The sequence below is a fragment of the Neobacillus sp. B24 genome (assembly GCF_055381825.1).
On the sequence record NZ_AP035777.1, the window covers coordinates 840,514 to 898,184 of the forward strand.

Genomic DNA, 57,671 nt, shown 5'->3' on the forward strand with positions numbered 1-57,671 from the left:
TTGTTTTGTTTCTAGTGTCCGAGGTAAGTTTTCCAAAACGTTAGCTTGTGAGTCCTTTGGTATTATCGTTGTAGTTACTATAAACAATAAAAGAAATAATCCCATTTTTTTCACTTTATCACATCCTTTTTTAAGATTAGTTTGGTATTGTTTAATCGATTCATTCAAACAAAATAGTAATGAATAACACGAGAATATTCTGTACTTCTTGTTCAACTAACAGGGAGTTTAGCACCATAGGTATAGTTATTATCGAAAAATTCAGTTAATATATAATGGAAGGGGGAATTATATTGAAATTAAATTATAAAAGGGCTTTAGGCTATTTAGCATATTCGGTTGGCTTTATTTTATTATTAGTAATAATCAGCAACATAAATTCACATTTTATTAAATTGGTTAATGAAACGTATCGAATCTATCCTTGGCAAATCCTTATTGTTTTGATGTACTTCCCAATAGGTATGTATCTTGGAGTTCCCAATATCTTAAAAGAATTTAATAAAACGGGTCGATGGAGAATTAATTACTATAAGATTGCACTTGTAGCTTTACCAATGATTTATTTTTCGTTTTATTGGTTTTTCCCCTTTTCGTATCCGATTCCCAATATTCTTTCCTACACAAAAACAGCATTTAGTTTTGGTACTATAATAGCTGGATTCTTTATTATTAATAGCTTTACAAAAGAATAGAGGTTATTAAAGGGGGCATTACTGGAAAAACGGTAATGCTTTTTCTTATTTAAGTAACGGTTAATTGAATAAAAACTGTAACATTCATCTGGTTGATGCGTCTAATGTGAAAAGTAGATGCTGTTGTAATGAATACTATTAAAGGGGAATGTATCTTGAAAAAGAAATACAATTTGTTATTTATACTCTTCATAAGCAGTTTATTATTTGCTTGTAACACAGAAGATGTAAAAAGCATAGATGAACGTGAAGTATATGTAACTTTTAGAGGAACAATCGCAAAAATGATTACCGACGATCGTGCTATTGTTCATTGGGAGGAAGGCGGCAGAACGCATAGAATACTTGTTGACCTTTCAGTAAATAGTGCAGTAACCTTTCAGGTTGGGGATGAAGTAGAAGTTGGTTATGATGGTGAAATCAAAGAATCAGATCCTGCTCAAATTAATACTCTTTCCATTGAATTAGTTGATTAATACGTTAGTGGAAGCTCAAAAAGCTAAAATGTAATCACGATTTCAAAATGGAATTTCGGAATAATCCAATTAAAACCATACCTTTAATGATGTTAGTTTGTGAGAACTTACACTTAAACGGGTGCTTTTGTTCAATATCCTAAATTAATAAAAGGCTGAAAATATGCGGGTTTTTATTCATCCCTTGCATATTTTCAGCTTTTTCACATTCAAAAAACATACTGCCAAAAACAACATTATTTAATTGCCAAATACACCTTGTGAGCATCTTCTACATCATCTGGAATTAACTTTATATTCCTATGAACTGCTTTTATTAACTCAGGGATATCGAGGTCATCTAAATCCTTAACTTTCTCTTGAAGTATACTCCTTCTACTAAAAAAGTCACTTCTGATAAGGGCATCGCAAGGAGTAACTTGGAGAAAAGAGATTAGGAAATGGCCAATACGGGTCCTTTTTGTATTTACTATAATACTGAGTTGAATATTTCATTAAGAATTCGCAAAATTTTCTTAGGTAAATATAGGAAAATGGTGAGATTTGTCGAATTATAATATGTAAATCTACTTTAGGAGAAACGTTGTGGAAAAGATTGAAGAATTGATAAGGCGTGGATATGAATGTGAATATCTAGACTTTAAAGAAAAACAATATTCGAAGGACAAGCATATGGACCTAATTGCTGACATTATGGCAATGGCCAATTCTCGTCATGAAGGAGATAAATTCATTATTATTGGGGTTAAGGATAGACCAGAAGGAAAAGAAGTTAAGGGGATTACTCTTGATGAATTTGTTGATTCATCAAATTATACCCAGGTTATTTTGAGTAACATTGAACCCGATATTCAGTTTGATTATTTTAAATATGAATACGAAGGGACTTTTCTTGGAGTTTTTAGAATTTATAATACAAATAGTAAACCTTATATGCTTAAACGAAAATACAATAAATTAAATGAAGGTCTATGCTTAATTCGTAAGGGAAGTTCAAACTCTATAGCAAAGCGGAGTGATTTTGATTTTATATATCAAAATAAAGGGTTATTTGAAGTCAAATTACTTGAACAAACCCTTTATGGTGTACATGACTTGGATGGTTGTGCATCGATAGACGTACTATTAGCAAATACCACCGAGAACCCAATTACAATCACTGCAGGTTATATGAACATATACAATAAGGATGGTAGGAAATTATCTCACCATCCCGTATTTGGTATAGATAAAGTGATTGGAGCTGATTTTAAAATAGGAATACAGCCCAAATCAGAAATAGTTGGTCAATTATTTGTTGGTTTCAGTTCATCTGATCCTTTACGATTGGATATTGATGAATACGGTGTTGGAAACAAGGACTACCATTTCGAACTTTTTCTATTTGATGTGCGGGGTAATGAATACTCCACAGAAGTAGACCAAGGAAATTTATTTGTAAATGGTGATTTTCTTTGGAAAGTAAAAAAACAGAAGGGGATCCCTCATAAATTTCGGACGCATAAAATGAAATAATAATATCTGATTACAAAGTTCAAAAAAATGTTAAATATTATCTGAAAAAATAATATCAAATACTAAATCTTTAGTATTAAGAAGGGATAAGAGATGTATCTACATAGTTTAATATGTAATTGGAGGAAATTATGTATATATTACCAATAACAATAAGAAAAAGAAAAAGAATACTATAAATTGCTCATTCTTAGCGAATATGACCATAAGTTCGATAAACAATCCATAATTGAAAAATAATTTTGAAGGGTATTTCATAATTGTTTTTAAGGAAAAGGTGAAAACCAATGCAAAACGAACTTGTAAGATACTCGAGGGCTGGGGATATTTTCCATTATCGTTGGGCAGCCAGACGCTGTCTTAGACTAATATCTCCCAAATCGCCAATTCAATATATTGTAATTGAGGGCTCCAGGGAAAAGGAATTAGCTGGTGAATATGTAATTGATGTTGCAGAGTATTCAGTACCTCTTATGGGTGGATTTCAAGAAATTGCTTATTACCAATTGAAACATACTACTGTAAAGAAAGATGTCCCTTTTAATCTTAGTGATTTAAAAGAAACATTCGAAGGATTTTCCAAGAGATACCTTGATTGGATCAATAATCATCACAAAGCTCCTTCAGATTCACAAATTAACTTTACTATTGTTACCAATAGACCAATAAGCGAAAGTCTTAAAGACAATGTGGTAAAAATAGTTAATATGGAAAAGGTAAACTCACAATTTAGAGGAACTCTTGAAAAATACACCCAATTAAGCGGTGATAATTTAAAGGGTTTCTGTGCTTGTCTTAAATTTACAGATGGTGAGGGAGATTATAATGCTCAGAAGTATGAGCTTCACGCGGAAATATCACAAATACTCGCTGGAAGCGTTGATAGCCCAGAAATAGAAAATATAACTGCCTTAGTTCGTGATAAAGCTTTACCACATTCTAATGGTTTGATTGTACGGGAAGAGATACTGAAATACTTTGGAGTTACTTCAGAACACGATCTATTTCCTGCTCCACCCGAATTTGAAAAGTTGGAAAATGTTTTAAAACGGAATCAACACGAAAATTTATTGAAGAGTATTATTAATTCTGAAAATCCGTTAATTATCCATGCCCCTGGCGGAGTTGGAAAGACAGTTTTCGCCCGTCAAATAGTTCAATCCTTACAGATTGGCTCATTCGGTATTGTTTATGATTGTTTTGGAGGTGGTCGTTACCGGAATAGAAGTGAATTACGCCATCGGCATCGTGATGCACTTGTTCAGATAGCAAATGAAATGGCCTCTAAAGGCTTATGTGACCCGTTATTAATAAGATCCAGTTCATCTGAAGATGATATATTAAGAAAATTCTTAGATAGGCTCAAAACATCTGTTAAATCATTAAGGACCACAAATGCAGATGCAAATATTGTTATATTAATTGATGCAGCAGACAACGCTGAAATGGCCGCAATAGAATTTAATGATAATTGTTTTGTTCACGAACTACTTCGGGAAAATATAATTGATGGAGTTAAGATTGTAGCACTCTGTAGAACGGAACGAGTTCACCTTCTCCAACCACTAAGTAGTGTTAAACAAATTGAGTTAAAACCATTTTCTGTTGAAGAATCATTTAATCTATTAATTTCTAAGTATTATGAAGCTTCCATAGATGATGGATTAGAATTCAATAGACTTACCAATGGTAATCCACGTGTTCAAGCTAACGCTTTAAGCCTAAACAAAAATACAATCAATGAACTATTTATTAGCCTTAGTGGATTCGGAACTACAGTTGATGAACAAATTAAAGGACAGTTAAATTCAGCTGTTTCAAAAATAAAGGATAGACTAGCTTTTGATTATAAGAAGCAAGTTGATTCTATCTGTATTGGTCTTGCAACGTTGCCACCTTTTATTCCTCTGCGTGTACTATCTAAGGCAGCTGATGTTGAAGAATCCACAATAAAGAGTTTTGTAGCGGATATGGGGCGCCCACTGTGGGTCTCTGATACTTCAGTACAGTTCAGAGATGAACCTACTGAAACTTGGTTTCGTGAAACGTTTGCAGCCTCAAAAGATCAAATTCAATTTTATATAGAGCGTTTAAAGCCTTTAGCAAAGGAGTATACATATGTAGCTTCGACTTTGCCATCTTTACTCCTACAGGCAGAATTGTTTTCGGAACTTGTTGACCTTGCTTTATCAGATGATTTGCTACCAGATATAAATCCTATTGACGAGCGAAATGTTCGAGTTTATAGACTGCAATTTGCATTTAAAGCAAGTTTAAAACAAAGAAGTTACGCTAATGCAATAAAATTAGCATTACGTGCGGGTGAAGAGGTGGCTGGTGATAAACGCCAGTTAGAGCTATTAAGAAACAATATTGATTTGATAGCGCCGTTATTAGATGAAGAACGAGTGCAGGCGTTCGCATTTCGTCGTCAATTTAGTGGGGAATGGAATGGATCCGAGAATGTTTATTCAGCATCACTATTATCAAATGTAAAACAATTTAAAGGGGAAGCGAGAAATTATCTGCGTTCCGCACTTAACTGGCTTGATATATATTTTAAAGAGCGAGATAAAAGAAAAAAACTTGTAGACCAGCCCTTTCATCATGAGCAATTTAAACATAATGATATTGTAGAACTCGTGCATGCACATCTTAATTTATATGGAGTAAAAAAGGCTGTAGATTATCTTCTTCATTGGCGACCCGATAAGGTTATCTATCGTGTTTCAAGGGAATTGTTTAAACGGTTAGTAGATGCAGGAGATTTTGCTACTATAGCTGAAATTGCACAATTTGGGTTACGGAGCCAGTATTTGATAATAGCTTTAACTCATGAATTGATGGAGGTTGGGCATTTACCTAGTGCCGAAATACTGCGGACATGCCTGGAGCTCCTTACCATAAAACGTACTCGAATAGATAAACCTCAAGATACCTTCCAAGATACAACACTTTTATCTCTTATTTCGTTTTTGGAATCATGTGCAGCTAGAAGGCTACCAAAGGAAAAGATTTTAAGAGTATTAAAATATTATTATTCCGAGAGGGCTCCACGATCTATTACTAGTACTTTTCAACATAATGATCGTGATGTTTTTTTACGTGCTTTGGTATTAAAAAATGTGCTTTTAAATAAAAAGGAGTATGCTCTGGACGCACTGCTTCCAGAGGATATTCTAAAAGAGAAACATTATAAAAGTGACCAAAAAACTAAAGAATTTATGGAGATAATTGATGGTTTAACTCCTTGGTATTTAGTTCGACTCCGAAGCCTAATGGGTACTATAGTCAACTTTTTTAATGAGGTAAAGGATGCGGTAAATCGTTCAAAAACTGCACGCGCTAACCGTTGGAGAGATTATGACAGGCTACCCATGGAGATATCTAAAATTAACTCTGAAATTATGAAATTTCATAGATTTGTTGAGAGTACAGATGCGAAGAATTTTTATGAAAATTATGTGCATAACGATAAAAAACTATTAGTTCAAGATCGTTTGAAATTAGTTCGTTCTGCCTTTCGATTGAATCATCTTAATGGGATAAAGAGGGAGCTTGAGCAGGACGCTTTTAAGGTTATTAATTCCGCAACAGATGAGGGTCCAGAAATCAGAGCAAACTTGTATATTGATCTTGCTCGTGCGGTGGTCAATTTAAATCGGGATGATGCTGCCATTTACTTTAACTTTGCTATTGATGCCGTTTCAAAATTTGGAGATGAAATAGTTGAAAGATGGGAGGCTGTTGTTGCACTAGCAAACAAAAGAGAAAAAAATGAATCTGCACCTTATGAAATTGCCTATAGATTTATACGTTGTGCTGAGCTTATTGGTGAAAACGTAGATCGTGAAAAATATTGGAATAGGGATGAGGCAATACGTACCTGTGTTAGACTATCCCCTGTTTCCGCTTTAGCTGCTTTAAGTAGATGGCGTGACCGTGAAATAGGAAGTTTTAATCGTCAATTGGTTGCTTTGGCTAAAGAAATTTTATCAACTGGCCATCTAACACCGACAGTAGCTTGGTCTTTGTCTACCTTTATGGATGTTACGGAGGTAGCAGATTTTTCATTAAAATGTATAGAAAAGGAACAATTAAATGAACATAGAAAGAATATTTTAGATGCAGTAATAAAGGAACTCAGAATAAATGGAATTGATGGCCCAATTTGGAAGTTGCTTAGTGAAAAGGCCTTAAAGTTTTCTTTACAGAATAAACAATTGGATGAGGTTATAGCTCACGATAATTACGAAAACAAACATAGTTTATCTAAACAATCTCAAGAAACAAATACGTCATTCAATTTAGAATCTAAGGAAACAGTTAATTGGGAGCAACTATTAGGTGAATTAAGATTATATTCAAACGATGGTCTAAGGAAGGCCTTGGAACATTATGATGCAATACCAGGAATGTCCCGAAATAAAGTAAAGTTCTGGCAAGAAGTATACAACCAAATCCATGATAGTGATGCAGTCAAATTTTTATACACATTATTAAGCACTGACAATGCGGACATTTATGATGTTCAAGATGCTCTCTTGCAACTTCCGGACAACTGGTACAGTAAAATAAGTGTTAAAAATGAATGGCCTAAAATAATGGAAACCGTTGGGAGACGGTTTGCCAAAAATCTTGTTGAACGTGATATGGTAAGTTTTTTTACCAATAAATTTAGGGACAAAGCAGAAATTATTCCACATATTCAAAAAGGGATAATTCAAGGACTATCAAGTCTTGGTGCTTTGGTTAATGCTGAAGAATTTTTTAGTTTTGTGAGTATAGCATCAAAGCTTATTACTACACAAGAAGCAACAGAACTGCTTGAGTTTGCACTGCTTAGATTTGAAATGCACATTGTAGATGATTTTTCCGATGGGCCATGGTCAAATTTATTGTTGCCACCTAGCAATATTGACAATGCATTCGCTGGCTTTGTTTGGTCTGCCTTAGGATCACCACGACGTTCAACTCGATGGCGTGCTGCTCACTGTGTACGGAGACTTGCTGATGCACAGTGTGGAGATCAGATAGAAGCATTGATTAATTGGATGGAACGTGATGTTGTTGGACCCTTTGGTTGCCGAAAGTTTCCATTTTACAACTTACATGCAAGATTGTATCTATTAATTGCATTTGCACGAATCTCTATTCATAATCCACAAATTCTACTTCGATACAGTGATATCTTTTATAAATATGCCCTGGAGTCTATACCGCATATACTAATTCAAAAATATGCATCTATGATTGCTCTTAACTTAGAAAATGCATTTCCAGGCACTTATTCAAAAGAGGAAATTCAACTCCTTAATAAAGTTGGAATAAGCCAATATAGTATGATTAAGGTTGAAAATCGGTGGGAGAAGAAAGATAGTTACTGGCATGAAAATGGAAAAGTCAATCCAAATTTAAAGTTTCACCATGGATATGATTTTGATCGCTATTGGTTTGAGCCGCTAGGACATGTATTTGGGATTTCAGGTGAGCAAATAGAGGACCTTGCAACTGATGTTGTGCTTAATGAATGGAACATAGACAATGATGGAGGCTATCAAAATGATCCACGCCATGTTTTATGGAGATCCTCAAGTAAACAACAAGAAACCTATCATAGCCATGGTGGATACCCTCGTGTTGAGGATTATAGCTTTTATCTTTCTCTGCACGCTATGTTTGTTGTAGCTGCAAAACTACTCGGAAAAATGCCTGTAGTACAGGCGCGTGATTGGTACGAGGATGAGTGGAAAGAGTGGTTTTCTAGATACTTAATAACCCGAACCGACGGTTTATGGTTATACGATTGTAGGGCTGCTGTTCCTATAACACGAAGGAAGTGGGTTTTGGATACAAGAACTTCTGACTGGGGTTCCGAAATAAGCTCCATTGATTTTATTGAAGGACTCCTTGTTGATTTAAAGGGAGAAAAGATGCTAAATGTCTTTGGATTTTGGTCGGATAGTGACGAGGATAGGTTGGAAAGTTTTCATGTTACCAGTTCACTTGTTTCTAAAGAGACTTCTCAATCACTTCTTAACGCATTAAGTACATGTTCAGACCCACGTGATTTTAAATTACCTGAATATGATGAAAGTGATATGGAATTAAATAATTTTCCTTTTGTGCTAAAGGGTTGGGTATTACAAGATGAAGTGTATAAATACTTTGATGAATATGACCCATACTCTGCCAAATTAAATTATCCACCATTTAAAGTTGGACAATCAATCGCTGAGAAAATGAGGTTATCAGTAGATGAAAAGGGTCCTGTATGGTTTTTACCTGGGGAAGAATGTGGATCGGTTTATTGTGAACTTTGGAGTACCATGAACGATAGTGATGACGAAGAACCAACCCGATACGGTAATAGACTAACTGCATCGCCTTCCTTTTTGAAAAAACTCTGTTTAGAATTTGAAAGTGAACTAATTATTGAAGTCCAAATTCGTAGACGTTTTAGACAGAAGTCATATATGAGGAGTGATGAGACAGATGGATATAAACCACCAATTAGCAAAATATTTGTCCTCTCAGCAGATGGAAGACTCAGAGATACAGAAACGTATTATGAACTTAGGTAAAGCACTGGTCAGGGAACTGAATTTGGAGTCTAGTGTAGATACCCTTGCTAGATGGATGGCACACTACATTTCAGAGCAAATTGAATTTGCTGAACACACTACTGGCATTGAAAAAAAGGAATCTGAGAAGCGTTGTTTTGAAACAATTTTAAAATTGTGGGAACATAGATCACATATGCCAAAGGGCCTACGACCGTTTGAGAATTTTGAACCTATACTAAGGGTACTTAAGCGACTAGATCCAGAAAATGAACGTTACTTTTTTTTCGAAGACAGACATAATGAATCTGAAAATATTCCTTGTGAAGTCCAAAAGTGGCTGGATATTGCTCGTGGGATTGATGAGGCAGCGAGGGTATGGCTTGAATATGTATTTAAACGGGCAGCAGAGAGTTCAACGGATGAAAACACATTTGATTGGTTAAAGAATTCTGCTGTTTTCGATAATAGTGAGGAAATCTCAATAATTAAGGATTTACTTAATGATAATGAGATTGAAGAAACCGCTGAGCAGTTAAAACAAATGGATCGAGAAAAGATTATATCGAGTATTAAAAAGCTTGAAAGATTTGCTGAATTGAATCAATTTTTGCTTTCAGTGTATAAAAATGAGATTAATAAAATTAGTTAACAAAATCACAAAAATAAAAAGAATTGGGAATATACATTAGTTTCTCGATTCTTTTTATTTTTTCAATAATTTATTGTTTTTCAACTTTCCATTTCATAAGGAAAAGAAGAGTACCTATTTTGTAAATAATGGTGCTTAATATAAAATATGTATTTACTTTAATAGTGGTAAAATAAAACTATAAACGTAGTTATGTGACGGTTGAGAGTAACAAATATGGCAGTTTGAAAAAAAATAATTAATACTAAATGAAAAAACATGTCAGAGGTGCTTTTTTTGAAAGAATTTCAAGTAATTATGTTTGAAGCTGGAAATGGAGATAGCTTTTTAATTAGATGTAAAGGAGAAAATATTACCAATATTTTAGTTGATTTTGGTTATAGTAATACATTTAAGAAGCATGTCGAAAGTCATTTGAAAAGTATGGCTGGTAATAATGAAAAAATAGATTTAATAATTGTAACCCATATAGATCAAGATCATATTAGCGGAGGAATACGTTTCTTCGAGGATAATGGACTTGCAACTACTCCAAAAATTATTAGTGTAGGTGAGGTTTGGCATAATAGTTATAGACATCTTGAAATGGCAGACACTGATAAGGTGTTAACGAAGAAGGAAAGAATCCACATTGCCAGAAACTCAATCGTAGTAGAGCAAAATCGTGATGGAAATATAACTGATACAAGTGGAAAACAGGGTTCCCGTTTAGCAGCGAATTTACATTATTTTGAACACAATTGGAATTCTAGTTTTAATAATCAAGCTGTTTCATATAAGGGGAAAGAGCCAGTTTGGTTGAATGATGAGGTGAAAATTATAGTCTTAGCTCCAACAATGACAGAGCTTGAAAGTTTGAAAAAAGTTTGGAAAAGAGAACTGAAAATTAAATTTCCAACAATTGAATTAAATAATGATACTATTTTTGATGATGCAATAGAATGCATTTCGTTAATGAGGCGTCCTAAAATTGTTCCAAATTCTTTCAAAGATACATCTACAACATATAATCCTGAAAATCTAGCTAATATTATATTTCAAGAAGATATCGATGAAATAAATGCAAGTTCTATAACTTGTATAATTGAGTTTATGAATAAGAAAATATTACTTTTAGGAGATTCTAAATCGTCTATTGTGGAAGAGCAAATAAAAAAAATATATAAAAAAACAGACTTTCCTATAATTTTTGATGCAATTAAAGTAGCACATCATGGGAGCGCAAAAAATACGAGAAATGAATTGCTAGAAATTATAGATTCTGAACATTATTTTATATCCACCAATGGAAGTGTTCATGGACATCCGGATATTGAGACTATCGCTAAGATAATAGTAAGAGAATCAAGAGAGTTCACTAGACATTTATATTTTACTAATAAGATATCTAAACTAGATATTTTTGATAATAAAGAATGGCAAAAAAAATACCAATATAAAATACATTATAGAAGTATGTCTGAGGATAGTATGCAAATTCATCTGTAATTGGAAAGGTGTATATTTTAGATGGAGTACATAAAAAAAGCAGTAGCACGTTTAGATGGGTATGATGGGGAGATAGCAACAGCATTTTTAGTTTCTAACGAATATATGTTGACATCCAAACATATTTTTATATCGAATCCAGATATAGCAACTTATAAAATTAGTTTTCCCTATAATTCTTGTGAAAAAGAATATACTATTGATGAAATTTATTTTGAAAAGGATACAGATATAGATAATTTAGCTAATGATATTGCTATTATAAAATTGAGTGAACCTATAATTGATGTTCAGCCTTTATTATTGGATTTTACTAATATTAATGTTGATGAAGATTGGGAATCTTATGGATTCCCAGGGTCAAAAAGACCTGTGGGTGAACGATTCATAGGAACAATTAATGATACTATAGATGACAGACTAGATCTTAAATTTGATATAAATCTAAACTGTGAAGTGCCTAAGATTATTGATGCTCAATATGGCATTAAGGGCGCATCAGGTGCTCCAATAATGCGCAATGGCAAGGTAGTGGCGGTATTTTCCAATGAAAGCAATGGAGCAATTATTGGTGCTTCTAGTCTCAGACGTTCAAGAGATTTTATATTAGCAAAAGTAGATATATCAGAAAATCCTTTTATAGAGTCACCACTCCAAAAATCAATAAAAAAAGCTGTATTAAATACAGAAATGTTTATTGAAGGATTCCCAGATGAGCTGCAAGACTATCTTAAAAGGGAATTAAATGAATTACAGCAAGAATTTTCAAGTAATCTAGATGATATTAAATACTTCCTAGAAAATTCAAAGTATCCTATGGCAAATGAAGAAACAATGGTCAATGGGATAGAGGCTACAATGGAAATAATACTTATGGTTAGAAGTATGTACGGAAATATTCGAATTTTAATAGATGACGATTTTGCTAATCTTAGAGTAACATCTGATAAAGATTTAAATATGAGCTTTGTTTATGCGCAGAAAAGAAATCAAGTAATGCCAGAAATATTATTGAAAATGCATAATCAAATGATAAATAAATCTGCAGCACAAATATTGATTGAATTCGGAATCCCAATCCCTCCGAATCCTATAATTATTGATAATTGTAGTAATAGTAATCGACATAATCTATGTGAATCTTGTGGACAACCTTTTAAATTTGAAGGAATTCTTAAGACGTATATAAAGAGTGAAGATGATGGTCTTATTAAAGGTATAGAGAATAACAATTTTTCATTATTAAATAAGGCAAAAATAGTTTGTGGGGAATGTGTTCGTAAAGTTCGAGATCAAGTTGAGAACAGCGAGGAACTAAAAAGAATGGTGGTTGAAAAAATTTATGGTTGATAAAGTTGTTGAATATTTCCGAAAAAGAGATTTATTCATTGAATTTCAAAATATAGAACTTGATTTTTTGAAATTTGTTTTTGGTTCACCCCAACAAATTTTTGGAATTGCTGTATTCGAAGATGAAAACAGTTTAAAAAGGGACTGGGAGAAAGTCAGTCACGAATTTGCTGTTAGGATTCAGAGTCATTTAGCAGGCTCATTATATAATTTAAAATGGGATATGTATTTGATTTTACTAATTAATACAAGTATTGAAGATATTGAACTTTGTAAACATATTGAAAATGACCGTATGTATTTTAAAAAAATTGTATTATCAAAAGACATAGAGGAATTTCAACGAAAACTTCCTATTGACTTAGAATTGGAGAATTCTAATCAACTAGAAGTTTTTTCAGATAAACAATTCTTAGATGAACTAAGAAAAGTAGTATCAGCAGAGGTAGCAAATCGACTGGATTTCAGAATCTATGAAAAGCATTCTATAGATAAAGTAAATAATATGATTTTTCTAGAACCATATAAAAGTAAAGGAGTAAACTAATGAAAATTACTTCGTTAACTTTACAAGCCTTTAGAGGATTTAATAAGAAAGAGGAATTTTGTTTAGAGAGTGTTGAAATAATTGTTTTATATGGACCAAATGGCCATGGCAAATCGTCTATTTATGATGCAATTGAGTGGGGATTAACAGGTCGAATTTATCGCTTTGATGAAGCATCCCCTGAACGGAGAAGAACACGATTCATAAGAAATTTACATGCAAAGAGCTCAGATAAATCATTTGTAAAGTTAGGAATAATATTATCAAATGAACAACGTTATTTTATTGAGCGAGAATGCACAGCATCTGTATCAGATCGTACTGATTATGAAAAGTATAGATTGAGGATTTTTGATGAAAATGACTTATTATATAAGGAGAATGAAGAAGCAGAGGAGACTTTAAAAAGTTGGCTTATTCATGAAGAATGGTTACCTAAAATAAGTTCCCCGACAACAATGTTAAGCTTAACTCACATTTTATCACAAGAAAAAATTGCTGAATTCTTAAGAGGGATGCAAGAAAGAGATAGATATAATGCTATTTCTACAATTTTTGGTACAGATCATTTTGATAAGTATCGTGAAGGGTTTAGGATAGTAAGAAATACATTATATGGTGAATTAGAGAAATTAAAGGTACTAGTTAGAGAGAAAAGCTTGCTAAAAGAAAAGTTACAGAATGAAGCAAAAGAACTAGAAATAAAAGTTGAGATAAATGACGATTTAGACTTTAATACAGAATTAGAAAACTATATAAAAATATATCCTAAAAATAAGGCAGATAAAAATGACTTAGGAAAACTATTAAAATCTATAATCTCCAATCAAAAAGATAATGAAATAGAGCAAAAATCGTTACAAAGAGAATATCAGCTTTTGAAGGAAATTAAAGAAGAAGTACCTAATTTAGCACATATACGTAAAACTTATAAAGGTCTTATACATGAAAAACAACTAGTGGGGAGTTTTAGGGATTTATCCCTATCAAAACTGAAAATTGAACAATTAATAAATACGGAGAAACTTGTTAAAGAAGACAAGGAAAATCTTGAATCATTAATCTCTTTACAACGAGATTCTAGTTTAAAAGTAGATTCTCTATTAGAAAAAAAAGCAAGTTTATTAACGATTATGGAATCAATTAATATCCAGCTCGATACCTTCTCAAGACGAAATGGGCTTGGATTTTTATCAGAAATAAAATCAAAGATAAATGAAGAAGATTATGAGATCTTAAATACTTCATTTAAAGGTATGCTCAACGGGTATAATTTTATTGATCAATGGAATTCTCTAAAGCAAGAACAGTTGATTCAACTGAGATCATTAGAAGAATCTATTAAACAAATAAAGAGTACAGATCAGGTATATAATGCTTTTTTATCTTCATTAAATCAATATATATTTGTTATTTCTGAGGAGTTAAGGAGCTGTCCTGCCTGTGGAACAGATGGAATTAAAAAAGAGGATATTCTAAGCAATGTTCAGAAACAACAGTTAAAAGTAAATGATAATTTACCAAAATTAGAGAAATTGATTTTTGAAATACAATCAAAATTAAACAGGATTGATGAGGAGATTAATTCTGCAGATGTAGGAATTAAAGAATCAAAAAAAAGTATTCTAGAAATTTTAAATAGATTTAAAGGAAATATAAAAACTATAGATATTAATATTTCTACGGTGAGAAAAAATCAAAAGGTTCTACAACAGAAGATTGATTCGCTAAAAATAAAATTAAATCAATTTGAAAAAGAATGTATCCTTTTAGGGTTTAAAATTGAAGATAATATTAGCGAAAAGCTAGAAAATAAAAATCAGACATTATCAGAAGAAATAAATGAAATAAATGCAATGAGAATAAAAGAGTCAGGTAATTATTTACCTGAAGAACTAGGAGTGGAAATATTAAATATTTCTGAAATTGATGAATATGAGAGGTCATTACAACAAATAATTGACATACAGGAATCAGAGATTAATAGGGTCAATCGTCTGGCTAAGTTATCAGTAACAATTAATATGGATATTAAAACCGTTGATTTAAAAAAAGTTGAAATTAATTTGGTAGAGGAAATGGAAAGATTAAATCAGAGGTTAAAAAAGATATCTGATATTGAAGCAATAAATATTAATCTTCAGAGTATGATTGAATTAAATACGGAGAAAATGAGGTTAATAAAATTACAAAAAGAATTGGATATAATAAAAATTGAAATTATTGAGTTAGAAAGTAAGGAAGTAGAAATGAATAAAGACATGGCTTATTTATTGGAATTAATGAATAAGTCTAATGAAGCAGTATCAAATTTAAATGAGAGAGTATTCTCAAATTTAAAAGAAACCATTCAAACTATTTTCGAACAGATTAATTGCCATCCAATATTTACAAAATTAGAACTAGCGATGGATACATATCGTAATAATAATTGTTTAACTATTAATGTCACTAAAGTGAGTGGTACAAATGAAATAAAAGCAAATGCACCCTATGTCTTCAGCTCAGCTCAAGTGAACAGTATTGCTCTTTCCCTATTCTTAGCAATGTCATTGAAACAAAAATGGTCCCCGTTACAATTACTTGGTATGGATGACCCGATTCAGAGCATGGATGAAGTTAATGTAATTTCTTTTATAGATTTAATACGTTTATTTGTGGATAAACATAAAAAGCAAATAATTATTTCAACTCATGACCAGAATTTTTATAAGTTATTATTGAAGAAATTTAGGTTCTATAATTTAGAAACAATTGAGTATGAAGCTTATGGAGATAAAGGGCCTACTCTAAACATATCTAATGAAAATTATCTTAATAATAAAAAGCAATTGGAATTAAATTATGAACATGCAAAAGATGAACTTTTACGACTAGACATGAAAGAATAATCGTAATCTAAAAATATCTTTAAAATAAAATATTCTATATTATTTTAAGAAATTTTGTTCTTTGTGTAATTGGGGAACTCATTTAGATCTTCCTTTGTTGAAAAATGGGGTCTTTCTCTCGCAAATGAAAATTACCGTCGTGACTTAGTGCCACTTTTGCCAAAGTTGAGAGCGACTAGTCTAGCAGGATAGCCATCAGTAAAAAAGGGTTCTGCAATTAGTCAGTGCTTTGCATGGAGCCTCTGTGGGAATGGATTCCAATCTAGGAAACCAGCAATCATGTGGCTGGCTTATTCAACAAGGCTATCTATGACCGCTTCTCATGTAAAGTGAACATCAAAGAGTTATGGATTAAAGAAGATGTTCAGGAGTTCCTAACAAAATTTAACCCAGTAGGTGTTCTATATTTTAAAAAATATCAAGGAAAATGGTTGGTTAGTTTGTATCAACAGTTTGTGGGTAATGTAGCTCACTATGAAGAAGTGTATAAGTCAATGTTATCAGCATATGAGAAACTTTTAGGAACTGAGCCAATAATTAATGAAATTCAGTATGAAGGAAGAAATTTTGATCCGGAGATTAAGCTTCCTCAAACGTCTTTCGCAATGCAACAAAGGAAATATAAGAAGTAAATAAAAATTAAAAGGTCTTTAACATTTTTAACTAATGGGGATTTAATTCAAAAAGACCTCACCAACAAGTTTAACAGAGTGATTTTTAAAAACTGCCATAAAAGAATCGTGTCAGGAGCCATTTTTAATGACGGTAAATTCGGAAACGAAAGTTTCGGTGATGAATATATTTCGCAACCGAAACTTTCGTTTCCTTTTTATTTTCGCCATATTAATTGGCACTTTATGGATATAAGTTCCATTGAAATCTATTGTTGTTTGTATTATTCTCAATAAAAGAAAAAGGACCGACAAGGTCCTAAAAACGGTAGTCATCAATGACTCTCTCTACGGAGTCTTCATCTACCAATTCTTGTTTTCTGGAAACGGCATCAAGCAGGCATTCTGTACATAAACGGTTAGTTAAGCGTAGAATGCCCCTTGTTTCCTTGTATATCTTCTTTAAGGATGCTTCAGTGAAAATCTGCCGATTTTCACCAGCGTTTTCTAACTGATGAGTAATGTACTCACGCGTTTCATCATATGTGAGACCTTCAAGGTGGAATCGAGTGTTAATCCGTTGTGAAATGGCTTCTAAACTTCGTAAACGCAGCTTGTCTCGTAATTCTGGCTGTCCAACCAAGATTAGCGCTAGCGGCGAAAGAGAGTCAATTTCAAAATTTGTTAGAAAACGAATCTCCTGCAACATCGATGGAGATAATAAATGCGCTTCGTCAATGATTACGACGGGCGTTTTCTTTTTATTTTCATAGATATCCATCAATGCCGTTTTGAATTGCCTCTTTAAATCACTAGCTAAAAACATAGGTTCAATTCCCACTTGGAGAAGCATCTCCCGATAAAAGTCGCGTGGCTTCAAAGCTGAATCCGATAAATAAAGAAATACATGCTGATTTGCTTCTAATCGATCTTTTAAATCTCGAATCGCTGTAGACTTACCTGCCCCAACCTCGCCGGTAATCAAGCCAAATGAACGTTGTTGAATCATAAAGGTCAGACGCGCTTGCAGTTCTTTAAATTGCTTGGTCATAAACAAATGTTTTGTTTGAACATCCTTTTGAAAAGGGGTAAAGTTCCATCCAAAATGTTTAGAAATCATCTATTTTTCTCCCTCCACAAGGGATTGATAACTTAATGCTCCTCGCTTTTCTTTTTGTTTTGTTTCATGACTAGGCGCAGTTAATTCAAGAAAGTTTAAGCCGGATTCTTCGCTTGTTTGAATCAATTCTTCAGATGCTGCTTTTTCATGTTTTGGCCGTGAAAGATTCAAGGGAATGGCACTCTCAAATTGTTTTCCGTCAAACCAAACTTCTAATTTTTCTAGATCATTAGGATTAAAACGAATCGTGATGTATTCTCCGACAAGCTGCGATTCCACCTCATACTTGTTCCCCTGAAAGGAAATACAACCGGTTTTATCCACCTTTCGTTCCTCTTCCCAATAAAATGCCTTTTTTAATTCATCAAAGGAAACAGAAACCGTAGGTTGCTCACATTCTTCCCATCTTTGTTTTGGTGTCTGTTTTGTTTCACCATGCTTTCGCTCATGGTAAATAGATTCTTTCCAAATATGAAAATAGCGATTTAACTGCTCTATAGATTGAATCCTTCCAGATTCTATTAAGTCATAAGCCTCCGGCTTAAATGATGAATCTACAAATTGAAAGAATCGCTCAATTTTCCCACGCCCCTGGGGCCTTCTCGGGGTTGAATGTGAAAGCTTAATCCCCAATCTTGCACAGGTAGTTTCTAATGCCTTTGCTCGATAAATTGCTCCATTGTCGACATAGATTTGCTCGGGCTTTCCGTGGCTCATTATGGCTTTAAATAAACAGTCCTCTAACTGTGCCCCTTTTTCATCAAAATAGAACTGCCCATGCACGATATGCCTAGAATAATCATCAATAAATGCAAATAGTTTTGCTACTCGCTTTTTGCTTGAGTCCTTCGGATCCGGTAAATAAAGAGTGTGCTGCACATCGCCTTGCCAACAAGCGTTCCGATAAGGAAATTCAAATCGGCGAAATTGCCTTCCTTTTGGTGACTTTTGTAATTTCTTTCGGGTAATTCCTGCTTTGCGCAACTGTTTAGATAATGTACTTTCTGAAATAGATCCTGGCTCTATTTGTTTATGGCATTCTAGATATGTAGGGGATGGCAATTAATTTGTGCTGGCCCCCCGGGGGGCCAGCACAAATTAAAAAAACCACTTGTCAACATTCTTAAATACTACTACACTTCCTGTTGGGACAAAGTCATGCAGGAGGTATTTAAGGAGATGTTGGCAGTGGCCGAAATCAATTATATCAGACAACAGGTTAACAATAAAGGCTGCGGTTATTCAGATGTAGCTAAAAGAACAGGTAGAGATCCTAGAACAGTTAAGAAATATGCGGATATGGAGGATTTCAACGAACAGCCAAAAAAGAAACAGACGAGAGTATCACCGGTTTTAGGACCAGTGAAGCCAGTAATAGATGAATGGATCAAGGAGGACTTGAAAAAGAAAAAGAAGTTTCGTAGAACCGCTAAGAGAATATGGGAGCTCCTTAAAGAACAGTTCAATTTTAAGGGGTCTGACCGAACAGTTCGCGATTATGTTTCCAAGAGAAAAGAAGAATTATTAAACCAGGCAGATCAAGCAGCCTTGCCACTTGAGGCCATTCCTGGAACAGCACAAGTCGATTTTGGAGAAGCCCCGTTTATTTATGGAGGGGAAGAAATAGTTTTGCCCTACCTAGTAGTGTCATTTCCTTTTAGCAATGCTTTTTATTTTCAAGTCTTCCCTTCACAAAACAAGGAGTGTTTCCTAGAGGGGTTAAAAAGAGTGTTTCATCATATGTGCGGAGTGCCGAAGGCGATTCGCTTTGACAACCTCTCACCTGCCGTCAAAAAGATATTGCCAAATGGAGAACGGCATTTAACAGAGGAATTTCAAAACTTCGTTTTACATTATGGGTTTGAATGTGAATTCTGTAATCCCGCCAGCGGTAATGAAAAAGGACATGTAGAAGCAATGGTGAAGTATGTCAGGAATAACTTTCTCCTTCCTGGGCTCCATGTCATTGAATTGGATGAGTTAAATAAGGAACTGTGGGGGAAGGCAGAAAAGGACCGCTTGAGGAAGCATTACCAAAAGGATTGGGCCATATCAGAACTATTCGAGGAGGATAAGGCAGCCTTTCTACTATTGCCGGCAAAAGAATACGAGTGTGTAAGATATGAAACACTGAAGGCCGATAAATATGGCTATGTTAAGGTGGACCTCAATCTGTATTCCACTTCCCCAAGATATGCATTAAACAGAGTTCTCGTAAAAATCTCATACAACACTGTTGAGATTTTGGATGATGAGCGTCAGCTTGTCGTTAGGCATTCACGGCTCTATGGACAGTACCGTAAGTCGATGAAGTGGCAGCCATATCTAAATTTAATGGTCAAACGGCCTACGGCACTTAAATATACAAGTTTCTATGACCAGCTCCCGGAGGAATGGAAAAGCTATTTCCATTCCTGTACAGTAGCTGAAAAATCAGAGGCACTGAAACTATTATCGCTGATTTTGAAGGAGCATGATTTCAATCTTATAACAAAAGCGCTTGTCATCGCCTCTGAACACGGGCATCCCTCCGTGGATGCCATTAAACAAGTATTCTATCAGCTTATCAATGGCCGTGGAATCCGAAGTGAAATTAAACCGAAAATATCGCTTCCTGCCCTGCCTGAAGCAACGAGAGGACTCGAACATTATGATCAACTCCATAAAAGGGGCGATGCATAATGCACAAGGAAATTCAGGCCTACGCAAAACGATTAAAGCTTAGCTGGATTAAAGAGCATTATCGTGGAGTTGAAGCTGCTTCTCATGAGGAATTTTTATTAAAGCTATTTGAAGCAGAAATCCAGCAGCGCGAAGAACGCCGGACCAACCTCCTTTTAACCCAAGCGACTCTTCCAAAAGTACAAGGTAAACCTTTTGACTGGAGTGAGATTCAAATTCCGGCAGGAATGACCAGGGAAAGTCTGTTAAATGGAGAATTTATTGAACTGCAGGAGAATACCATCTTTTACGGTGGTGTAGGTGCCGGCAAAACCTATCTGGCAACATTGATTGGCTTAAATGCCATACAAAAGTTTGGCAAGTTGGTAAAGTTCTATACCGTCGCTGGGCTGGTAAATCGGCTCCTTGAAGCAAATGAAAAAGGAACACTTCCTAAGGTCTTCAAGCAGATTGAAAAGCTGGACTGTCTGATCCTTGATGAGCTAGGCTACATACCGCTGCATAAACAAGGTGGAGAATTACTGTTCCAAGTTATATCTATGTGTTACGAGGCAAAGAGCATCATCATTACAACTAATCTACAGTTCGGTCAATGGAATCACGTCTTCGGAGATCCCATTTTGACGGAAGCAGTCATTGACCGACTGATTCATCATTCTCACTTGGTCGTATTCAATGGTGATAGTCATCGATATAAAGAATCTTTACTAAAAGCTTAAAATGAATGTTGGCAAAGTGGTTACAATTTTAATTGCCGTTTAGTGCATTTTTTACTTGCCAAATACACTCTATTACTTCTGCCAATTCCATGATTCGAATAATCTGTTGAACGGAGCGCTCTGGACGCTCTGTTTTCAATAGTATGGCTTGTTCAAGCACATCGTTTGAAACAGCTCTCGGAGCGTATCCGCCCCGTTTAGATGGTTTCAAAGCTTCGAATCCACCTTTACGATAAAGTTGCAGGTAGCGTTCTAATGTACGGATCCCGACTTTTTGCAACTCCCCATATGGATTAAGATGCTCACTCTCTGCAATATTCCGAAGCCTTTGTGCCTGCTCTCCATTTGGAAGCTCTCTTGTTACGATTTCGGCAATTAGGCCGAAACGGTATAAAGCAATATCATTTCTTAACTTTTCATCCATTAAAAACTCTCCTTTTCATAATTAAAATTCTTATATGTTCCATTTAATAATGATTACAAATAGAAAGGGAGAGTACAGATTTTGTGGGAACATTAGTTTCGAATAGGGGAAATGAGCTAAAATTACCCCGAAGGGGTGGAAAATAAGGTTCGGAAAGGAATATGGCAAAACAGTGGGAATGGGCAATAATGGATTTGGAGGTTTATATTCTATGGATTAGTTGATTTATCCATTTGAAGAAGCCACAGAAAGGGTAAGGGGCACTGGGATGAAATATTTTCCATGCCAATGGTAAGAGGAATATAAGTGCTTGTTCATCTGTTAATGGTTTTATAGCTTGAAAATCAAACGCAATTGGATGTTTCTCAACTATATTTGAAAGGAGAAAATTTATCAGTTTGCTTTTTTTATTCTTCCAAATCCCATCCCATTTTTTAACCGTCTTATAACTGATGCCCCCAATTACATTTGTAGAAATATACGTTTGAATTTGGTTATAACTTTTTCCTTTTGCATACCGTAAAAGCCATGCTTTTTGAAGAATTTCCTCACTATGCACATGGTATCGAAAAAGAAAATCAGGCAATAAAGAAAATGTCTTTCCACAGGCAGGGCAAAGCCAGCGATAAATAGGGATTTTTATAATTTTATTTCTAGTTACGACTGATCGATAGTAGCGGCCATGTCTGTATAATTTCCTTTGACAGTCAGTGCAACCCTCCTCACATATCGGAGGTACATCCTGGTAAAGCCGTAGGTAGCCCTTGACTGTCTTACCAAGATATCTTACTCTATTCATAGTTTATTAGTTCAATCTGCCTCGAAGATACTGCAATCTCTTCGGGGTATTTTTTTGTCCTCCTCCCGCCAGGGAATTATTTGTATTTTTACATTGTCGCATAATATTCTCTAATTGTACCGACATAAAATTTTCCTAAAACAATAAAAAACACTGCCATTGAAAGTGGCAGTGGACAGAATCGCTAAAAAATAACAGTGAAATGTAATATTTAGTTACCAACATTATTGAAATGTAAATAATTAAGAGAAATGCTGGTTACCAACAATAATGTAAATTATAGTTATATCCAAAAACTTGTTAATCCTTGATATTAACAGGTTTTTTAGTTACCAACAATAATGTCCGTGAACATCAGTGTATAGGTATCCAACTGTCCGATAGCAATTTGAAAATAATTTCGCACATCATTCCCTTTTATACCTGCTGTTTAATTGTCAAAACCTATTCCTGTTGCCCAAAACATATTGATTGAAATAATAACGAATTGTTTCTATTTTTTCTGAATCCATATTTAAGGACTTGGGGATATATTGACCTCCCAGAATCTTAGTAAGAGTATTCCACTTATATACGTTTGAAGTGCTTTTAAATCGTTGATGGTCCCCATATTGGCATGGGAAGAAATTTGTTTAGTCCCTTTAATTTGCAATGGGTGCATCATAATCAAATTCCCCAATATCCCTTACACCAGTCTGGTATCCGGTTAATATGATGGCCCCTTTTACATAAGATCCCTGTTCAAAAGCGTAAGTGAAGGATATGCATCGATTTCAGTTGCAGATTAAGCGGGTAGCTTGGATCATCAAGAAGATGCTTATTATGGGCGCTCTGAAATAGCGGACAGCAGAGCCATCCAATTTCAATTCTGATGCATCTCATAAACTGATTTCATCACCAGCTCTGGAATATATTTGCTATTAGTCAGCATACTGGAATAGCTCAACCTATTCATTTACTTTTTCTATAGCCTTAAACTTTAATTTACTTAGTGGGGGATTTTCATGTTTTGGAAAAAGGAAAAAAAGCAGACACTTCAAAAAGGACAGCAAAACCTCTCATTGGGACTATTGAAGGAAATTTTAGCCAATCTGGAAGACGCTGAAATTGTTGAGAGGCAAAAACCAGAAGGCCAATGTTTCACCTTCATTTACATAAGAACTTTGATAAATCAGGAAAGAATGAATGAAGCTTTATTCGAACCATTGCTCCATTGTACAAATGAGTCAATCCAAGATTGTATTTCAACTTCTAAGGCAGAAGAAATTTTCACTTTGGAGGAAGCTGAAAAACAATTACTGGCTGGGTCCGTTATTATTTTTGATTCGCTTAAGAAACAATGGTGGAGTGTCCTTCTTACAAATAATCTGGGGCGCTCTATTCAAACTTCTGACACGGAAACAATATTATATGGGGCGAAAGACAGCTTTAGCGAGCAGCTGGATACGAATATTACCCTTATTCGCAGAAGGCTTCCGGTTACTGAATTAAAGTCGGAAAAGTTAAAGGTAGGTTCGTTAAGTGAAACGGCGGTTGTCCTCATGTATATGGAGGGCGTAACAAATCCCGAGTTTGTATCAATTGCCAAGGAAAAAATTAATAAAATCAATTTCGATCTTTTTTTCGATTCTTCACAGATTGCTGCTTTTATGGAGGATCATCAGAACAGTATATTTCCCCAGTTCCAGCAGACCGACCGGCCGGATGTCTGTGCTTATTCTTTAGGAATTGGCAAGCTGATTATTCTTGTCGATAATACTCCTTTCGTGCTGATTGGCCCAGTTACATTCTTTCATCTGTTCCAATCACCGGAGGACTATATTAACCGCTGGCCTGTCGCCAGTTTCTTACGCTTAATCCGTTATATCAGCTTTATTTTATCGATCACACTTATCCCGCTCTATGTGGCACTGACTACCCATCACTATCAAATGCTGCCCCTGCAAATTCTATTCGTTTTAGTAGAATCCAGAAGTAAATTGCCGTTTAAACCATTTTGGGAAGCATTGCTCATGCTGATTATTCTCGAAATTATTAAAGAAGCCAGCTTGCGGATGCCGACTAAATCCAGTCAGACACTTGGCGTAATCGGAGGAATTGTCATTGGACAGGCGGCCGTAGAGGCTGGTTTTGCCAGCAAAGTATTGATTGTGCTGGTAGGTGTATCAGCAATTGCCTCCTTTCTAGTCCCTAATTATCTCGTGACAAAAGCGAACACGATGATTCAATTTGTATTTTTGCTCCTCTCTTCATTTCTCGGAGTATTTGGAATTGCCCTGGGGATGATCGTCATTTTGGCACATCTGAACAGTCTTACATCACTTAGGCAGCCCTATTTTGCCCCTGTGGCTCCTTTATACTGGAAAGATTGGATTGACCTGTTTATTCGTGGCCCTTTAACAAAAATGAAAACCAGGCCCGACCATTTGCACCCTTTCCAGAAGTGGCGTTACAGCAAAAGGAGATGATCTAATGACTTCTATTTCTATAGAAAATAACACGTCTTCCTTTAATGGCATTTATGTGTTTTTTATCGCGAATCGGCTTCAGCTGCTTTATTTTTTATATGTAATGCCAACTGTTTTAACCCACCCATATATGATTTGGGGTATTATTTTGGTGGGCATATTCTCTCAATTAAATTTACTCCTGTTATCAAAATGGTTATCATCAGAGTATGCTACAAAAGGCTATCCAGGTTTTGTACATCTATTCGGACAATGGATGATTCGTGTTTTTGCAGCAGTCGGCATTGTTGTGATTGGAATTAAAGTAACGGTTGTCACATTAGGATACGTTGAAATTATTCATCAGTTTGTGTTTCCCTCTATGAATCCAAATTGGCTGATTGTATTTATCATGGCAGTTTGCTGCTATACAGCTTCTTTGGGAATGGGTAATGCCATCCGTTTTTCCGTAATCGCCTTTCTCTGTTCCATATGGATGATCTTGCTTTTTTATACTTTTTTCATGCCGCCCATTGCTTCACTTCCCGACCTGTATCCTTTAATTCCTGAAGATTGGTCAAATATTTCCTGGCAGGGCTTGCTTCTCATATGGTCATCTTTGTCCGGTCCTGAATATATCGTTTGTATCGCTCATTTACTGAACCCAAGAGGCAGCTTTATAAAATATTTTACATTTGCCAATACATTATCAGTGTTAGAAAACCTGGTTTTTTTTATAGCCTCTCTATTCTTTTTTGGATCCAAGTTCTTAAGCCTAAGCAAATTTCCTATTGTTACGATGTTTAGATATCTTCAATCTCCAATATTTGAAAGAGTTGATATCATTTTGATAAGTTTGAATATCTTCAATTTAGTGTTTGCGGTTTCAATCTTTTTGCTGTGTTTCTATGGCGCTCTCCGCATTTTAGGGAAAAAGCTGCAAACCAGTCATTCCAAATGGGGAATTCAAATCATCTGCATCATCGCCACAGTATGGCTAATTGCCGCAAACAAATGGATCTGGAGAGAAGAACATCAAAGCATATTGCTTAATCTTGAAATATGGTGCAGTTCCCTTACGTACCTTCTGGTTCCCTTATTCCTTCTTATTTTCAGCAGAAAAAAGAGGGGCTTATAGAATATGGCATATTTAAAAAAGTCTATATGGATGACTATAGTATACTGTGTGATCTTGATCACTGGATGTTCTCCTTATCTGGAAAATAACGAAATTGAAGAAATTGCTCCAGTGATTTTTTGGTCACTGGATGCCGCCGAAGAGGGAAAGCTTGAGGCAACCACAGTCGTACCTCCTTTAGTTCAGGAAAAAAAACGCGTCCTGACCATGCAGGTAGACCTGCTGAAGCAAAGCGGAAAAGGCTTTAACCTAAGGTATTACAGAGAGTTGAAGGTAGGGCAGCTTCGGGTTATGTTAATTAATGAAGAGCTAGCAAAAAAAGGATTGAGGCCAATCATTAATACCATATTTACGGATCCTGACATTTCTCAGCGACTCTATCTCGTTGTCGTTCAGGGTGATGTTAAAGATTATTTTAAGGAAGAAATAGATAGCCAGGAAAATCTGGATTACTTCCTCTATCGCATGTTAAAACACTACGAGCGAAAGCGGCAAGGCCAGCTGTCGATTGTAAATCTGCATCAATTCATGCAAAAGCTGTATTCCCCCTTTTCTGATCCAATCCTGCCAGTGTTCAAGGCAGAGAATGGAAATTTCAATTATGAAGGTACAGCTATTTTTCAAAATGACAAGCTAATCTCTGTCGTTACTGATTCAGATGATGAAATCTACCAGCTTATAGGGAATGATTATTATTTAAAATACCTTCCCATACCAAAACTATCTGTCGTATTAGGCCATGTGCGAACAAATGTAGATGTCACCTTCAACCAGGACTTAACAGAAATGAATTTCAAAGTTGAGCTGAAAGGCAGAATAGATGAGTATCAGGGTGAAAAAAATCTTAATGATTTGGATGATTTAGCGGAAATTACCAACGAAATTAAATCCCATCTTGAAACCCAAACCAAAGCATTTCTGCAAAAAAAACAGGAATGGCAAACCGACCCGCTAGATATAGGAGCCAAAACATTAACCCCTTTCTCAAGGACAATAGAGAAAAAAGAATGGAGGGAAAAATGGAGGAATATGCAGATCAAGGTTAAATACCAGATGGATTTAGAACCATTAATTAATATTCAGGAATGAAAAAGACCACAGCCAGGAATGTGAACTGTGCCCCGATTTACGGACAGTTTAAAAAGCGCCTATGCGGCTATTAAATGGCCCCGGTATTGCACTGGGGTCATTTTATTTAAGCCCCATTGATAACGATGCTGGTTATATTCCTCGATCACTCGATCCACTTCTTTTCTAACATCTCCTAAATTATCTAATGATTTATACTCCGCTAAATCCTTAAAGTGCCCAAAGAAACTTTCCATTGGTGCGTTATCCCAACAGTTTCCCTTTCGGGACATCGACTATATTATGCCAAGTTCTTTTACTTTGCTTTGGAATTGGGGATGAGTATAGTGGAAACCTTGGTCAGAGTGCAGTATGGCTTCTGGATGAAAATGATCGTCAACAGCTTGTTTTAACTTTTTAAGCGTGTTATATACTATATCCATTCCTAACGAAGTGGATAGATGATAAGCGACAATTTCTTTGGTAGCTCCATCTTTTACGCAGGATAAATATGCTTTTTGTCCCTTTCCGAAATAGAGATAAGTAATGTCAGTAAGCAGGACTTTCCCTGGTTCTTCTTGATTAAATTCTCCGTTAAGGAGGTTAGGACAAGATCGATGCTCGTGGGTTGCCATTTTACGATAAGGATTGGCTTTCCTTACTTTTGTTACAAGATTATATTTTGCCATCAACCGCCTAATTTTTTTGTGGTTCATTATCGATGAATAATCATTCTCCATAATCATTTTAATCTGGAGGACACCTACTTTTTCTTTTTTACTTATGAAATTTCTCGAATTAACTCTATATCCAATTCATCCTTCTCGTCACGTTGAGCCCGTAATTGTGCTGCCTTCAGCCAATCATAGTAGCCACTTCGACTTACGCCTGCCAGTTCACACAGGTAGGAAACAGATTTATTTAACTGATATGTTCTGATGGTTTTCTCAATCAAAGAAAACTTCTCAGCTGCCGTTAGAATCGTTTCTTCTTCAACGCCTGCCTTTCTAGTTCTTCCAGCTTTTTTAAGAAGTCATTCTCTGCCTCAAGGAATTTAATCCTTGCCTCAGCCTTACCAGCAATGGTTCTCTTTGATTATAGTCAATTCAAAGAGAAAGCAAAAGAAGTGGATATTCCCATTGTGATGGAATGCTTGGTGCCTAGTCACAACCCGGAATTTGTCGATGACTTATCGACATGATTCGAGGCGTGACAGGGACTTTTTTTTACAGCACATTTGTATTCCAGGTGCTTAAATGAACCGCTCCTAATTCTGGTCTCGGCTTACTATTCAGGATTGTGATGTATTCAAGGGAATTTCCATCCCTGTCATAAAAATAATAGCTTGGGGCGGGCATCCAGGCATGGACAATCGGCTCACTCGTGTCCAACCCGAAACTTGGTCTCAAGTCAATTCCTTTCTCTGCCAAAAAGGCAGGAACTTTCATTAAGTCCTCAAAACTAACACTGAAAGCAAAATGGGATGGCTTAAACTTGTCCTGTGGAACTTCCCAGATGCCAAGCATCTGTTCTTTCCTTGCTGCGTCGCTTAGCCAGAAGAAGGCTACTCTCCTGTCCTCAATGATATGGGCAAGTTCCAAATTCAGTTTTTTATAAAATGAAATCGCCTCTTCTAATTTTTTCGTTTCGATATGGGTTTCATAGATTCCTGCACCTTTCATAGGAACAACTCCTGACTGTTGGATTTGATAGTTTTATTGTACATGAGTTACTTCTATAATTAATCCGTTTTTTTATGGAGGTTCCATACGACTTTGGACTGATATTTTTGGACTACCATCCTCTGTGGGAGCCCAAAATTCTGGTCCATCAATTGGTTAATGCCAAACAAATTAAAAATGCACATAACCTCCTCAGGAAAAGTGTCACAACCCAAGACATTATTAGCACTAGAATCGGTGCTACACTCTTCAGTTAATAATTAAGCATGATTGTAGTATTCTTTTTTCGGTTATGGACAGTGTCACTACCCGCAACAAAATTATTATGTGTAATTAATTGTTATGATACGTGATAGAAAAATAGGCAGAAAATATGGTTGCTTTCCGGTAATTATTGTGTAAAATTACACTATAGGTGTATTCGTGAATTAATCCGAAGGGAGTGGCAGCCATGTCAATGTCTACTAATGTTAGAGTCATTTTGATTGTTTTCTGTACGGTAGTAATCGTTTTGGTATTGTTTGTATATGCAAGCTTTTTCGGCCTGCCTTGGAAGAAATGGTATGTCGGTGGAAAGATTAACACTTATTTGGAGAACAAGTATGGAGAAGAATTTATTATTCAGGAGCGATTTTGCAATTTTAAAGACGGATCGTATGGAATAAAAGTCAGCCCGCAAAACAATTATGACCTCACATTCTCAGCATGGGAAGGATATGGGAATTATAATTTAATCGACTATTACGCTGAGGCCATATGGGAAAGGCAGGCATCCGAAGATTTTACAAAATTGGTCAATGACATTTACCCGAATTACCAGCGTATTTTTGCTAGTGTTGCATACGGGGAGGGAATGGAATTTGTTAAGGAACCTCCCATTCCAAATTATGCCGATACCCCTGCCCTTATGACTCTGGGGGTCAACTTGCTTATGGGAAGGAGTCCCTTTTTAAAAAGGAATAATGCTTTCAGTCACAACCCGTATTTTTTCTATGAGTTCTCGACACCAATCGGGGCGTGACAGGGACTTTATTCCAAAAAATAGTTCTTTTTACTCGTTCATCTTTACAGTTCAAATTAGTATGTATAATGAGCAACTTAATAAATAATTCTATTTACCGGTGCGTTGATCGAGGAAGGATTATCGCCTTTTTTTGTTCTCGAATAAGTAAAGTGACCGGTTGAATGAAGAAATATAAAAGAGCCTTAATTGCTTGGCCCTTTTTTACTCCACTTCCTTCAGCATTTTCATATAAAATGATTTTTATAGGGGGGAAAATAAGACGAAGCTAGTTGTTAAACTAAGTGATTATAATCCAAATTGGGAAAAACAATTTGAAGACGAGAAGATAAAAATTCTTGATGTTTTAGGAGATCCCATTATTGGAATTGAACATATAGGGAGCACATCTATAAAGGGGTTAGTTGCCAAACCCATAATTGACATTATGGATTTAGATGAAGTATCTCACTTTGTCAGTTGTTTAAGTGAAATAGACTATGAGTATGTTCCTAAACCTGAGTTTAAAGATAGGAGGTTTTTTAGAAAGGGAATTTGGGGGCAGGGGACTTGTCATCTTCATATTTGTGAATTTAATAGCCGTGAGTGGATTGAAAAATTAGTATTTCGTGATTATCTTCGGTTGCACCCCCAAGCAGCCGAAGAGTATGCTTCCTTAAAAAAGGAAGCAGGAAATTTGACTATGGATGTCGAATTACTTGTACAAAAACTTTAAAACTTCCTGCTTACTCAGGCAATCAAAAATTTTGCGATAATTCCTTAGAAGTAATTCCTTTAGATTAAAATTCCGTTTACTTATAAAGTGCTTCGAAACTTGAGCAAAACTTCCGATTGCCTAAATTAGAACCGTCCCCTTGCTCTCACTTCATTAATGAATCTCTTGAATAACCTTCTCCAGGAATTCACCCATGCGCTTGACGGCAGGCTCTGAAAAATCAAAGCTAACCCCAGTTTCTTGATAAATAGCAGCAATAGATTGATTGTAGTCCGCACTTGCCCCATTTTTAAAGGCTTCTACAGCTTGCTCTGGGTTGTTTCGATAGTTCTCCAGTATTTGCAGCGAACCAAGCATCGAGATGGAGTATTCAATAAGATAGAAAGGAACTTGGAAATAATGCAGGGTGTTCGCCCAGCTCGCCCCAATTTCCTCCTCAAACCCAGAAGTATCGACAGGGCTTAAGCCATAACGTTTTGAGATTTCAAAGAATTTTTCATCACGCTCTTTTGCAGTATGGTTAGGATTCGTATACATCCAATGCTGGAAGAGGTCCCCTGACAATGGGCCGTATAACATGGTAAAGGCCCGTCTCAGCTCTTCACGCTGTGCACTCTTAAAATCTTCTTCTTCTGGATAAAAACGATCCAGCTTATCCAATAACAGCAATTCCATCCCATGAGAATACAGTTCTGCCACTTCCATCCGGGATTGATGTTCTTCCATCGGTCCGTGCTCGGAAAACTGCAGGTACCCATTCACCGCGTGACCCATTTCATGAATTAAGGCAATCAGTGAGAAGAAGGATGGACTAAAGTTCGCGAAGACAAAGGTATCCCCTGAAACAGGTAAGCCGGTACAAAACCCACCTGGGCTTTTTCCTTTCCGGTCGCCAAGATCTAGTAATCCATGCTCTCTCATGTAATCGAAACGGTCCGCAAAATAGGGGTCGGTCTTCCCTAACATCTCAGAAACGCCATCCATAAGAGCAGACACCTCGGAGTATGGCGGTTTTTTCATGAGTTTAGCAGTATTATCCCAAGGGCGGTAGGCATCGACACCAAGCTTGGATTTAAAAACAGCTGCGAGTCGATTCCAAGCGGGGATAATATGTTTCTCTACATTAACCAGTTTTCTAGGTCAGAAACAGATTCAATCGGAACCTCAAGTAAACTTCGAATTTGAGCTTCGAGCCCTGCTACATCTTGTAAATCAATTAATTCTTTATTATAAGGCTGACTTATTTCTTGTGTCATGGATAACGCTCCTAACTCTTTTTATTTTTTTTAATTATCACAATATTTATATTATAGGTTTCTAGTTATTAGGTCTAGTTTTTTCAAGAGAATCAGCCCCTTATGCGTTAAAGTACTTAGTATGGATGTCACTGGGTGAATAATCGAAAAGCAGAGTGGTTGATAGAATGTAAAGGTATATTTTGGAGGTAGATCATTATGTTCAAGAAAAATATAGAAATTACTGTTGTATGATGAAGGTTGGGTGGAATAATTCGCAGGTGATAGCAAATTTACAAAAAGTGAACGATACTAGGCAATTAAGGAGCTGTTACTGTAATTTGGCTATGCAGGAATTCACTTTGTTTCTTACTTGTATCCGATAGTTAGTTTGAGAGGCCATGTTTAGTAGAGAAATAAAAAGGATAAATTCGGTAAAAATTAGAGCATTCCAGACCGGTCATCCTTTCCTAGGAATAACAAGCTGACTTTGATGAAAACGGTTGTTGTCACACTTTGTCATATGATTAAATATTACAAATCGATTACAAATATATTACATAAAGCAAGACCAAAACATAGAATTTCCTTGTTTTCATTATTCTTCCTGCATAGTTAGTAATAGACTATTTGTAATAAAAAGTATAGATTCTACCAAATCTGTATTCGTATTAGTAGATTAAAAACGAATTACCACTTTTGTTGGATGTTTTTTTGTTGGTTATTTCACTATTATGTCTTATTGGAGCAAAAAAATGAAAGGTAGGAAGTAAAACAGTGAAGAAAAATCTAGTAACAGCAGCTGCAACAGCTGGGCTCGTCCTTACTGCTTTGGGAGCCACAGCAAGTGCACAAGAACCTACATATACCGTTCGTCCTGGTGACAGCCTTTGGAAAATTGCCAAGTCAAATCATGTATCTATTAACCAATTAAAAGAATGGAATTCTCTTTCAAGTGATACCATCTATGTTAATCAGAAACTATCACTTACATACACTGTCAAACGAGGAGATAGTCTTTGGAAGATTGCGAAGGACAATGGTACAACCGTAGTTGAACTTAAACGGTTGAATGGCATGACATCAAGTTATATTCGAATTGGACAGTCATTAAAAATCGTCGTAACCAATTCAAACGATTCTTCTTATAAAGTTCAAAAAGGTGATTCTCTTTCAGTCATCGGAGCCCGATTTAATCAATCAGTGTCCCAGCTTAAAGCAATCAATCAGTTATCCTCGGACACCATTTATGCTGGACAGACGTTAAAGGTTAGCAGTGTGGAGAATTCTGCCATTGTGCCGGAATCAGAATCTGCTCCAACTGGAAATAAAGCAACAGCTTCAAGTGCTGGATCAAAACCGAGCACCCAAGCCGCTTCAAATGCAGGATCATCACAAAGCACAGAGACTACATCAAGGGTACCAGAAACTGGTGCAACAGAGGGAGCCTCTAATACAAAAGCTGCAGAGAATTCTGCAGTAACTTCTGATGCTACCACTCAACAAGCACCGGCAGCATCTAGTACACCAGCAGCGCAGGAAAAAGCACCGGTAATACCAAGTGCACCAGCACCGACAGAAAAAGCACCGGTAACGCCAAGTGCACCAGCAACTCAGGAAAAAGCGCCGGTAACACCAAGTGCACCAGCAGCGCAGGAAAAAGCACCGGCAACATCTAGTTCAACAGCAACAACTGGAAACTCAACAAATAATTCAAATCCAGCAGCACCGGTTCAAAAGCCAGCACCTTCTACTGAAGCAGCTCAAAAACCTGCAACTTCATCAGCTTCTCTCGTTCAGGGAGTGATAGAAGAGGCTAAGAAATATATTGGTTCGCCGTATAAATGGGGAGGAAATACTCCAACAGGTTTCGATTGCAGTGGCTTTACTGTATATGTGTTTAATAAAGTCGGCATCTCCTTACCACGGACTGCTGCAACACAATGGGATGCCACGACACCAGTCGCTTCGCCAAGCATAGGAGATCTTGTTTTCTTTCAAACCTATAAACTAGGACCATCCCATGTTGGCATCTACTTAGGAAACAACAAATTTATCAGCGCCGCCTCATCAGGTGTAACGATCTCAGATATGACATCTACCTATTGGAAGACTAGATATCTCGGTGCAAAAACTCCTTACTAAACTTAAAGTAATATGATTTTTATAAGGCAGACAGTATGAAAAAAGGGTTACTTAGCTGTTTTTTTAAAGGGTTCCGTTTTGAGGGTCAAATCATATAAATGGCAATTAAAATGGCTTGCAAACTGACACCAGTTTTGCAAGCCATTTTTGGGATTTATGGAGCTTTATTGACACCAAGATCTATATCTTTTTCTTCAACTAAAGCCCCCGTTCGTGAAAATTTGGAAAGATTCTCCCTTATTCTTCGATATTTTCATCTTGTCGTTTTATTCGTAGATTATAGATGTAGACTATTGGAATAAGACCGCAAATAAACAGTATTCCACCCATCAATATCCCATTGACTATAGTAAAGCCATCAGTGAGTGATACAAAAAAACCAACAACCGTTGAAATCAAAATAAGTACAATCAGTGATATACTTAGACTCTTTTGCGGGTGAATTTTATTACTTTCCTGGTCAGCACTAATACTCATTGATAAATATGCTGAAATAACTGTGGTTATCATAAATATAAGCCATAGTGGATTTTCTCTCATTCCATCTAACCCTTTTGTAACTAAGTCATATCCTAAAATTCCAAGAATACCAACAGTTTGAATGATATATGCAATGCGGATGTTTTTTAAATTTTGTAATACTAAACGTTCATCTGTAACTTTTTTCATTTATATCATTCTCCTTTTCCAACCAAAATACTTCATCTAATGTTTTATTAACTGCATAACAAATATCCAGACACAACCTTAGGGTTGGATTATATTTTCCCTTCTCAATCAAACTAATAGTTTGGCGAGTGACACCTATCTTTTCTGCCAATTGTTGTTGTGTCAAATTTACTTGAGTACGAGCAATCTTAACTTTATTCTCCAAAAGTTGTATCCCTCCTTGAATTAATTGTAACATATATATTCCATAATTCAATGTATATATTACATTGGAATCGAAGCCATTGTTAAACAAACCTGCTCCGTTCAATAAAGCATATGTATTCTCATTTTTACCCAAAATGGTAGTAAAATTGACAGTTCGATTGATCACCTCGAAACGGAACCCTTTAGCTGTTTTTTATACTGTCTTTTTTTGGTTTGTCTATAGTGGTGATTGGAAAGGCCAGGATAAAAAGAACAAATAACCATAATCCAATATAAAATTGTATGTTAGTGCCAGTCACTATCCGCAACTTGTCGATACGTACTCGACATGATTCCGGCGATGACCAGGCATTTTTTTATGTCACAAATTATTCACCATTTTATAAAAACCACCCTATCCCTTTTCCACCATCAATCTGTATATAGCGTATGGATAGAAACTAAAGAAACTAGGATGGTGGCTAAGGATGGCAAAGTATCGAATCGTACGCACTGAATTTTGGAACAATCCCATTGTAGAGGAAGAAATGACCCCGGAGGAAAAGTATTTTTACCTCTATCTTTTGACCAATCCACACACAACACAAATTGGCATTTATAAAATAACAAAAAACCAAATGGCGTTTCATCTAGGCTTTCCATTGGAGAAGGTTCAAGCACTGATGGAACGATTTATCCAGCATCACAAGTTGATTCGCTACAATCCAGAGACAAGAGAGCTCGCCATTAAAGACTGGGGGAAAGATAATTTTCATAAAGGCGGAAAACCAATTATGGATTGCGTTTTTTCCGAACTAAAGAAAGTACAAGATCTAACACTCATTCCATACGTGTCAGAAGCAATCCCTATCTATGACTCATTTTGTCATCGAGAAGAGATGGCTGCTCGTAACAATGTTTATGACTCTATAGCTACAGCTTGATTACATGACGGGTGGCTTCCAGGGTGGGGAAGTGACGATACTGGCAGCCAGACCATCGATGGGAAAAACCGATGTGATGTTTCATTTTGCCAAGATGGCCGGTTGGGCCGGGTATCTGCCGCTCGTCTTTTCGTTAGAAATGCCAGAACGGCCGATTACCAAACGATTAATCGCATCGACAGGAGGCTTTAATCGTTCGAAAATGCGAGATCCGAAACGAATGCTCAGTCCACGGCAATTCAGATAAAGGAATCTTATTAATAGAATTAGTTAAGTCGATGAACGAGTGTGGGCCGTTTTATTTTGTGTCGCGTTCATTAATTATAGTGGGCGGCAGCTGCTGCTGGATACATTAGAGGAAGCACAGATAAAGGGAATTTAGGGAATATTATCATTTCTTATTATTTAAAAAATACTGATGCTAATGCTTTAGAAAAAATCAAATAATTAAAGAACTTAAATCAAGTGCCAGTCACTAACCATTAATTGTCGAATCTTTTCGGCATGGTATGGGTGGTGACTGGTACTTTTTTATTTAATGGAGTACCGCTATTGTATTATGGGAAGATCATTAGCTAATAAGGTAAAAAAACGTTATAAATAGGAAAAATAGCCCAATTTTAGGTTAGGTATATTATAATAAAAACATAGTTTGGGATTATCTTGAAAAGGTGTGAAGGCTTTGGAAGAGGCACAATTACATGGAGATATCATAAACATAGAAACAAAGAGGCTAGAACTAGAATCTGAAAATTATAGTAGAGACGATATTAGGAGTATTTTAAATAGTCAATATCGGGCACTTTCGAAGAAAAAGGCATTTACCTGTCATTGTTGTAATGAACCTGTCAATATGAATCTAACCCAAGAAGAAGGGAGGCCATTTTTCTTTAAGCACTTTGAGGGTAAAGAATGTTCTTATTCAGAAAACAGTAAAACTTATGAAAAACAAGTATCTGTTCACCAAGATAAGAAGAAGAAGGACATCGGATTAACAGTATTTCGAGAAATACTAGAGGGGCAGTTAAAACCTTTTGGCGCCGTAATTGAACGTGGCTATTTTTATAAAAAGAAACTGTCGTTTATTCCGGACTTCATTGTACAATTCCCATATTCTAAGGAAATGTGGGCAATTGATTATTACACTTCAATTACACAAGGAAGCTACTCTCAAAACATTGAAAAAAGAATGACAACTTATAAAAAAGAAGGTTTTAGAGTTTTCTCATTTATAGATGATATTTGGCAGGCTATTGACCCTGAAACTAATAAAGGAACGCTACTTACTCCTGAAATGCAGGTGACCAGGAAGAGTCAGGAAGATTTTGCTTGGGATCAGTCATTAAATAATGAATTGACTTCTGATTTTCAGACAATCATTACAGGTTTAACCCACCTTCCGTTTCCAGTAGACACAAGAAGTATTGTATACGTAAATATTGTAACACGCAAATGTAAAGTCATTAGATTTGCTGAAATCAACCGACACAACCGCAATGTAACGATCTTAAAACTATCAGAACCGACTATTCCTTTGGAAAGAGCATTAACACTTAATATTAGGCAGGATGACTTTCTTCTACACATTGATAATGAAGCAGAATTAAGAATAGCATTCCTTCATGAAATAATGGATAAGCAGCAACAAGTAGAACGTGAAGAAATGGCTAAAAGAGAGGCTTTTGAAAGAAAAATAAAGCGACAAGAGGATGAAAAACAAGCGTTTATAAACTTCGTGAGGTTGCAAGAACAGAAACGAGCTGAATATGTTAAAAAAGTTAAATCAATTGATGATGAACAAATAGAACGAGAAATGGCTCTCCGTGCAGAAGAAGCGAGTAAGCGTCCTGTTGATATGACGCCCGAACAATGGGAATGGCAAAGAAAAACAGGAAGAATGTACCCATCGAGCAAAAATAGCAAAGCTCAGCGGCAATTGAATTCTACAAATAATCAAATGGAAGATCAGTATACAAAACAAAAAAGAGAGAACTTTAAAAAGAAATTACTGACATACCCAATTAAAGGAGATCAATATATCGCTGGCCACCCATCACAATGGCGTGCATTTATATTGAAATGGATAAATACTCATAAGGATGGAGATAGTTTAATAGTTTCTATGAAGGAACTATTAAGTGATATGAAGGCTAACCAAATTATCTTTACCCAAAAGGAATCGCATGTTCAGCATCCGGTGAAGGAGTTCTTGATGTTTTACCAAGCCGGGGTGAAAAAGGAGTTGAAGATGAAGGTAAATATTATTTTTGCTGACTAATTTTATTTAATGGAAATTTCCTCGTTAGCGCCAGTATCTGTGACCTAAATATTGGAAAATTAGGGTTAAATATACCGAAAGTCAATATAGAATAGATAATTAATGGGGTGAATAAATGTCTGTAAATTTGGTTTCCAAGGCTTTACTAAACCAATTTAATGGATTATTAGGAAAAACAGAAGGTGAGATAAATATCATTTCCCCTTTTATCGGGACTCAAACAGCTAACTTGTTAGCAGAGTGGTTAATAAAGAATCCCTCTGTAACTTGTAATATAATTACACGATTTTATCGGGAAGAATTCGTTGAACGTGTCAGTAGTATATATGGCTTGGAAAAACTTTTACATGCAAATGCCAAAATATATGCATTAATAGATTTACATTCAAAACTCTACTTATTTGACTCACATTCTACAATTATTGGCTCCGCAAACTTTACTAAAGGTGGTTTTATATCCAATCATGAGATTTGTGTACTAATGGAAGATGAGCCGGAAATTGCAGAAAAAGCCCAAGAGTATTTTTTTGATTTACTAGAACAATTAGAAGCACTTGGAGATGAGGGAGTAGTTACACAAGAATGGATAGACGAAGAGAAAAAACATGTTCCACAATTAGCAGCAAATCAAAAGGATAGAACCGTAACATACTCCAATATTAAGCGAAAGGGAGCGGAATTAAAGAAAATAGTTCATCCTGACTTATTTGAAACTATGCTTGAAAGTATAGAAGATGATGATAATGACAAAACAGGGTTTTGGCTGAAATTTGAAGGAACAGGTGATGATAGAATACCAAACGAGTGGAATTATAAAAAAATGAAGGGTGTTAGAAAAAGAGATTTGAATACAACTTATTTTCCTAGAAGACCAGGTGGAATCGTAGAGGGAGACACCTTATTTTTAACAATAGTTAGCTATGACGAACATGACAGACCTACTCCTATGATTGTTGGGTATGCAAAGACTGAGGGATTTAATGTAAAGAATGTTGTTGATGACTCTGATATTAGAGATACGCCTTGGAAAAGTCGTTTCCCTTATTTTGTTGAATTTACAAGTGGGAAGGTTATTAATGCACCCGTCATGAACGGAATTAGATTAGTTGACTTATATAATACTGTAGGTAAAGCAGCTTTTCATTCCCTGCGAAAAAGGAGGAACGTCAATCAAAGAACGTTACAGAGTATGCACTTTAGAAGGTCACATATGCGTATTACACAAGAGGCTAATGATTTTTTAATGAATGAATTAAGCAAGAGATTTAGTAAGTATGGAGAAATCCAACTTGGTTAACTAATGATTCCTTACTACCTTAAGGTAAATCCTTATTATATAAAAGCTCATTCAGTCAAATTAGTGAAATAATTAAATAAGTGCCTGTTACCAAAAGCATATGTCAGACTCAGTGGCATTTTACTTAAAGTGACTAGGCACTATTATCGTATTTATGGTAATTTGGTAGAAATATATTCAAAATCCAAAAGGAGACGCTCTTGTTCAACAGTTAATTTATGCTCTTTGATAAGTGGTATTAGGTCATAAAAATAATCTGAGCGCATATTTGAGATAAGAGTAAGATCCCTTTGGGTAGCTACACGTTTTCCACCTGCTTTGAGTAAATCATTTGCCCCCATGAGAACAGGTTTAGATTTTGACCCGTGCTGCTTAACCCAGTTACAGATCTGTTGGGTAATTGCTAACCCGTCACCATCTAAATCACTCCATACATAAACAGGAACTTTTTGTTGAGTTATTGCACTACGTAATATTTTTCTATGCAGTCGATTCCAATAACCGTCACTCCAAAGGACAAGAACATCATTTCTTTTATAATAAATTCTTCTTAGAACTGTTAGAAATACAGTTAAATTTTCTACAACTAAAACCGACTTTAAATTAGTTCCAGCTGTAAAATTTGACTCGAGAATAGTCTCTCTTGTTAATATTGTTGGTCTACCAGCTAGTAACGATACTGGTGCTAGGCCAGGCAAATGGTAGTATATGTCACCATATACCCATATCGTATCAGGATGTGATTCTATTCCAATTAGATTTAGAGGACAATCGATTATAGCCTCAATCATTGCCTGATAACGATTGAGAATTTTTGTATTATCCCATAACAGGCTTGATAAAGTTCTTAAAGGGATTGTTTCTCCTCTGCCAAGCATCAATCTTCCATATCCTAGGGTAATTAACACAGACCGAAAACTTATTGTATAAGTGGGGTTAATTGGAAATTCATTCTTCGCATTTGGTTCCAATAAACTTTTGATTCCTAACTGCACTAATTTTTCTAATTTTCTTGAAATATCAGCATCAGATTTGCCCCACTGATCAACTAGTTGCTGTATTTCAATAAGAGTAGAATTCCTCAATTTTTCCTTTTCATTATTTGATCCATACTTAATTTCCAGTTCCTTTATTGCACGTGGGTCTACAGAAATCTCAAAAGCATCCCAATATTCACCTTTAAAGGGTCGATTATTTTTCTCCGTTAAGCAAACAATGCCAGTTTGAATAAGCAGTTCAACCATTTCTATGATTTGATATTCATTAAATTCTTTAGTCAATTTATTAAGAAAAGACTTCCAGCGGCGCTTTCTGGTAGACTGCAGATATTTTAGTGCCTCCTCCATAATTCTTCGAAATCCGTGTGGTTTCTGAAGAGTCTCTTCCAATCCGCTATATTCTTTTCCGCTGCGAATTTTATAAACTGGAAATCTGGGTTGACGTTCAGCTGAATTCCAAAGAAATTTATGAATCTCCAAGTCCGTTACTCTTATCTTACTACGTACTGAATTTAATTCACTCATTGATAATTCTCCTAGATTGGAAAATAGGGTCATCAGCAAAATCTTGACCATCCCTTAGTTTTGAGAATACGATTCCGTGGTTAATCCAATCGACAGAAATTAAACTTGCCGAAACCTGGTGGGTAATAAAATATTGAACATTGGTTTTCTGAAGTATTGTGCCAATCTCATTGGCACGAGCATCATCCACCCTTGATGTAGGCTCGTCAAGAAACATTAAACTATTTTGTGTTCCTTCTTTTGTGTTACTTAATGAGGCTAATAAAAGCATAATACTTATCGCCGCACGTTGACCTGATGAAAAGATTGGGTCTGAGTATGGCTTAAGCTCTTTGCCATCAAATGCAAGTTTCAAGTGTAATTTCCATTGATTATATGACGGTCCTTCCTGATCTAATTTTCCTTGAGCTTTAGCCCCCAACATATTTGCCATTTCAGTAAATTCCTCAATATATTGACTCATTGTTTCTTTTACATGGTGACGGAGAGATATTTCAGCATTTTCCAGGCGCTCCTCCCATTCTAGGCGTTCAGCAATAGCTTTTTCTAAAATTGTTTTTAATTGCATAACCCTATTTTTTTGAGGTTCTACCATTGCAATTAAACCAGCATTAATATCACTGTTCTCATAATAGAATCGATCAGTTGCCTCCCTTAAATCTTTAACTTTTTCTGATAACTGGTCCTGAGTCCATTCAGTTCCATCCGCTTTAAAGAAAATCTTATCCATATCCACCTCTATGTCTAAGAATTCCAGGGCATGGTCATCGTATCCTACTTCTCTTAAAGCTTTTTCAGAAGTTTGGACTTGCTGTTCTAGCTTTCCTATCTGTCCCTTATAACCATTAAGGGTTAATTCTTGCTGTTGTAGGTATTTATTATTGGAATCTATTTCGGCAATTTTTCTTTCCTTTAGAGCTGTCATTTTGTTAAGAAGTTCCCATGCAGATTCCTGTTTGTCGGTTAAATCCTGAATAGTTTTTGTGGAATCATTTATTTGTAAAAGTAATTGTTTATACTTTGCAGATCCCTGTTCAAAAAGTAAGTGTAGTTGCGGCAAACTTAAACGGTCAACTTGATTTAATATATGTTTTTCACATTCCTTAAGAAGGTCCTTTTTATAAGCATATTTTATTTCAATATCTTTCAAACTATGGTAATGAGTTTGAAGTTGTTTAGAAAGTTCGTTCTTATATCTTTCCCTTGCTACACTTCCACAGACAAATTCATTTGTTTTAACAAAAATTGCACCATCACTGTCTTGAATAAGACCCTTCTGGGTCAAACTAATATAACCATCTCGCTGGAGTTGATGCCCTTCTTCAACGGTAGATACAAGATATATATTGTTTAAACGGTCAAGATAACCGCCAATTAATTCTTCGTGCTCAACGATTATTGCTTGACGGAGGGACGCAAATGTATCTTTTAATTTTGTATTCTTTAAAACATGTTTTGCAGGTTTGGGAACTGAAACCCGGGCAATATATTGATACTGTTCCTGAAGTTTCTTGGATTTTAATTGATAGTCTAATGGAATGATTACACGATACCGTTCTCGCCCTAAATAAGCCTCGATAGCGGGTAACCATGCTTCATATTCAGGAATTACCTGGATACAATCTGCAAGCATTTTTGCGGGTACCTTATTTGATTTAAGTACATGTTGAAAAGTATTTACCCAACTGGGAAATACGCTTTGATTCTTGTTTAAAGAGTCTAGTCTTAAAGAAGTCTCTTCTATATTTGTATTAATTTGTGAAATAGTAGCATTTAATTGGTTGACTTGCTTTTCTAATCTATCTCTCTTTTTTTCAAGTTCATCAATATCTTCTGGATCAATGAGTTCAATTTCTGCAATGCGCTTTTCCGATTTATTCAAATTTTCTTCTAATAAGGCAACCTGTTTTGATAGAGTATCTTTTTTATCTTGTTCGGACCCAATTTTTTCTTTAAATGTGTCCTTTGTATCAGATGCTTGTTTGTATTCATCTTGTAGTGCCTCAAGCTCAGCTTTTAAAAGTTTGGCTTGTTCGACCATATTATCACGGACTTTAACCGCCTCGTTAAATGCCTCACGCTGGGCAGCAATTTCCTTTTGGGAATCCCAAAATTTTCGTTTTAATAAAAGATGAGATAATGAGTGATATTCTATTTTGTTCTTTTCATTTTGTTCATATAATTCTTTTTTACGCTCATATTCTGTTAATTTAAATTCTGCATTATGTAATTCTTTAGCTGTATTCCCTTCCTCAATAATAAGATTCCTCAATACTTCCTGCGCTTTTTCATGCTCCTCTTGTATATATTTTTGACCTTTAAGATCAAAAATCAGTTTAAATAATTCGTGAGGCTGCTGGCTGACGGTATTCTGAACCAGCTCTGGTCTCATCATCATTAATCGGCGAAAGGAAGTGCTGATTCCAACTTCCTCTAATAACTTTAAATACGCTGTATGATTTTTTTGGATTGTACGATATAATTTGGGATTTTGTCCGAGTTCCAGAATGTTGTTAAACTCCCCGTCAAAAACATAATATTCTCTCTTACATTCACCATTAGAACGGTCTAATCTAACACAGAAAGTCACTTCATCAAAGGCATATCCTAAGGGAAAAAAGGGTCTCCCTTCTTGATCTCTATTCCAAAAGGCTACACGAACTACGGCCCAATTGGATGCAGGATGAATATAGTGGTCCATTGCTCTGTTATTTTCAAATTTTGCATCACCCAATGTAATTCTTATTGCATCCATGTATGTGGTTTTTCCACTACCTGATGGACCAATAAAGGCGTTTACTTTATCGCTAAGGGGGAAAGGGTCTTTTCCGGTACGAATGAACCCCCAATATGCTGTATTAATATCCTTTAATCTTAACAATGTGGGTCACTCCTCTTTAGAAAATAATTCTTCATCTGAGTCCTCCCCATCGTGGAGCTCGTCATTGGAAAGGTCTACTCCAAATAATATTTGAAGGCTCGATTCAGCGATGTCTGTAAGTAATTCGTCATGCAACATGTACATAGCAGGACCGGCTTCGTATATTTCCGCATTTCTTTTCTTCACGATGAAACCTGAACTAACCAAGTTTTGTAGCAGCTTTTTTATCGACGCTGCTGTTACCACCTTTTTTCTGGTAGGTATAAATTTATGTCCATAATTCTCGTAAATTTCAAGAAGGCTAATACTAAGATCAGTTGATGGACCAACAAGTCCTGCTCTTTTGGGTAGTAATAACTTTGAATATAATATTAATAACATTGCATAATGGCGTCCTTGGAGATGACGATTTCTTCTCCTATATTGAGAAAAACTATCGTGTTCTCGTATCAGACGTATTACATACCATGGGCAATCGGAACGATCAACTAATTCCAATCCCAACCAAGCAAGTCTTTCTTGAACCGCCTGGTATATAGCAGGGTCTGACGCCATCAGTGGTAGTTCTGCCTTCTCCGCCCAACCATGAAAAAGACGAATACATATGGATTGAACCTCATGTTCTAAAATGTTCATTATAATTCCTCCAAATCAATGGATGGATCTGGACAAGCATCCGAACTAACGAGTCCTTTAGTGATGAGGTGGACTGGACCATCCTCTAAGGTTTCAAGACTCCTAAATAAATGAAGGCTGATTTGTTTATTTCCAGGGAGGTTTTCCAAATCTCGAAGAACCGTTGCTAATAACCCCGCACGAAATAAAGAATCGCCATATGTATTTTTTACAATAGCCTTTTCTAAAGGGATGGGAGAGCGGATTTCTAATTTTGCCAATAGTTCACGATAAAATTGTATCGCAGCACCCTCTTGTACATTAACTGTTACGGTTTCACGTTTTATTTCAACTGTAGGCGGTGGGAGTGTTGGTTCTTGTTTTACACTTCTTCTTTCTAGATAAGCACATCCTTTTGTCATAATCTCATTTCTTGTGACAAATAAGGGCTTTATTTCATTGGAGATTCTGCGGCGGGCAAGGTTGGCGAGTATTTCTGTAGGTGCCTTTTCTAAAAACTCATTAATTTGTTCCGGTGTTAAATATTTTCCGAAACTCTTAGCATTTGCTTGGATATCTTGATTGATAAAGGTGAGCAAGTCTTGGTACATTCGGATAATTTCGGCTCTTAACTTAAAGACTTCTGTTGTCATGGTGTATTTGTATGATTGGTGATTTTTTTCTTTCAGACGTTTTACTATATTATCAATTACCGTCTTAACCTCTTTACTTTTAGAAAGTAAACTATTGGCCTCTGTGGAGGATTTCTTTTCTAAAACTTGTTCTAGTTGGGCTTTTAACTTCCTTAAGGAGCCAATGGCTGATTCAAAATTGCCTTCAGCAATTTCTTTATCTACACCAGCCGCTTCGTCTAGGTCAATAAAAGAAAATGAAACATTTAAATCCCTTGCCATGTCATGACCGGAACGAGTTAAAGTCCCAAATAAAAAAACCATTAAATTTCGAACCCGTTCTGGGATTTCATATCGCAATCCATTTGTGGAAATCCATCCGTAATCTTGAAGGGCCTTAATTACTTTTGATCTGTATTCTGTACTAAGGTAATTTAATGATAGATTCATTTGCTCACGGGTAAAGTAACCGTCTGTTTGTCTTGCCAATGAGCGAATTGCAGCAAGGGCTAGTGTAATAGTTTCATCGTTTCTAAGGGTAAAAAGCCTGAAAAGATCATAAAAAGGTTCAATCATTTTGGCTTGGTTAATATCTTCGTTCGGAATATCATAGTCCCCAAAATTTTCAATTGAGGCACTTTCTGAAAGATTTAATTCCAATTGTGTAACAGTGTTTTGATTAACTGATAAATCCTTAGAAAAAATCATGGTTCACCCCAATGGTAAGTATAACTTGTAAAAATAAAATATATTCAATAGTATTATTGTATCATTTATAGTAATTTTTTGAAAATTTGTAAGTGAAAAGTAGGGTGATTAAATGTGCCTTAAAGTAAATAATGCTGGTCTATTAGCACATATGATTTTTACATAATATTGTTTTGATATGCCACTCTTATCTCTACCAAGAATAGGCTATTATCGGTTGTTTAGTTCGGAAAGATAAAATCTAAAAAAATGTAGTTATTAAAAACTCATATATTTTAAGTATAAATTCTTCTTAGTGAAGGATATCAAATAGTTAAAGAAGAAATAAACAATAATATGAGAATATTAAGGAGTACAAAATGATTAAACAAGGAATCTACGAAGAAATCATCACCCAAAAACTAAAAGGTGAACTTACAAGCTTAGACTTTAATACATACGATGTCGGTAAAGAGCGAATAGAGGTTGAAGAGGCAAGAAAATTATTAGCATCCTACATTTCCCTAGTGACTAGGAAAGCTCTAAAATTTGTACGTGAAAATGAAGCAGATGATCAACAGGCAATAATAAATCAAATTCGCACCTGTAACGAAGTCATCTCAACTTTAAGTCGGCGTCTGGATGAGGAAGAGTTCCGCAAGCTCCAAATCGAAGAGGAAGGCGAAGTTCTCACCTCAATTTATTCTAGAATAAATTCTATCCGAAGCATTACAAAGAATGAAGTTATTCGGCCAGTAACACCAATTTCACAAAGCTCTCTTTTTACTGGTTCCAATTATGAACCAAATATGATGAGTGAGCTTCAAAAGGAAATTCTTACATCAGATTCTATTGATATGCTGGTTTCGATTTATTAAGTGGAGCGGACTGCGTTGTATTATTGAGGAACTGAGGAGCTTTACCACAAATCCAAATAACAAACTTAGAGTTATTACGACATCATATATGGAAGCCACGGATTATAAAGCGATTCAAGAGCTCAGTCAGCTGCCGAATACAGAAATTAAGATTTCCTATGATGTGGACCGGACGCGTCTGCATGCCAAGGCCTACTTATTTAAACGGGAAACAGGGTTCAGTACGGCTTATATTGGTTCCTCGAATTTATCAAATCCGGCTCTAACTTCTGGTTTGGAATGGAACATTAAAGTCACTGAAAAGGATTCGTTTGACATTCTTAAGAAATTTGAGGCAACGTTTGAAAGCTATTGGAATGACAATGAATTTAAATTGTTTGAACCTAATAACCATCAAGACCAGGAACTATTAAAGCATGCGTTGTCAAAAAGTAAGAAAAGTGATAGGGAAGAGCATCAATTTATTTTCGATATCCGACCTTATTTTTATCAAAAAGAAATTCTCGAACAGCTTCAGGTAGAGCGCGAAGTATTCGGACGAATGAAAAACCTGCTAGTTGCCGCCACTGGTGTTGGAAAAACGGTTATTTCTGCATTCGACTATAAGCGTTATAAAAATAAACATAAATCAGCTAAGCTGTTATTCGTGGCCCACCGGGAGGAGATTTTGCAACAAAGCATTGAAACATACCGAGGTATTTTAAAGGACCCCAACTTTGGCGATATGTTAGTCGGGGCTTCCCAGCCAGCATCATTAGATCATTTATTCGTGAGCATTCAAAGCTTTAACAGCAAGAAGATTTATGAGTCTACCACTCCCGATTTTTATGATTTTATTATTGTTGATGAATTCCACCATGCTGCTGCTGAATCTTATCAGCGACTGTTAGGCCATTATCAGCCGAAAATTCTGCTTGGTCTGACTGCAACACCCGAACGGATGGATGGAAAGAACATCTTATCTTATTTTGACGATACAATTTCTGCTGAAATGCGGCTAACTCAGGCAATTAATCGCAAGCTGTTAAGTCCGTTTCAATATTTTTGTGTAAGTGATACCGTTGATTTGGATAAATTAAAGTGGAGCCGAAGAGGTTATGAAATTAAAGAATTAGAGAATGTGTATACATCAAATGACCATCGGAGTAGTCAAATTATCAAAAGTATTGATAAATATATTACGGATATAGACCAGATCAAAGGGCTTGGGTTTTGTGTATCGATTGAGCATGCGAAGTACATGGCTGATTTCTTTAATAAAGCGGGTATCCCGTCAGTAGCTTTGTATAGTGACTCGAGTGGAAGAAAAGAATTACAAACCCTTCGGAAAGAGGCACAAAGCCAACTCGTTCAAGGGGAAATCAAGTTTATTTTTGTGGTCGACCTATATAATGAAGGAGTCGATATTCCTGGCGTCAATACTATTCTATTTCTACGGCCGACTGAGAGTTTGACGGTCTTTTTGCAACAGTTGGGACGTGGACTGCGTTTGGCGGAGGGCAAGGAATGTCTGACTGTGCTGGACTTTGTGGGACAGGCTCATAAGAATTATAATTTTGAGGAAAAGTTCCGTGCTTTGATTGGAAAAACCAAGCACTCTGTACAGCACTATGTTGAGAACGGTTTTGTACATTTACCAAAGGGCTGCTTCGTTCAATTGGAGAAGCAGGCAAAAGACTATATTTTACGTAATATCAAATCAAGTGCCAACACCCGAGGTAACCTGGTTGCCAAAATGAAATACTTTGAGGAAGATACTGGCCTAAGCCTTACCTTGTCAAACTTTTTAAAGCATTATCATCTTTCTATTTATGACTTTTATGGAAAAAATGGTGACCGCAGTTTTAGCAGGATGATGGTGGAAGCAGGGGTGGCACCGGATTTTGAGTACGCTGGTGAGAAAGTGTTCACAAAGAGATTGCCGAATTTGTTTCACTTGAATTCACGAAACCTTTTGGAGTTTTTGTTGGATTATTTAGAGTACGGAAGAATAAGGAATGAAGAGGAAAGATTAATGCTTGCTATCTTCTATTATTCCTTTTACAACTCACATCCCGCTAGTGAAGGTTGCATCTCTTTGGAAGAGGGGATCGATCAGGTATTATCACAGTCTGAGTTAAAGGACGAGTTTAGGCAGATTCTTCAATTTCTTTATCGATCGTTGGAAACAATGGAGATTGAAAATGATTTTGATTTTGCTTGTCCGTTAGGTGTCCATTGTAAATATAATACCTCGCAAGCGTTAGCAGCTCTTGGCTATTTCAATGAAAATCGTAGCCCTGCATTCCGTGAAGGGGTAAAGCATTTTGAGGATAAGAATCTTGATATCTTCTTCATTACCTTGAATAAATCGGAAAAGGACTTTTCACCATCTACCTTATATGATGACTACGCAATTAATGAAAGGCTCTTCCACTGGCAAACCCAGAGTCGAGTTGCGGAAGGAAGTAAAACGGCAGAACGGTATATATTTCATAAAAAGCGAAACCATAAGATTGCCCTGTTTGTAAGGGAATATAAGAAAGAAAATGGCTATACCTCACCATTCGTTTTCCTGGGAACGGCGGACCATGTGAGCCATTCTGGCAGTCAGCCGATGAGTTTTGTTTGGAGACTGAATGAAGAAATGCCATCTTACCTGGTGCCGAGAGCAAATAAGAATATCTTGTAAACTAACGAACCTTGTTGATTTCAGCAGGGTTCTTTCTGTGGTGGTAGTAAATGACTTCCGATAATAATCTAGGAATGCTCTCATTTTTCCTGTATTAATTGTTTTACTGCCGGGATATCCGCTAGCGACCACTTGAGCAATTCAAGATTGTCCCTTTTTAGCCAGACTAACTTAGAATGCTCACTTGGTTTAGGTGTCCCTTCGACAACTCTACATTTAATGGAAATTAGATTAATGATGAAGGTATCGTATTCGTGAGTGTTATCATTGTATACCTCTTTGAATGTTTCAATTTTGCAGTCTAACTCTTCACTTATTTCTCTCTCCAGGGCAGAGTAGATGTCCTCATTAGCTTCAACTTTCCCGCCTGGGAACTCCCATCTGTTTGGTATAGACATAACGGGCGAGCGTAACGCACATAGGATTTCTTGTTTCTCGTTTTCAATAATCGCTGCGACTACTTTAATTTGCTTTTTCATTGAAGCCTCCTACAATGTTTCCTTCCTACCTATCATACCATTTTTTATTAGAGGATTCTTAGTTGTTGAATTTTAGGGTCTTATATTGTCAGTTTGGCAATTAATTGATTGATAATCACTTGATAGTAAAAAGTTTAACTTGTTACTGGTCTCAATAATTAACATATTTTTAAGTGAGGCCGTAAAAGCTGTTGAAGGAGTAGTAGACTGTTAAGGTTAATTCAAAATATACAAACGCAGTTAAACTAAGAGAATGTGGTAGTGAATAAGGGGGAGCTTCAAAAAAATATAGATTTACAACGCTAAGGTGATTAAAGTCGTAGCACTATTTTACTTTAAATTGGTATATTTTATAAAAATAGTAAAGAGGGTGTATGAGATGGCCAAAGCAAAAAAGCCGTTATATAAAAGATGGTGGGTTTGGGTCATTGCGATTATTATTATTGGTTCCGCTATCAACGGCAATGATGATGACAAAGCGGACACAACCAAAAAGGAAAGCAAGCCGGTTGTCGCCGAATCAGTAAAAGATAAGTCAGGGGAAAAGAAAGAGGAACCAAGTACAGAGGTATCCAAAAAAGAAGATACGAAGGTAGAGGATAATGTTCCTGCAGAATATAAGTCTGCTTTGAAAAAAGCAGAATCCTACGCAAAAGCGATGAACATGTCCAAAAATGCCATTTATGAACAATTAACTTCAGAATATGGCGAAAAGTTTTCCGCAGAAGCTGCTCAGTATGCGATGGATCATCTTGAATTTGATTGGAAAGCAAATGCTCTGAAAAAGGCAGAATCCTATTCAGAAACTATGCACATGTCAAAGCAGGGAATTCATGACCAACTTATATCTGAACATGGTGAAAAATTTACTGAAGACGAAGCACAATATGCAATTGACAATATAAAAGCCGATTTTAATAAACACGCGTTGGAAAAAGCAAAAAGTTATCAGGAATCAATGAGTATGTCCCCAGAAGCGATAAGGGACCAATTGACTTCTGAATACGGTGAAAAATTTACACGAGAAGAAGCTGATTACGCTATACAGAATTTAAATAAATAAATAAAACGAATTTCCGCCCTCATCCTCTTACTTGGTTGAGGGCATTTTATTGCTGCTGGGCTACGCAAGCAGAAGTAGTAGTACTCCAATCTTTAATAAATGCAACAGAAAACCTTGTAAAAAACAAGAATAGGAGAAGTAAATAAATCCGCATTGTGAGGATTAATGAATATTTGTTTTGTCAGTAAATTAATTAAACATAAAAAGAATAATATGTATAGACCGGGGTATAAACGCAGAATTACAGCTGGAAATTTCGGAGCTATGTAAATGAATCGTAAAAAGTATTTTGAAAAATAGTATAGAGGGTGCATAGGAAATGGCAAAAAAAGAAAAACAGAAAAAACGCTTCGGTTTCTAAAAATTTAGTTATTTTCTATGAATTGAATAAATATAATCATCACTTTTCCCAACGAATGTCCTCTTTTCATACTTCATCCCTAACCGTTCAGCAAGTTTAATCGATGGCGTATTCTTATGATAAATAGTTGCAATGAGCCGCGTTATTCCTAGGATAGAGTTTATTGCTCTGAGCTGTTTTTTAGTAGAGGAAACTCATATTAGAGCACCCTTTGGTTAAGGTGAAATTATGCATATATTGTCACCTTATTATAATGGACAGTAGTTATTAATAATCTCCAAAAGTCGTTCCGAATTCTCAGTTGAGACACTTTCAGATAATCTAGCTCCTGCGATGATTGGAGCCCATTGAAAAACGTCAGACCTTAACAATCCACTCTTATCACAATAAAGTTGTAAATACATTTCAGCTATATCGGATGAAAATTGGGAATATAAAAGATAAGTCCGATATATATCAGCACGAATATCTCCTGCACTCGAATCAACCCAATCTATAACTACCAATTGGTTATTTACCTTAATCAAATTATATAAATGAAAGTCACCGTGACAGAGCCTATTCTCGTATGTAATTGATTCCAATTTCTTTAACAAATAAGATTTTTGTCTTTTATCTAAAATATTTACCAATTCAATTTGGCGGTATAATTTGTCATACATTGGTTCAATTGCATCGGGAATAATTTTATGAATTTCAAGTTGCATATTGACTGAAATATTCAAATAATATTCTGCTTGTTCTTTATCTTTCAACAATAAGTCTCCTAATGTTTCTCCCTTAAAATATTCCATTATTATTGCTTGTTTTCCGTTTATCTTGGTAACATCTAATATCTCCGGTACAGGAAGTCCACAAGAATAGGCATATTTTTGCTTATTTGCTTCATTTATGGATTCTGTATCTGGCAAATAATCGTTAAAAACTTTTACTATTTTGTTGTCGGAAAGATAAATTTTTGCGGTATTACCTATTGCAATGGGATTACCTAAATTCATTTAGTCCTCTCCCTACTTTTTTATCCTGCTTCGTTGATTGAATAATGGCAATTTTGCTTCTTCATATATATTAACATAAATTACCTATTCCTTTTGTTTAATATTTTGAAGAATTTTCCTTCAGCTATTGCATATATACCTTAAATTTTCTACTTCAAAACCGGACCTGTTAAATAAATGCAGCCTTTTTCTTATTTGACGAACGGGTGCATTACTGGAACAACGGTAATGCTTTTTCTTCTTGAAGTAACGGGCAGTTTAGTTTAATAAGAATAAGTGTTAACAAACTATTTGGAAAATTCAATGATAAAATTACTTTTAGCTGCAATTATTGATATAATTTAAGAAGTGAAAAGAAAAGGGTGAGTGAATGAGTTCTTGGAGGAACCCTATTTTTTTAATTTCAGGAATTGGAATTTCATATTTAGGAAATTGGATTTATTTAATTGCACTTAATATTTCAATTTTAAATTTAACAAGTTCAGCCGCAGCAGTTGCTGGACTTTATATTATTAGACCTATTGCTGTATTACTTACTAATACCTGGTCTGGCAGTGTTATTGATAGAGTGAATAAAAGAAGATTTATGATATTTATTGACATTTTCCGAGGAGTACTTGTTTGTATAATTCCTTTTATAGGAACATTATGGCTTATCTATTTAATTTTATTGTTAATTAATATGGTAGGAGCATTCTTCGGTCCGAGCTCTTCCGTGTATATAACAAAATTAGTTCCAACTGAAAATCGAAAAAGATTTAATTCCATTATGAGTATGGCAAGTTCAGGTGCATTTTTACTTGGTCCAGCAATCGCTGGATTTTTAATTATGTTTGTTGGTACAGAGCTATGTATTCTAATTAATGGAATTACATTTTTAATTTGTGCGTTCTTTATTTATCTCCTTCCTAATGTAGAGGAAAATTCTAATAGTGCTCGAGACCCTATACGTTGGCAAACACTTTTGAATGATTGGAAGGTAGTTAGACAATTTGTTATAAATGCCAAGTTTTTTATTTTTGTTTACTTATTATTTCAGGGTGCGATGTTAATCGGATTTGCGTTGGACTCGCAAGAGGTTACATTTATTAAACAATACCTTGATTTGTCAAATCGAGATTACGGGCTAATCGTTAGTATAACTGGTATCGGATCATTAACAGGATCGTTTGTTTCGTCAATGGTAGCAAAGAAGGTGCAGCTAAAAAATTATTTAGGTGCAGGAATGTTCTTTTCATCACTTGGTTATCTCTTTTTTTATTCGTCATATAATTTCATAACAGCGACAGTAGCTTTTGTGTTTTTAGGTTTCTTTATGGCATTTGCTAATACAGGTTACGCAACTTTTTTCCAAAATAGTGTACCAGTTGAAATTATGGGTCGGTTCGGAAGTATAGCGGATATGTTTCAAGGAATTATCCAAATTGTACTTACACTCATTTTGGGACTTTTCGCTGAATGGTTTTCATTACAATTTGTATGCCTTACATTTTCTTTGATTGGTACGCTACTTGCGTTAGTTCTTTTTATAACAATATTAATGCCTTCTAAAGCTATTTATTTTAGCGAGGAAAAGAAGGTTGTTAATGGTTAAGGGCTTTATTTTATTCAAAAATGAGAGGGTTTCCTTTATAGATAGAAAATATAATGAGCTGAAAGTTGATTTTTAAAAAGGATTACTACTTTCTAGAATTTGTATTTCTTTCTTCTTAAACAAACGGGGGCAATACTTGAAGAATGGGTGCCATTGCGGTGGCCATTTTTTTTTGAACTAAAGAAGCAGTTTAGCTCAAGAAGGATTTTTACACCTATTTGAAGAAATACATTCTGTTGATGAAGAGGAGTGTGTATTTTGTCATATTGGAGTACAGAAATGGTCGAGACACCTCGTGGCACTTTTGAGGTTTTTATTAAAGGAAATGGTTTACCTATCTGTGTGACTCATCATTACTCTGAATTTAATAATTCAGGGGATTACTTCGCTGAAGCTTTTACAGAAAATCATAAAGTTTTTCTTGTAAATTTAAAAGCGGCAGGAAACTCAAGTAAGGCTTCTCAAGCTCACGAATTAAGTATGTTTGATGCTGTTTATGACCTTGAAGCAATTAGAGAAGCATTGGGGTATTCTACTTGGACCTTTGCAGGGCATTCTACAGGAGGTATGATTGGGGTCATTTATGGGATTCATTTTTCAAAATCTCTTAATTCATTAATAATTGTCGGGTCTGCTGCCAGGAAATACGCTAATTCATCACCTCAATGTATCTATCATCCAGAACATCCTCAGTTCAAACGAATGCAGCAACTTATTGAGAGTTTAAAACGTTCTGACCTTTCTCCAAAAGAAAGAGACCGATTTTCTAAAGAAAGAACAAAGCTGTCTCTATATCGTCCAGACAAGTATGAAGATTACTTTTCAATAGATATTCATAAAACGATGTCTGCTTCAAGAATGAATTTTTTTATTAGAGAAGAAATGATTTTTGATGTAACTCGAGAGTTAGGAAAAATTTCAACCAAAACACTAATTCTGAGTGGACGTTATGATGTCCAATGCCCTGTTTCTTTTTCATTAGAAATGAATGAATTAATCCCAAATTCAGAGTTAATTGTTTTTGAAGAAAGCAATCATTATCCTTTTCTTGAAGAAAAGAACTTATTTCGTCAAGTTATCTCAAATTTCTTAAAAGAATCGCTCTAGATGAAATATGCTTTTAAAAGCTAGATTGTGAAAAATTGCACTTAAATATTGGGCCGGATAGACGAAGCCCATGTTAGGTCACCTTTACAGCGCATTACTCAACTTGAACGGGAGAAAATTCGCCAAGTGATTACTGAGGCTAAATTACTAATTAGCGGAATCAGAAGTAATCACTTGAAAAATGCCTACTTGAACCATTCTAATACTGGATTGTGGATGGAGTTCTAAGTAGAAAATAAATAGTTTACTAGTTGGGGTTAGTCTCCGTTGCTTCTAATCGGGAGATTAACCCCATATTTATTGATAAATAACCCTGACTCCATCAAGGGGACATAGGAGAATATTCCCATGGTTACCTAGGGATCTAGTTATATATATTGAATATTGTAAAATATCAGTTAAATAGGTTGCCCTCAAGGAAAATAGTGGTTAGTATATATTTAGAAGTTACATAGTGAATCACATGTTACTAATGCGATTAGGCATGGTGGTAAATGAGGGAACGGTTCCGTTCCTCAATTTCCACCATGCCTTTTTTATGTGGTCACCTGTAATGCATTCATTTTTAAAGGAGGTGGATTGATTCAAGTAAGAGATTATTAACAACCAAGTGGATGACATAATAGTAAGTTCATACGAAGGAGGAGTAATGATAATAATGAAAAAAATGTATCATTTATTATTCAGTTTCCTATTGCTATTTAGTTTGGTTCCTTTCGCTGCTGCCTCGGCCGAAACCCCTAATGCCTCAAAGGACGTAAAAACATTAGTAAGTGAATTATTCTATTATTATGGACAAGATGCACGTACAGATGTCCTTAGAACACTTGACCTGATTGAAGAACAATCTTTGGATGATTATAAGTTATGGAATTCAGTCATTAATAAATGGGACTGGATTGAGAATGATATGGTAGAAAATATAGATGTGGCTCCCGATGGTCTTCCGAATGATAGTACTCATGCCTTTATTGTTTTAGGATTTGCTTTAAATAGTGACGGTACAATGACAGATGAATTAGTTGGCAGATTACAAGTTGCCCTTAATAGTGCCAAAAAATATCCGAACTCTTATGTCTTGGTAACGGGCGGAGTCATGAAAAATGGTTGGACAGAAGGGGATCGTATGCGTGATTGGCTATTGGATCACGGACTTCCGATGGATAGAATCATTGTAGAAAACAAAAGTGCCAATACTGTTCAAAATGCATCGTTCAGCTATGATATTTTGTACAACAACTATAATATAAAAACCGCTTCGATTATAACTAGCCAATATCATTTAAAAAGGGCGAGTATCTTCTATTACACCATGTCACTTTTGAAAGCGGAAGAACTTGGAAAAACTCCGATTGAGTTTCTAGGACAAGGGAATGCAGGCTGGTATCGAGCAGATAAAACAGAAGAACCCATGAGCCTAAAAGTCAGCGGCATGTCATCCATTGCAGGTGTACCAAGAGCTAGCAATCTCCCTATCTCCAAACTGGAAGACTTAGCTATTGAAGGGGACCTAGCATACTACGAGGGTGAAGAATTAAATTTAACGGTAAATGCACAATATGATAGTCAGTATGTCCGTGACGTGACAGAACTTGCGTCTATTACGGGATTTGATTCAAGTAAAATCGGAGACCAAGAACTTGAAATCACTTATGAGGAAAACGGCATAAAACTAACGCAAAACATCGTGGTTAATGTCGCAGCAAACAAAACTGAACTAGAAAAAGCAGTTGGTGATGCTGAGAAAAAAGTGAAGTTTGACTACAAAGGAAAGAATTGGAATAATTTTACAACCGCACTAAGTCAGGCCAAACAAGTATTAGGAAATACTGAAGCGACGCAGGCAGAAGTAGATGCAGCACTCGATTCCTTAGTGAAAGCAATGGAAAGCCTTGTAAAAAAACCAGTAGTAGGAGAAGTAGATAAATCTGCGCTGGCAAATGCAGTGACCGATGCTAAGACGAAGCAAGCATCAAACTATACGGCTGCCAGCTGGACGGCCTTTAAAAAGGCATTAGCATCAGCGAAAGCGGTACTTGCCAATCCAACCTCATCTCAAGCAGAAGTAGATACAGCTCTTTACAATTTAAATGTTGCAAGTTCCAAGTTAGTATCCGCTGCAGTTCCAAAGCTCACAGTGAACGCATAAGCTGCCAAATGCAAAGGCTAAACCAAAAAAATTGGTTTAGCCTTTGTTTTGAGGTCAGCGCTGTATGTGTCCGGATATCTCACCGATATTGTTAGTTGCCGTTAAGATAAGGTGCGGACCGTTCTAACTCTAGGTCCACAATGACTGGCAGGTGATCAGAATAGGTCGATTGTAAAACCTGTTGACCGGAAAACTTCACGCCTTCACTAACGAAAATATAATCAATTCGTTTGGAAGGGTTTTTAACCGGAAAGGTATTGGCATTATCTGCACCTTGAAAAACATCAACAAGATTGCTGCCAGTGCGCAGTAATTCCACTTCTTCCACACCTGGTTCAGCGTTTAAATCACCCATGAGGATGGCCGGGGTTACTTTTTTTGAAAGAATATCATTGATTTCATTCGCTTGTGTCAATCTTTGCGGGACATCCAACCCCAAATGGGTATTGTAAACCCGAACGTGATTTCCTTTTACATTAACAGTGGCTTCCAGTAAGCCACGCTGCTCTTTTCCAAAGCTTGATAAAAGGTAATTCTGAGATTGGATAATCGGATATTTGCTCAGGATGGCCGTTCCGTATTGGCGGCGATCCTGTCCCTCTACAGCGGGGTTAAGGTCAAGATTGGCACCATACACGTAATGATATCCAAGCATTTCGGCGAGCACTTTGGCTTG

45 protein-coding genes and 2 pseudogenes (2 of these 47 only partly in view) are annotated in these 57,671 nt (G+C 35.8%); 27 read left to right on the forward strand and 20 right to left on the reverse strand.

The window, feature by feature from the left end:
- A protein-coding gene (locus ACZ43M_RS04030) for a hypothetical protein (protein WP_464506157.1) crosses the window boundary here: on the reverse strand, positions 1–114 show its beginning. Its footprint begins 348 nt before the window's first position; only the first 114 of its 462 coding nucleotides appear in the window; the start codon lies at positions 112–114; its stop codon lies beyond the left edge, outside the window.
- Positions 115–293: 179 nt separating this feature from the next.
- Between ACZ43M_RS04030 and ACZ43M_RS04035 the strand changes: the two genes are divergently transcribed.
- From ACZ43M_RS04035 to ACZ43M_RS04080, 10 genes are all read left to right on the forward strand, one after another.
- Positions 294–695, forward strand: coding sequence for a hypothetical protein (locus tag ACZ43M_RS04035; protein ID WP_464506158.1), 402 nt, complete (start codon positions 294–296; stop codon positions 693–695).
- A 155-nt stretch (positions 696–850) separates the two neighbouring features.
- Positions 851–1,171 carry a DUF3221 domain-containing protein gene (locus ACZ43M_RS04040; RefSeq protein WP_464506159.1) on the forward strand — a complete coding sequence of 107 codons (321 nt, stop codon included), beginning with the start codon at positions 851–853 and terminating at the stop codon, positions 1,169–1,171.
- Between the two features lie 585 nt (positions 1,172–1,756).
- Positions 1,757–2,686 carry an AlbA family DNA-binding domain-containing protein gene (locus tag ACZ43M_RS04045; protein ID WP_464506160.1) on the forward strand — a complete coding sequence of 310 codons (930 nt, stop codon included), beginning with the start codon at positions 1,757–1,759 and terminating at the stop codon, positions 2,684–2,686.
- Between the two features lie 287 nt (positions 2,687–2,973).
- On the forward strand, positions 2,974–9,270 hold the full coding sequence (locus tag ACZ43M_RS04050) for a P-loop domain-containing protein (protein ID WP_464506161.1): 6,297 nt from the start codon (positions 2,974–2,976) through the stop codon (positions 9,268–9,270).
- Positions 9,182–9,901 carry a hypothetical protein gene (locus tag ACZ43M_RS04055; protein WP_464506162.1) on the forward strand — a complete coding sequence of 240 codons (720 nt, stop codon included), beginning with the start codon at positions 9,182–9,184 and terminating at the stop codon, positions 9,899–9,901. Before ACZ43M_RS04050 ends, ACZ43M_RS04055 begins: the two co-directional genes overlap by 89 nt.
- A 276-nt stretch (positions 9,902–10,177) precedes the next feature.
- Positions 10,178–11,389 (forward strand): MBL fold metallo-hydrolase, encoded by a 1,212-nt coding sequence (locus tag ACZ43M_RS04060; protein ID WP_464506163.1) that lies wholly within the window; start codon positions 10,178–10,180, stop codon positions 11,387–11,389.
- Positions 11,390–11,410: 21 nt separating this feature from the next.
- Complete coding sequence (locus ACZ43M_RS04065) at positions 11,411–12,739, forward strand: ABC-three component system protein (RefSeq protein WP_464506164.1); 1,329 nt, start codon at positions 11,411–11,413, stop codon at positions 12,737–12,739.
- Positions 12,732–13,286, forward strand: coding sequence for an ABC-three component system middle component 1 (locus ACZ43M_RS04070; protein ID WP_464506165.1), 555 nt, complete (start codon positions 12,732–12,734; stop codon positions 13,284–13,286). Before ACZ43M_RS04065 ends, ACZ43M_RS04070 begins: the two co-directional genes overlap by 8 nt.
- On the forward strand, positions 13,286–16,177 hold the full coding sequence (locus ACZ43M_RS04075; RefSeq protein WP_464506166.1) for an AAA family ATPase: 2,892 nt from the start codon (positions 13,286–13,288) through the stop codon (positions 16,175–16,177). Before ACZ43M_RS04070 ends, ACZ43M_RS04075 begins: the two co-directional genes overlap by 1 nt.
- 281 nt (positions 16,178–16,458) lie before the next feature.
- Positions 16,459–16,809: a hypothetical protein gene (locus ACZ43M_RS04080; RefSeq protein WP_464506167.1), complete on the forward strand. Its 351-nt coding sequence runs from the start codon at positions 16,459–16,461 to the stop codon at positions 16,807–16,809.
- Positions 16,810–17,107: 298 nt separating this feature from the next.
- Here the strand turns inward: ACZ43M_RS04080 and ACZ43M_RS04085 are convergent, their stop codons facing one another.
- Positions 17,108–17,908, reverse strand: coding sequence for an ExeA family protein (locus ACZ43M_RS04085; RefSeq protein WP_464503089.1), 801 nt, complete (start codon positions 17,906–17,908; stop codon positions 17,108–17,110).
- Positions 17,909–18,970, reverse strand: a complete 1,062-nt coding sequence (locus ACZ43M_RS04090; RefSeq protein WP_464506168.1) for a transposase — start codon at positions 18,968–18,970, stop codon at positions 17,909–17,911.
- A gap of 117 nt (positions 18,971–19,087) precedes the next feature.
- On the opposite strand from ACZ43M_RS04090, the gene istA reads away from it, so the two are divergent.
- The gene (gene istA, locus ACZ43M_RS04095) at positions 19,088–20,590 is read left to right on the forward strand and encodes an IS21 family transposase (protein WP_464506169.1); all 1,503 of its coding nucleotides are present in this window, start codon (positions 19,088–19,090) and stop codon (positions 20,588–20,590) included.
- Entirely contained in the window at positions 20,590–21,309 is a 720-nt protein-coding gene (gene istB, locus ACZ43M_RS04100; RefSeq protein ID WP_464506170.1) for an IS21-like element helper ATPase IstB, read from the forward strand. Before istA ends, istB begins: the two co-directional genes overlap by 1 nt.
- 28 nt (positions 21,310–21,337) lie before the next feature.
- Here istB and ACZ43M_RS04105 read toward each other — a convergent pair whose 3' ends face one another.
- Both ACZ43M_RS04105 and ACZ43M_RS04110 read right to left on the reverse strand, forming a co-directional pair.
- On the reverse strand, positions 21,338–21,733 hold the full coding sequence (locus tag ACZ43M_RS04105) for a hypothetical protein (protein WP_464506171.1): 396 nt from the start codon (positions 21,731–21,733) through the stop codon (positions 21,338–21,340).
- Positions 21,734–21,935: 202 nt separating this feature from the next.
- The gene (locus tag ACZ43M_RS04110) at positions 21,936–22,532 is read right to left on the reverse strand and encodes a DUF6431 domain-containing protein (RefSeq protein WP_464506172.1); all 597 of its coding nucleotides are present in this window, start codon (positions 22,530–22,532) and stop codon (positions 21,936–21,938) included.
- 1,004 nt (positions 22,533–23,536) lie between these two features.
- Here ACZ43M_RS04110 and ACZ43M_RS04115 point away from each other — a divergent pair.
- Genes ACZ43M_RS04115 through ACZ43M_RS04125 form a run of 3 tightly spaced genes read left to right on the forward strand, consistent with a single transcriptional unit; the run spans position 23,537 to position 27,206 of the window.
- Positions 23,537–25,000 carry a spore germination protein gene (locus tag ACZ43M_RS04115; RefSeq protein WP_464506173.1) on the forward strand — a complete coding sequence of 488 codons (1,464 nt, stop codon included), beginning with the start codon at positions 23,537–23,539 and terminating at the stop codon, positions 24,998–25,000.
- Positions 25,001–25,004: 4 nt separating this feature from the next.
- A complete protein-coding gene (locus ACZ43M_RS04120; protein ID WP_464506174.1) occupies positions 25,005–26,117 on the forward strand; it encodes a GerAB/ArcD/ProY family transporter in 1,113 nt (370 codons plus the stop codon).
- 3 nt (positions 26,118–26,120) lie between these two features.
- Complete coding sequence (locus ACZ43M_RS04125) at positions 26,121–27,206, forward strand: Ger(x)C family spore germination protein (protein ID WP_464506175.1); 1,086 nt, start codon at positions 26,121–26,123, stop codon at positions 27,204–27,206.
- A 59-nt stretch (positions 27,207–27,265) separates the two neighbouring features.
- On the opposite strand, the gene ACZ43M_RS04130 is transcribed toward ACZ43M_RS04125, so the two are convergent.
- From ACZ43M_RS04130 to ACZ43M_RS04145, 4 genes are all read right to left on the reverse strand, one after another.
- Complete coding sequence (locus tag ACZ43M_RS04130) at positions 27,266–27,478, reverse strand: integrase core domain-containing protein (RefSeq protein WP_464506176.1); 213 nt, start codon at positions 27,476–27,478, stop codon at positions 27,266–27,268.
- A 3-nt stretch (positions 27,479–27,481) separates the two neighbouring features.
- Positions 27,482–27,874, reverse strand: a complete 393-nt coding sequence (locus ACZ43M_RS04135) for a DDE-type integrase/transposase/recombinase (RefSeq protein WP_464507944.1) — start codon at positions 27,872–27,874, stop codon at positions 27,482–27,484.
- A gap of 92 nt (positions 27,875–27,966) precedes the next feature.
- On the reverse strand, positions 27,967–28,140 hold the full coding sequence (locus ACZ43M_RS04140) for a hypothetical protein (protein ID WP_464506177.1): 174 nt from the start codon (positions 28,138–28,140) through the stop codon (positions 27,967–27,969).
- Between the two features lie 271 nt (positions 28,141–28,411).
- Positions 28,412–28,867: a VOC family protein gene (locus ACZ43M_RS04145; RefSeq protein WP_464506178.1), complete on the reverse strand. Its 456-nt coding sequence runs from the start codon at positions 28,865–28,867 to the stop codon at positions 28,412–28,414.
- Positions 28,868–29,318: 451 nt separating this feature from the next.
- On the opposite strand from ACZ43M_RS04145, the gene ACZ43M_RS04150 reads away from it, so the two are divergent.
- Together ACZ43M_RS04150 and ACZ43M_RS04155 are read left to right on the forward strand one after the other, a co-directional pair.
- The gene (locus ACZ43M_RS04150) at positions 29,319–29,888 is read left to right on the forward strand and encodes a YfjL-like protein (RefSeq protein ID WP_464506180.1); all 570 of its coding nucleotides are present in this window, start codon (positions 29,319–29,321) and stop codon (positions 29,886–29,888) included.
- A 286-nt stretch (positions 29,889–30,174) separates the two neighbouring features.
- Positions 30,175–30,603: pseudogene (locus tag ACZ43M_RS04155) on the forward strand (GrpB family protein); the annotation flags it as partial.
- 153 nt (positions 30,604–30,756) lie between these two features.
- On the opposite strand, the gene ACZ43M_RS04160 reads toward ACZ43M_RS04155, so the two are convergent.
- Positions 30,757–31,734, reverse strand: coding sequence for a M3 family metallopeptidase (locus ACZ43M_RS04160; RefSeq protein WP_464507945.1), 978 nt, complete (start codon positions 31,732–31,734; stop codon positions 30,757–30,759).
- Positions 31,722–31,859 carry a hypothetical protein gene (locus ACZ43M_RS04165; protein WP_464506181.1) on the reverse strand — a complete coding sequence of 46 codons (138 nt, stop codon included), beginning with the start codon at positions 31,857–31,859 and terminating at the stop codon, positions 31,722–31,724. The genes ACZ43M_RS04160 and ACZ43M_RS04165 overlap by 13 nt, the downstream gene beginning before the upstream one ends.
- Positions 31,860–32,615: 756 nt before the next feature.
- Here ACZ43M_RS04165 and ACZ43M_RS04170 point away from each other — a divergent pair.
- Positions 32,616–33,983: a C40 family peptidase gene (locus ACZ43M_RS04170; protein WP_464506182.1), complete on the forward strand. Its 1,368-nt coding sequence runs from the start codon at positions 32,616–32,618 to the stop codon at positions 33,981–33,983.
- Positions 33,984–34,220: 237 nt separating this feature from the next.
- On the opposite strand, the gene ACZ43M_RS04175 is transcribed toward ACZ43M_RS04170, so the two are convergent.
- Positions 34,221–34,652 (reverse strand): hypothetical protein, encoded by a 432-nt coding sequence (locus ACZ43M_RS04175; protein ID WP_464506184.1) that lies wholly within the window; start codon positions 34,650–34,652, stop codon positions 34,221–34,223.
- On the reverse strand, positions 34,633–34,890 hold the full coding sequence (locus ACZ43M_RS04180) for a helix-turn-helix transcriptional regulator (protein ID WP_464507946.1): 258 nt from the start codon (positions 34,888–34,890) through the stop codon (positions 34,633–34,635). Before ACZ43M_RS04180 ends, ACZ43M_RS04175 begins: the two co-directional genes overlap by 20 nt.
- A gap of 436 nt (positions 34,891–35,326) precedes the next feature.
- Between ACZ43M_RS04180 and ACZ43M_RS04185 the strand changes: the two genes are divergently transcribed.
- From ACZ43M_RS04185 to ACZ43M_RS04200, 4 genes are all read left to right on the forward strand, one after another.
- Positions 35,327–35,782, forward strand: a complete 456-nt coding sequence (locus tag ACZ43M_RS04185) for a hypothetical protein (protein ID WP_464506185.1) — start codon at positions 35,327–35,329, stop codon at positions 35,780–35,782.
- 31 nt (positions 35,783–35,813) lie between these two features.
- Positions 35,814–36,029: a DnaB-like helicase C-terminal domain-containing protein gene (locus ACZ43M_RS04190; RefSeq protein WP_464506186.1), complete on the forward strand. Its 216-nt coding sequence runs from the start codon at positions 35,814–35,816 to the stop codon at positions 36,027–36,029.
- 435 nt (positions 36,030–36,464) lie between these two features.
- Complete coding sequence (locus tag ACZ43M_RS04195) at positions 36,465–38,060, forward strand: hypothetical protein (protein WP_464506187.1); 1,596 nt, start codon at positions 36,465–36,467, stop codon at positions 38,058–38,060.
- Positions 38,061–38,175: 115 nt separating this feature from the next.
- Positions 38,176–39,357 (forward strand): phospholipase D family protein, encoded by a 1,182-nt coding sequence (locus ACZ43M_RS04200; protein ID WP_464506188.1) that lies wholly within the window; start codon positions 38,176–38,178, stop codon positions 39,355–39,357.
- Positions 39,358–39,509: 152 nt separating this feature from the next.
- On the opposite strand, the gene ACZ43M_RS04205 is transcribed toward ACZ43M_RS04200, so the two are convergent.
- Genes ACZ43M_RS04205 through ACZ43M_RS04220 form a run of 4 tightly spaced genes read right to left on the reverse strand, consistent with a single transcriptional unit; the run spans position 39,510 to position 45,716 of the window.
- Positions 39,510–40,880 (reverse strand): Wadjet anti-phage system protein JetD domain-containing protein, encoded by a 1,371-nt coding sequence (locus ACZ43M_RS04205; RefSeq protein ID WP_464506189.1) that lies wholly within the window; start codon positions 40,878–40,880, stop codon positions 39,510–39,512.
- Entirely contained in the window at positions 40,873–43,761 is a 2,889-nt protein-coding gene (locus ACZ43M_RS04210; protein ID WP_464506190.1) for a hypothetical protein, read from the reverse strand. Before ACZ43M_RS04210 ends, ACZ43M_RS04205 begins: the two co-directional genes overlap by 8 nt.
- 6 nt (positions 43,762–43,767) lie before the next feature.
- Positions 43,768–44,397, reverse strand: coding sequence for a hypothetical protein (locus ACZ43M_RS04215; protein ID WP_464506191.1), 630 nt, complete (start codon positions 44,395–44,397; stop codon positions 43,768–43,770).
- Positions 44,397–45,716 (reverse strand): hypothetical protein, encoded by a 1,320-nt coding sequence (locus tag ACZ43M_RS04220; protein WP_464506192.1) that lies wholly within the window; start codon positions 45,714–45,716, stop codon positions 44,397–44,399. Before ACZ43M_RS04220 ends, ACZ43M_RS04215 begins: the two co-directional genes overlap by 1 nt.
- Before the next feature lie 359 nt (positions 45,717–46,075).
- Between ACZ43M_RS04220 and ACZ43M_RS04225 the strand changes: the two are divergent.
- Positions 46,076–49,244: pseudogene (locus ACZ43M_RS04225) on the forward strand (DEAD/DEAH box helicase).
- Positions 49,245–49,324: 80 nt separating this feature from the next.
- On the opposite strand, the gene ACZ43M_RS04230 reads toward ACZ43M_RS04225, so the two are convergent.
- Positions 49,325–49,723 carry a (deoxy)nucleoside triphosphate pyrophosphohydrolase gene (locus ACZ43M_RS04230; RefSeq protein WP_464506193.1) on the reverse strand — a complete coding sequence of 133 codons (399 nt, stop codon included), beginning with the start codon at positions 49,721–49,723 and terminating at the stop codon, positions 49,325–49,327.
- A gap of 379 nt (positions 49,724–50,102) precedes the next feature.
- Between ACZ43M_RS04230 and ACZ43M_RS04235 the strand changes: the two genes are divergently transcribed.
- A complete protein-coding gene (locus ACZ43M_RS04235; protein ID WP_464506194.1) occupies positions 50,103–50,786 on the forward strand; it encodes an Ltp family lipoprotein in 684 nt (227 codons plus the stop codon).
- A gap of 609 nt (positions 50,787–51,395) precedes the next feature.
- On the opposite strand, the gene ACZ43M_RS04240 is transcribed toward ACZ43M_RS04235, so the two are convergent.
- Complete coding sequence (locus tag ACZ43M_RS04240) at positions 51,396–52,145, reverse strand: phosphotransferase family protein (RefSeq protein WP_464506195.1); 750 nt, start codon at positions 52,143–52,145, stop codon at positions 51,396–51,398.
- Positions 52,146–52,515: 370 nt separating this feature from the next.
- Here ACZ43M_RS04240 and ACZ43M_RS04245 point away from each other — a divergent pair, with 370 nt between their 5' ends.
- From ACZ43M_RS04245 to ACZ43M_RS04255, 3 genes are all read left to right on the forward strand, one after another.
- On the forward strand, positions 52,516–53,739 hold the full coding sequence (locus tag ACZ43M_RS04245) for an MFS transporter (RefSeq protein ID WP_464506196.1): 1,224 nt from the start codon (positions 52,516–52,518) through the stop codon (positions 53,737–53,739).
- 279 nt (positions 53,740–54,018) lie between these two features.
- On the forward strand, positions 54,019–54,846 hold the full coding sequence (locus tag ACZ43M_RS04250) for an alpha/beta fold hydrolase (RefSeq protein WP_464507947.1): 828 nt from the start codon (positions 54,019–54,021) through the stop codon (positions 54,844–54,846).
- 658 nt (positions 54,847–55,504) lie between these two features.
- Positions 55,505–56,995 carry an ElyC/SanA/YdcF family protein gene (locus tag ACZ43M_RS04255; RefSeq protein ID WP_464506197.1) on the forward strand — a complete coding sequence of 497 codons (1,491 nt, stop codon included), beginning with the start codon at positions 55,505–55,507 and terminating at the stop codon, positions 56,993–56,995.
- A gap of 91 nt (positions 56,996–57,086) precedes the next feature.
- Here the strand turns inward: ACZ43M_RS04255 and ACZ43M_RS04260 are convergent, their stop codons facing one another.
- Positions 57,087–57,671 carry the 3' portion of an endonuclease/exonuclease/phosphatase family protein gene (locus ACZ43M_RS04260; RefSeq protein WP_464506199.1) on the reverse strand. 270 nt of this gene lie beyond the right edge of the window, so the window shows 585 of its 855 coding nt (coding positions 271–855); its start codon lies beyond the right edge, outside the window — the gene reads right to left on this strand; the stop codon is at positions 57,087–57,089.

Excerpts from the sequence above, each read along its gene's own strand:
- ACZ43M_RS04050 (WP_464506161.1), top strand. The coding sequence starts at position 2,974 with ATGCAAAACGAACTTGTAAGATACTCGAGGGCTGGGGATATTTTCCAT.
- ACZ43M_RS04240 (WP_464506195.1), bottom strand. The coding sequence starts at position 52,145 with ATGAATTTAGGTAATCCCATTGCAATAGGTAATACCGCAAAAATTTAT.
- ACZ43M_RS04230 (WP_464506193.1), bottom strand. The coding sequence starts at position 49,723 with ATGAAAAAGCAAATTAAAGTAGTCGCAGCGATTATTGAAAACGAGAAA.
- ACZ43M_RS04075 (WP_464506166.1), top strand. The coding sequence starts at position 13,286 with ATGAAAATTACTTCGTTAACTTTACAAGCCTTTAGAGGATTTAATAAG.
- ACZ43M_RS04255 (WP_464506197.1), top strand. The coding sequence starts at position 55,505 with ATGAAAAAAATGTATCATTTATTATTCAGTTTCCTATTGCTATTTAGT.
- ACZ43M_RS04235 (WP_464506194.1), top strand. The coding sequence starts at position 50,103 with ATGGCCAAAGCAAAAAAGCCGTTATATAAAAGATGGTGGGTTTGGGTC.
- ACZ43M_RS04065 (WP_464506164.1), top strand. The coding sequence starts at position 11,411 with ATGGAGTACATAAAAAAAGCAGTAGCACGTTTAGATGGGTATGATGGG.
- ACZ43M_RS04130 (WP_464506176.1), bottom strand. The coding sequence starts at position 27,478 with ATGTCCCGAAAGGGAAACTGTTGGGATAACGCACCAATGGAAAGTTTC.
- ACZ43M_RS04250 (WP_464507947.1), top strand. The coding sequence starts at position 54,019 with ATGGTCGAGACACCTCGTGGCACTTTTGAGGTTTTTATTAAAGGAAAT.
- ACZ43M_RS04120 (WP_464506174.1), top strand. The coding sequence starts at position 25,005 with ATGACTTCTATTTCTATAGAAAATAACACGTCTTCCTTTAATGGCATT.
- ACZ43M_RS04105 (WP_464506171.1), bottom strand. The coding sequence starts at position 21,733 with ATGGATGAAAAGTTAAGAAATGATATTGCTTTATACCGTTTCGGCCTA.
- ACZ43M_RS04135 (WP_464507944.1), bottom strand. The coding sequence starts at position 27,874 with ATGGCAAAATATAATCTTGTAACAAAAGTAAGGAAAGCCAATCCTTAT.
- ACZ43M_RS04110 (WP_464506172.1), bottom strand. The coding sequence starts at position 22,532 with ATGAATAGAGTAAGATATCTTGGTAAGACAGTCAAGGGCTACCTACGG.
- ACZ43M_RS04055 (WP_464506162.1), top strand. The coding sequence starts at position 9,182 with ATGGATATAAACCACCAATTAGCAAAATATTTGTCCTCTCAGCAGATG.
- ACZ43M_RS04205 (WP_464506189.1), bottom strand. The coding sequence starts at position 40,880 with ATGAGTGAATTAAATTCAGTACGTAGTAAGATAAGAGTAACGGACTTG.
- ACZ43M_RS04165 (WP_464506181.1), bottom strand. The coding sequence starts at position 31,859 with ATGACACAAGAAATAAGTCAGCCTTATAATAAAGAATTAATTGATTTA.
- istA (WP_464506169.1), top strand. The coding sequence starts at position 19,088 with ATGTTGGCAGTGGCCGAAATCAATTATATCAGACAACAGGTTAACAAT.
- ACZ43M_RS04200 (WP_464506188.1), top strand. The coding sequence starts at position 38,176 with ATGTCTGTAAATTTGGTTTCCAAGGCTTTACTAAACCAATTTAATGGA.
- ACZ43M_RS04180 (WP_464507946.1), bottom strand. The coding sequence starts at position 34,890 with ATGTTACAATTAATTCAAGGAGGGATACAACTTTTGGAGAATAAAGTT.
- ACZ43M_RS04125 (WP_464506175.1), top strand. The coding sequence starts at position 26,121 with ATGGCATATTTAAAAAAGTCTATATGGATGACTATAGTATACTGTGTG.
- ACZ43M_RS04220 (WP_464506192.1), bottom strand. The coding sequence starts at position 45,716 with ATGATTTTTTCTAAGGATTTATCAGTTAATCAAAACACTGTTACACAA.
- ACZ43M_RS04070 (WP_464506165.1), top strand. The coding sequence starts at position 12,732 with ATGGTTGATAAAGTTGTTGAATATTTCCGAAAAAGAGATTTATTCATT.
- istB (WP_464506170.1), top strand. The coding sequence starts at position 20,590 with ATGCACAAGGAAATTCAGGCCTACGCAAAACGATTAAAGCTTAGCTGG.
- ACZ43M_RS04175 (WP_464506184.1), bottom strand. The coding sequence starts at position 34,652 with ATGAAAAAAGTTACAGATGAACGTTTAGTATTACAAAATTTAAAAAAC.
- ACZ43M_RS04150 (WP_464506180.1), top strand. The coding sequence starts at position 29,319 with ATGTCAATGTCTACTAATGTTAGAGTCATTTTGATTGTTTTCTGTACG.
- ACZ43M_RS04115 (WP_464506173.1), top strand. The coding sequence starts at position 23,537 with ATGTTTTGGAAAAAGGAAAAAAAGCAGACACTTCAAAAAGGACAGCAA.
- ACZ43M_RS04215 (WP_464506191.1), bottom strand. The coding sequence starts at position 44,397 with ATGAACATTTTAGAACATGAGGTTCAATCCATATGTATTCGTCTTTTT.
- ACZ43M_RS04245 (WP_464506196.1), top strand. The coding sequence starts at position 52,516 with ATGAGTTCTTGGAGGAACCCTATTTTTTTAATTTCAGGAATTGGAATT.
- ACZ43M_RS04185 (WP_464506185.1), top strand. The coding sequence starts at position 35,327 with ATGGCAAAGTATCGAATCGTACGCACTGAATTTTGGAACAATCCCATT.
- ACZ43M_RS04145 (WP_464506178.1), bottom strand. The coding sequence starts at position 28,867 with ATGAAAGGTGCAGGAATCTATGAAACCCATATCGAAACGAAAAAATTA.
- ACZ43M_RS04085 (WP_464503089.1), bottom strand. The coding sequence starts at position 17,908 with ATGATTTCTAAACATTTTGGATGGAACTTTACCCCTTTTCAAAAGGAT.